This window comes from Pseudomonas sp. B10(2017) (genome assembly GCF_002113295.1).
In the GTDB taxonomy this organism is placed as follows: domain Bacteria; phylum Pseudomonadota; class Gammaproteobacteria; order Pseudomonadales; family Pseudomonadaceae; genus Aquipseudomonas; species Aquipseudomonas pudica.
Genome location: NZ_NEJU01000008.1, coordinates 1 through 57671, shown reverse-complemented (window position 1 = coordinate 57671; position 57671 = coordinate 1). Strand labels below are relative to the sequence as shown.

Sequence of the window (57671 nt, the reverse complement as noted above, 5' to 3'; positions counted from 1 at the left end):
ACCCAGCACCACCAGCACGAACAGCAGGCAGGTGATGTAGAAACAGGCCATCAGGTAGCCCAGTTGCACCAGCGAGCCAACGCCGTACTGGCCGATGGTGAAGGCCATTGCACCAAAGGCACCGATCGGGGCCAGTTTCATGATCATGTTGATGATGTTGAACATGACATGGGCGAAGCGGTCGATCATGTCCAGCACCGGCTTGCCGTAGCTGCCCAGGCGGTGCAGGGCGAAGCCGAACAGCACGGAGAACATCAGCACTTGCAGGATGTCGCCGTTGGCGAAGGCGCCGACCACGGTGTTGGGGATGACGTTGAGCAGGAAGCCGACGGTGGTCTGCTGCGCGCCGGCGGCGGCGTAGGCAGCCACGCTGCTGGCGTTCAGGGTGCTGACGTCGATGTGCATGCCAGCGCCCGGCTTGACCACGTTGACGACGACGAGGCCGATGATCAGCGCGATGGTGGAGACGATTTCAAAGTACAGCAGCGCGTAGCCGCCGGTCTTGCCGACCGACTTCATGCTCTGCATGCCGGCGATGCCGCTGACCACGGTACAGAAGATGATCGGAGCGATGACCATCTTGATCAGTTTGACGAAGCCGTCACCCAAGGGTTTGAGGGCGACGCCCGTCTCCGGGTAGTAGTGGCCGAGCAGGATGCCGATCGTGATGGCGACCAACACCTGGACATACAGGGATTTGTACAGCGGCTGACGTGTCGTCATGGCTAATTTTCCTCAAGTGTGCCGGCTCACCCTTCCCAGGGCGATGGGGCACCTGAATCGCTAACCCTCCTGCACCCGGAGGGATTTGTCGTTGTGTTCGAGCTGCCTGGGCAGGCCTCTGCGAGGATCAATAGCAAGGGTGGTGCCAAAATGCCCATCAAGGGTGCAAAGGCTGTATTTGTGAGGGATAAACGCCCAACGACGGGGCGATTTTCCTGAGGAAGGCTGGCGGATTTCCGCCCGGTGGCGGGATTTGTACAGGGGCATTGGCGGGAATCCGCCCATTGCAGTTTGCTTGTTCCGGCCTCTTCGCGGGTAGACCCGCTCCCACAGGGTGCCCGCAGGGCTCAGGACCTGTGCAGTACCTGTGGGAGCGGGTTCACCCGCGAAAGGGCCGGTACAGGCTACAAATCAATCCAGGTGGAAAGTGATTTTGAACGCCGCGCCGCCCAGGGGCGAATCCCCCAGGCTCAGCTCGGCGTCATAGCTGTCGACGATATCCTTGACCACCGCCAGCCCGATCCCCTGCCCCGGGTGCTGGCTGTCCAGCCGCTCCCCACGCTCCAGAATCCGCTCACGCTGGTCCGCCGGCACCCCCGGCCCGTCGTCCTCGATGCACAAGGTCAACTGCCCAGGCGCCTGCTCCAGGCTCACGCGCACCTGGCCCAGGCTCAGGCGGTAGGCGTTCTCCAGCAGGTTGCCCAGCAGCTCCAGCAACGCGCCCTGCTCCATCGGCACCTGCGCCTCATCGGGCAGTTGCAGCGTCACGTCCACCCGCTTGTCTCGGTACACCTTGGCCAAGGTGCTGCACAGGCTGTCGAGCAACGGCCGCAGCAACACGCTATGGCGTACCAGGCCGCTCTTGCGCAGGCTGGCGCGCTGCAGCTGGTAGTCGATCTGCTGGCTCATGCGCTCGATCTGGCTCTGCAGCACACGTGCCTGCTCGCGCTCGCCGTTACGCTGCTGCAGACTTTCGCCCACCCCCTGCAATACCGCCAGCGGCGTCTTCAGGCTGTGCGCCAGGTCATCGAGCGAATCACGGTAGCGCTGACGCTGCTCGCGCTCGCTGCATAACAGGCGGTTCAGCGAACCGGTCAGGCGCAGCAGCTCCCGTGGGTGTTCGCGGCTCAGGCCGTCCCGTACACCCGACTCCACGTCGTCCAGCTCGCGGCTGAGCCGGCGCAACGAACGCAGGCCCCAGGTCAAACCGGCCCACAGCAGCACCAGCAGCGCCAGCAAGGCCGCGCCAAAGCCCAGATAGAGCTTTTCGCGCAGGCCATCGAGGGTGTGCTGGTATTCGCGCACAGGTTGCAGGGCAACGATGCTGTAGGCGGCGCTCTGGCCACCCAGCAGCTTTATCTCGACGTCATAGACGAAGAACTCTTCGCCATCGGCCTGATGAATGCGGGCGAATTCGTTGCCACGGCCGTCGTAGCGCGGGCGGTAGTTGATGTTCTGCGCGGCGGTGGCACGCGACTGCCAGACCAGCTTGCCGTCGCGGTCGAAGATATAGCCGAGCAGGCCGGTGTACGGCAGGTTGTAACGCTCGTCCGGCAGCAGCGTCGGCATCTGCAGTTGGCCGTGTTCGATGCGCGCAGCGGAAATCAGCGTGGTCACATCCGAGGCCAGGCGTTGTTCGATCGACTCCTGCAGGGCCAGGCTGAAGGCTTTCTGCAAGGCCGGTAGCAGCGCCAGCATGAACAGCAGCGCCAGCACCGCGGCCGCCAGCATCAGGCGCACCCGCAGCGAACGGATCATCGGCAGCGCTCGGTGAACAGGTAGCCCAGGCCGCGCACGGTGTCGATCGGCTTGAAGCCGTGCTCGCCCTCGAGCTTGCGCCGCAAACGGCCGACCAGTACTTCGATGACATTGGGGTCGCGTTCCTCGTCACCCGGGTACAGCTGCTCCATCAGGCGGTCCTTGGCCACCACCTGCTGGTGATGGCGCATGAGGTATTCGAGGATGCGGTATTCGTAGGCAGTCAGGGCCAGGGGCTGCTCGTCCAGCGTCGCCTGCTTGCGATTCAGGTCCAGCACCAGCGGGCCGGCGGCGATGGTCGACTGGGTGAAGCCGCTGGAGCGGCGCAGCAAGGCGTTCAGGCGTGCCTCGAGTTCTTCGAACTGGAACGGCTTCACCAGATAGTCGTCGGCACCGGCGGCCAGGCCCTCGACCTTGTCCTGCCAGTTGCCGCGGGCGGTGAGGATGAGAATGGGGAAGGTCTTGTCCTGGCTGCGCAGGCGCGTGATCAGTTCCAGCCCGCTGATGCCGGGCAGGCCCAGGTCGATGATGGCCAGGTCGAAGTGGTACTGCCCGGCCTGGTACAGCGCCTCCTCGGCATCGGCGACCGCCTCGACCACATGGCCGCTTTCGCCCAGGCGGGTGTAGAGGTGATGGCGAAGCAGGGCTTCGTCCTCGACCACCAGCAGTTTCATGTGCAGCTCCTTGATATGTATTGCCTGTACCGGCCTCTTCGCGGGCACGCCCGCTCCTACAGGGATCGCACAGGTTCCAAGGCTCGTGCAGTCCCTGTGGGAGCGGGCGTGCCCGCGAAAGGGCCGGTACAGGATAACCCGGCTCGCCCGTCAGAACTTGTAGCTTGCAGCCAGGTAGGTCTGCGCGCTGCTGGTCAGGCGCAGGGTCCCGTCCTTCGGCCCGCCGTGCGCACCCACTTCGGTGGCGGCGTTGGTACGCAGGTAACGGTAGCCCAGTTCCACCGAAGCCTTGTCGGTGATGTCCTGGATCACACCGGCCTGCAGGCCATACGCGTAACCGTAGTCGGTATCCCGGCTGGCACCCGGCGAGTCCTGGGTAAGCTTGGTCACGCCCAGGCTGCCACCGCCGAACAGCTTGGTGGTGTCACCTACCGGCAGGAACAGGTCGTAGCTGCCCAGCAGGTTCTCCTGGCGCAGCTTCAGGCCGCTGTGGTCGCCCGAGACGTTGTCGTAAGTCATGTAGTAGCGGCCCTGATCATTGATCTTGCCCACGCGCACGCCCCAGGTGTCGTCCTTGCCGATGATGCCATCGGCGTTGAGGTGGTCGGTGTTGCGCTGCAGCAGGCCGGACTTGCGAACCTTGTCGCTGGTCTGGCCGTAGGTCAGGCTGGCAAAGTTGTCGTCAGCGGCCTGGGCGGTGGTGATGCCAGCGGCGCAGACGGCCATGGCGGCAAGCAGGGTGTTGAAGGTTTTCATGGCTGGATACTCCAGTTGAGTGCGCTGTTTCGGTCTGGAAGCTAGAGTAAGCAGGGCACCCTGAACCGCGACTGAACCCTGGCTGAACCCCGGCTGAACGAACTGTTTGCAGAACAAGGAGTAGTGACCATGCGTGCCCTGCTGGCCTTGACCCTGATGTGCTGCGCCGCCCTCGCCCAAGCGGCGGTACAAACCCGCGAGATCCCCTACCAGGACGCCGACGGCAACCGCCTGGTCGGCTACTACGCCTATGACGATGCTATCGAAGGCAAGCGCCCCGGCATTGTCGTGGTGCATGAGTGGTGGGGGTTGAACGACTACGTCAAGCGCCGCGCCCGCGAGCTTGCGGCGCTGGGCTACAACGCGCTGGCCATCGACATGTATGGCGACGGCAAGCAAACCGAACACCCTGCCGACGCCAAGGCGTTCATGGCAGAGGCGATGAAAGACCCCAAGGCCGCGGAGCGGCGCTTCGATGCTGGCCTGGAGCTGCTGAAACTGCAGCCGAACACCAACAAGCATCAGTTGGGCGCGGTGGGTTATTGCTTCGGCGGCAAGGTGGTGCTGGATGCCGCACGCCGCGGCGAAAAGCTCGATGGCGTGGTGAGCTTCCATGGCGCACTGGCCACCCAGACCCCGGCCAGGCCTGGGGTGGTACGCGCGGAGATCCTGGTCGAGCACGGCGCGGCAGACAGCATGATTACCTCGCAGCAAGTGGAGGCGTTCAAGGCCGAGATGGATGCAGCCAAGGTCAACTATGAGTTGGTCAGTATCGAAGGGGCCAAGCATGGTTTTACCAACCCGGATGCAGACCGGCTGAGCCATGGCGAGCATGGCGGGCCGGATATCGGCTACAACAAGACGGCGGACGAGAGTTCCTGGGCGGACATGCAGGCGTTCTTCAAGAAGGTGTTCAAGTAAACAACGCGAGGGGCCGCTTTGCGGCCCCTGCGATCCGATCTCCCACAGCGTCGCCTCGGCTGGCACAATAGCCCCATGAACACACTCCCCGCCTGCTGCGCCCCGCTCCAGCATCACTGGCCCCTGCCCCGCCCACTGCCCGGCGCGGTGCTGGTCAGTTGCAACTTCGACCATGCCCGCCTGGCACCCGACGACTTCCAGCGCGCCGGCGTCGTGCCGGGCGCCAGCCTGCAGCGTTCGGTGCCCAAGCGCCAGGCCGAGTACCTTGCTGGCCGGGTGTGTGCCCGGGCCGCGTTGCAGCGCCTGGACGGCCGTGACTACGTGCCCGGCACCCACGAGGACCGTTCACCCATCTGGCCCGCCGGCATCCACGGCTCGATCACCCACGGCAAAGGCTGGGCCGCCGCCGTGGTCGCCGCCGAGGGTAGTTGCCAGGGCCTGGGCCTGGATCAGGAAGCATTGCTGGATGACCAGCGTGCCGAGCGGCTGATGGGTGAAATCCTCACCCCACCCGAACTCGAGCGCCTGGACCGCCGCCAGCTCGGCCTTGCCGTCACCCTGACCTTCTCGCTGAAGGAAAGCCTGTTCAAGACGCTCTACCCGCTGACGCGCCAGCGCTTCTACTTCGAGCACGCCGAAGTGCTGGACTGGTCTGCCGAAGGCCTGGCCCGTCTGCGCCTGCTCACCGACCTGTCGCCGCAGTGGCGGCATGGCGCCGAACTGCAGGGCCAGTTCTGCCTGCAGGACGGCCACTTGCTCAGCCTGGTCAGCGTCTGACCGTCACAACGGTGCCTGCTGCCGCGGCCAGTTCAGGCTGAAGCAGGCACCACCCAGCGCGACGCTGCGCCCCACCGTGGCCCGGCCCGCGTGCCAGTAGATGATCCGCCGCACGATAGACAAGCCCAGGCCATGCCCGCCCGAGGCGCGGGTACGGCTGTCGTCGAGGCGGGTGAACGGTGTGAAGATTCGATCCCAGACACCCTCGGGAATGCCCGGGCCGTCATCCTCTACATCGATGCGGCAGCGTTGTTGCCCCAACTGGTAGCTCAGGCGCACCTCGGCCTCGGCGTGGCGCATGGCGTTGCCTACCAGGTTCTGCAGGGCCCGGTGCAGGTAGCGCGGCTCGGCTTCGACCCAGGCGCCTTCGCCATCGGCACCCTGGCACTCACCGCGCACCACCCGTACCTCGGCACGCAGCGGCGCAAGCTCTTCGATCACCCGGTCGAGCAAGGCATCCAGGTCGATCCGCTCGAACTTCAGCGCCGGTGCGCCCTGCTCCAGGCGGGCGTAGGTGAGCATCTCGTCGACCAGCTTGTCGAGGTCCTGGATATCCCCGTCCATACCCGCCAGGTGCTTGGCCCGGGCCTGCTCGGTGGTGGCACTTTCGATCATCTCCAGGCCAAAGCGCAGGCGTGCCACCGGCGTGCGCAGCTCGTGGGAAACCGCCCGCACCAGCTCGCGTTGCATGGTCAGCGAGCGCTGCAGGTGTTCGGCCATGCCGTTGAAGGCCGCGGCCAGGCGCCCCACCGAGTCGGCATCGCCAGCCGGCACGCGGGTGTCCAGGCTGCCCTGGGCGATGCGCGTTGCAGCAATCTCCAGGCCCGACACGCGTCGCTCCAGTTGGCGCACCAGCAGGTAGACCACCAGGCCGATCAGGCACAGGCCAAGAAAGGTGATCAGAATCAGCAACTGCGGCGGATACGGGTTGAGCTGGTACAGCGGGCCGATTTCCAGCACCCAGGGCGAACCAGCCAGCCCGGCGAACACGCGGATCGAGTCACCATCCTTGCCCAGGGCCATGACCGTGTCGCCCTCCTCGACCCGACGCCGCTGGTCATCGTCCAGGCTCACCCGCTCGATGCGCTGCAGGGCCACGCCAAAGCCAAAGCCCTTTTCTTTCTTGATCTGCGCCAGGCGCTGCTGTTGTTCAGTCACCGGGTAGCGCACCAGTTCGTCGGCCAGCAGATAGAGCGTGGCCCGCGCCAGTTGCTCGCTGATCTGTTTGATCTGCGCTACCAGCATCAGGTCTTCCTGGCCGACCTTGCGCAGCACCTGGGCCGCATGTGGGCCGGTCTTCTCGACCACCACCAGGCCGCGGTACAGGCGCGCCCGCTGGCCGCCATCGAGCGTGCGCGCGGTCATCGGTTGCAACGCCAGCGGCACGCCAAGCAGGCGCTCCCAGATCAGCAGCGAGCGCTTGCGCTCGGTGTCGTTCTGCAGCGCCAGGTTGTCGGCCATCAGGCTGAAGGTACCCTGGGCCAGGCCCTCGCGGTGCTGGGCGGCACGCACTTCGTTGACCAGGTGCAGGCTGAGCCCGCCAAGCAGGGCCACCAGCACCAGCACGGCCAGCATGCCGCCATAGATGCGCAGGAAGATCGAGTTGTTCATGGGGCCTCGCCGACGAACAGATAGCCCTTGCTGCGCAGGGTCTTGATCAGCCTTGGCTGGAGCGGGTCGTCGCCGATCTTGGGGCGGATCCTGGAGATGCGTATGTCGATGGAGCGGTCCTGGCCGTCGTAGCCGACGCCACGCAGAGCAGTGAAGATCTGCTCGCGCGTCAGCACCCGCCCGGCGTTGCTGGCCAACAGCCAGAGCAGGTCAAATTCGGCGCCGGTCAGCTCGATCAGCTGTTCACCCAGATGCGCCTCGCGCAGGCGATTGTCGATGCGCAGCGCGCCGAAGGCCAGGTCCTGGCGCTTGCTGTCCGGTGCTTCGCTGCGGCGCAGCAGGGCGTGGATGCGTGCCAGCAGCAGGCGTGGGCGTACGGGTTTGCAGACGTAGTCGTCGGCCCCCAGGTCCAGGCCCTGGACCTGGTCGAGTTCATCGCTGCGGGCGGTCAGCATGAGGATCGGGCCGGGGTACTGGCTGCGCACCCGGCGGCAGATGCTCAGGCCGTCCTCGCCGGGCAGCATCAGGTCGAGAATGACCAGGTCGGGCTGGCTGTCGACGATGCGCCGCGCGGCGCGAGCGCCATCGGCTTCGACGCTGACTTCGTAGCCGTTGGCCTGCAGGTACTCGGCGGTGAGCTCGGCCAGGCGCTGGTCGTCTTCGACGATGAGGATGCGAGGTGCGGGGTGGTCCATGGCTTGTGCCTATATTTGTTGTTTTTCTATGGCCTGCGCCGGCCTTTTCGCGGGTGAACCCGCTCCCACAGGTACTGCACAGGGTTCGAAAGCGGTACGGTCCTTGTGGGAGCGGGTTCACCCGCGAAAGGGCCAGCACAGGCAACATAACCCTTTAACCAAAAAGCAACATCCCCTCGGAATACTACGGCTGCTATCCGGCACTGCCAACCTGCCAGCAGCCCCTCGACTGAACCGTTTTTTGTGATAGGGTTCGCGCCCGAAAAATTCTGCCCTGGGGCAGCAAGGCGCAGAAAAATACTGCAAACCACTTGGCACAAGGCCTACAGCGAATACCCACCATTCACTCACAAAGTACGCACAAGTTATCCACAGGCGCTCGCCTTGCAAAGCCCCCGATACCGCATTATCTTGTATCCCGATCGCAGCGAACCACTAGATATAGGGGTTCGTGCAAAATCACACATAAAAGTCAACCCGCAAAATCAAGCGATTTTTTCGGGTGAACTTCAAGTGATTCCAGCAGCCAAACCGCTCCTGCGGAGGCGACCGAGGCAAGCCCTTGCAGGGCCTTGTTCGGGTATGGGTGTTACAGGCCAGGCCTGGTACCCATCAGCAACAGTTTTTGGGCCCGGCCCAGAACCTTTGACTTCGGCCAGGGAGCGGCGAGCCAATTGCCCTTATTCCTGAGTCTGTCCCGAAGTTGGTACGCCCGCGCGGGCGGATGCGCATGCATTGCCCATCCCCGCCAGGCCATCGAGCAAGTGGACGGAACGGTGGGCGCCCAAAAGGCGCCTGAACAATATAGAAACTGTGGAGACACCCACTCATGCAAACCGACACAACTCGCGAGAACCCGCAGGCCAAGGTGCCGCAGGCCGCCGATTCCAACCAGGATCTGGCCGCCACCGCTCCCGGCCAACTGCGTGTGATCAAGCGTAACGGCACTGTCGTCCCCTACACCGACGACAAGATCACCGTGGCCATCACCAAGGCGTTCCTCGCAGTTGAAGGTGGCACCGCCGCCGCTTCGTCGCGCATCCACGACACCGTCGCGCGCCTGACCGAGCAGGTCACCGCCACGTTCAAGCGTCGCATGCCATCGGGTGGCACCATCCACATCGAAGAAATCCAGGACCAGGTCGAACTGGCCCTGATGCGCGCCGGCGAGCAGAAGGTCGCCCGTGACTACGTGATCTACCGCGAGCAGCGCGCCAAGGAGCGTGCCACCCGCGTCAACACCGAGTCCGTGGTCGAGCCGCACCCAAGCATCCGCATCACCCTGGCCGACGGCAGCCTGGCGCCGCTCGACATGGCCCGCCTGAACACCATCATCAGCGAAGCCTGCGAAGGCCTGGCCGAGGTCGATGGCGACCTGATCCAGCGCGACACCCTGAAGAACCTGTACGACGGCGTGGCCATCAAGGACGTCAACACCGCCCTGGTGATGACCGCCCGTACCCTGGTCGAGCGCGAGCCGAACTACTCGTTCGTGACCGCCCGCCTGCTGATGGACACCCTGCGCGCCGAAGGCCTGGGCTTCCTGAACGTGGCCGAGAGCGCCACCCACCACGAAATGGCCGACCTTTACGCCAAGGCCCTGCCGGCCTACATCGACAAAGGCGTCGAGTTCGAGCTGCTGGACCCGGCCCTGAAAGGCTACGACCTGGACCGCCTGGGCAAGGCCATCGACCACGAGCGTGACCAGCAATTCACCTACCTGGGCCTGCAGACCCTGTACGACCGCTACTTCATCCACAAGGATGGCGTGCGCTTCGAGCTGCCACAGGTGTTCTTCATGCGTGTGGCCATGGGCCTGGCACTGGCAGAAAAAGACAAGGAAGCCCGCGCGATCGAGTTCTACAACCTGTTGTCGTCCTTCGACTACATGGCCTCGACCCCGACCCTGTTCAACGCCGGCACCCTGCGCCCGCAGCTGTCCAGCTGCTACCTGACCACCGTGCCGGACGACCTGTCGGGCATCTACCACGCTATCCACGACAACGCCATGCTGTCGAAATTCGCCGGTGGCCTGGGCAACGACTGGACCCCTGTGCGTGCACTGGGCTCCTACATCAAGGGCACCAACGGCAAGTCGCAGGGCGTGGTTCCGTTCCTGAAAGTGGTCAACGACACCGCCGTTGCCGTCAACCAGGGTGGCAAGCGCAAGGGCGCCGTGTGTGCCTACCTGGAAACCTGGCACCTGGACATCGAAGAATTCATCGAGCTGCGCAAGAACACCGGTGATGACCGTCGTCGTACCCACGACATGAACACCGCCAACTGGATCCCTGACCTGTTCATGAAGCGTGTCTTCGATGATGGCAAGTGGACCCTGTTCTCGCCTTCGGAAGTGCCAGACCTGCACGACCTGACCGGCAAGGCCTTCGAAGAGCGCTACGAGTACTACGAAGCCCTGACCGAGTACAACAAGATCAAGGTGTTCAAGACCATCCAGGCCAAAGACCTGTGGCGCAAGATGCTGTCGATGCTGTTCGAGACCGGCCACCCGTGGCTGACCTTCAAGGACCCGTGCAACCTGCGTTCGCCGCAGCAGCACGTGGGCGTGGTCCACAGCTCGAACCTGTGCACCGAGATCACCCTGAACACCAACAAGGACGAGATCGCGGTCTGCAACCTGGGCTCGATCAACCTGCCGAACCACATCGTCGACGGCAAGCTGGACACCGCCAAGCTGCAACGCACCGTGAACACCGCCGTGCGCATGCTCGACAACGTGATCGACATCAACTACTACTCGGTGCCGCAAGCGCGTAACTCGAACTTCAAGCACCGCCCGGTCGGCCTGGGCATCATGGGCTTCCAGGATGCGCTGTACCTGCAGCACATTCCGTACGGCTCCGATGCTGCCGTCGAGTTCGCCGACAAGTCGATGGAAGCGGTCAGCTTCTACGCCATCCAGGCGTCCTGCGACCTGGCCGACGAGCGCGGTGCGTACGAGACCTTCCAGGGTTCGCTGTGGTCCAAGGGCATCCTGCCGCTGGATTCGCAACAGATCCTGATCGAGGCCCGTGGCGCCAAGTACATCGACGTCAACCTGGAAGAGTCCCTGGACTGGGCCCCGGTGCGCGAACGCGTCAAGAAAGGTATTCGTAACTCGAACATCATGGCCATCGCGCCGACCGCGACCATTGCCAACATCACCGGCGTGTCGCAGTCCATCGAGCCGACCTACCAGAACCTGTACGTGAAATCGAACCTGTCGGGCGAGTTCACCGTGATCAACCCGTACCTGGTCCGCGACCTGAAGGCCCGTGGCCTGTGGGACTCGGTAATGATCAACGACCTGAAGTACTACGATGGTTCGGTGCAGCAGATCGAGCGTATCCCGCAAGAGCTGAAGGACCTGTACGCCACCGCGTTCGAAGTCGAGACCAAGTGGATCGTCGATGCCGCCTCGCGTCGCCAGAAGTGGATCGACCAGGCCCAGTCGCTGAACCTGTACATCGCCGGCGCCTCGGGCAAGAAGCTGGACGTTACCTACCGCATGGCCTGGTACCGTGGTCTGAAGACCACCTACTACCTCCGTGCCCTGGCTGCGACCAGCACCGAGAAGTCGACCATCAACACCGGCAAGCTCAACGCCGTTTCCAGCGGTGGCGACAGCGCCCCGGTCCAGGCAGCGGGCCCAGCGCCAGTGCCGAAGGCCTGCGCGATCGACGAGCCTGACTGCGAAGCCTGCCAGTAAGGCCTGAGTGCCGCGCAGAGTGCCCATGGGCGCCCTGCGCGGCATTTTTGTATCTGCGCCACGGAGAAACCTTGCCCTTTGCCCACTGCTCGCGCAGCTCGGTAAAAGGACAGGACCTCTCAAAAAGGACTAAGCCCATGGCGCGGAAAAAACTGGCAACTCGCAAGATTGGTCGCAACGCGGAAACCGGCCGCTTCACCTCGGTCGAAGAAGCACGCAGGCATCCCAAGACACACATTGTCGAAACGCTGCACCACCCACGCAGCTAGTGGTTGCCTGGCTTGGCCTCATCGCCGGCAAGCCAGCTCCCACAGGTACTGCATCGCCCCCCGGCCTGACGCGGAAACTGTGGGAGCTGGCTTGCCGGCGATGAGGCTAGGTCAGACAACACAAAACCCATTAAACACCATATGGTGTGCCTTAAACTTAAACTGGCACAACATATAGGTTAGCGCTAAACTCTTCCCCCGTAGAAAACTACACAAGATTTCGTGAACGGACGCACGCCAGACCGGTCGAAAAAGTTACCCTCGCCCGCCAGACACGCGCCCCGATCGAAGGCGAATTCCGGTATACTTCGCCCCCTCTGAAAAGGGCACCTATCAATTGTCCCTGGCCCCTCACGAAGGCCTGGCCAGGTACAAGCCAGAACACACCAGATGTAAACGAGAGTCAGCCTCTCGAGCTGTCCATTCGCCGTTACGGGCCTTGCGTCAGGCATCACATTCTTAAAATCCAACCGGTTGCCTTAGGGCGACCCTCAAGCAGGAGCCAAACCATGCTGAGCTGGGACGAATTCGACAAGGAAGACGGCGAAGTAGCCGCCAAAGGCAACACCCCTGCGCAGGCCGCTGCCGCCGCCACCCTCGACAAGCTCGACAGCGCCGGTGGTGCCGCCGCCCTGGAAGCCCGTGCCGCCACCGCCGACGACTCCGACGCCGTCAAGCGCGCCAAGGCTGCCCTGAACGACCTCGACATCGCCGAAGGCCTGGCCGAGCTGGAAGGCTCCAGCGCCCGCGTGCGTGTTGACGAAAAGCGCATGATCAACTGCCGCGCCGACCTCAACCAGCTGGTACCGTTCAAGTACGACTGGGCCTGGCAGAAGTACCTGGACGGCTGCGCCAACCACTGGATGCCGCAAGAGGTCAACATGACCGCCGACATCGCCCTGTGGAAGAGCATGGACGGCCTGACCGAAGACGAGCGCCGTATCGTCATGCGCAACCTCGGCTTCTTCTCCACCGCCGACTCGCTGGTAGCCAACAACCTGGCCCTGGCCGTGTACCGCCTGATCACCAACCCGGAGTGCCGCCAGTACATCCTGCGCCAGGCCTTCGAAGAGGCGATCCACACCCACGCCTACCAGTACTGCATCGAGTCGCTGGGCATGGATGAAGGCGAGATCTTCAACATGTACCACGAGATCCCGTCGGTAGCGAAGAAAGCCGCCTGGGGCCTGAAGTACACCCGCGCCATCTCCGACCCGGAATTCAACACCGGCACCGTCGAAACCGACAAAGAACTGCTGCGCAACCTGATCGCCTACTACTGCGTACTGGAAGGCATCTTCTTCTACTGCGGCTTCACCCAGATCCTGTCCATGGGCCGCCGCAACAAGATGACCGGCGTGGCCGAGCAGTTCCAGTACATCCTGCGTGACGAGTCGATGCACCTGAACTTCGGTATCGACGTAATCAACCAGATCAAGATCGAGAACCCGCACCTGTGGGACGCGGCGATGAAGGAAGAAGCGACCCAGATGATCCTGCAAGGGACCCAGCTGGAGATCGAATACGCCCGTGACACCATGCCACGCGGCGTGCTGGGCATGAACGCAGCGATGATGGAAGACTACCTCAAGTTCATCGCCAACCGTCGCCTGACCCAGATTGGCCTGAAGGAAGAGTACCCAGGGACTACCAACCCATTCCCGTGGATGAGCGAGATCATGGACTTGAAGAAAGAGAAGAACTTCTTCGAGACACGTGTGATCGAGTATCAGACTGGTGGGGCGTTGAGCTGGGATTGATATCCGAGCGAGCATAGAGAAGGCTGCCGATTGGCAGCCTTTTTTATTGGCAGGAAAAAAGCCGAAGAGGAAGCTTCCTACAAGGTTCTCATTGTGACTTTTGTATCGTCGCGATAACGTCTCTCGGCGCTTAAGAATGCTCACGCAGTGGTATTCCGTTCCCGTTAGCAGCGGCTTTCCAAATCAGGATGGCCAAGATGGACAGTTTCAATACACCTACCCTCTTCACCCGCCACAACCGCCCCCTCCACACCCTCTGGCTCGAATCCCAAGCCTGGTTCTGCGCCCACGAACTCGGCCGGCTGAGTGGTCACTTCTACGACGAACACTGCACGCGCAAGCTCGACCCGGATCAGTACCGCTCCGTGCAGCTGCTGCGCTATGGCAAGTACCAGGAAACCACGATGGTCAGCGAATCCGGGGCCTATACCTTGTTGGCGCATCACCATGTACTGGAGAACCGGCATTTGCGCTGGTGGCTGACGCATGAGGTGGTGGCGGTGCTGCGTGATCGGCAGGCGGAGGGGGTGGAGGATGTTCCGCGACTGGGGCGGATGTGCTGGCCTGGGGGGCGGAGCGCGACGTTGTTGTATTGGCAGAGTGAGCCTTGGGTGAGGATGCGGGATATGCCGGTGGTGCTGGCAGGGGAAATGCAACAGCTGCCTCCGGTAGAGAAGCCGAAGTTGAGTTGGCGGGAGTGTGCGCAGCGGGCGCTGCGGTTGCATGGGGTTTAAGCGGCGGTTTTGCCTGGGCGGGCCTCTTCGCGGGTGAACCCGCTCCCACAAGGTACTGTGCTGGCTTCGGGATCACGCTGTACCTGTGGGAGCGGCCGTGGCCGCGAACACCGGCGCAGCCGGTGCCATGCACCGCGTCGCCTGCTTCGCGGGCTTGCCCGCTCCCACAGGTACTGCGCTGGCTTCGGATTAACGCTGTACCTGTGGGAGCGGTCGTGGCCGCGAACACCGGCGCAGCCGGTGCCATGCACCGCGTCGCCTGCTTCGCTGGCTTGCCCGCTCCCACAGGTACTGCGCTGGCTTCGGATTAACGCTGTACCTGTGGGAGCGGCTTTAGCCGCGAACACCGGCGCAGCCGGTGCCATACACCGCGTTGCCCGCTCCCCACAAATGCCGGTGACATCCACAGCTAGTTCATTTGCTTGCTACAACCACCACTGCCCTGCTACTTCCCCTCCCCAACCGGCTCCACCCGCTGCACCACGATCTGCATATGGGTCGCCATGTCAGTCAGTATCACTTCCCCCTCCTTGTACTCCGGGGTGATCATCAGCGAGCGGACAAAATGCTCGTTGCCGCCCTCGCGCTTTTGCACGTTCTCGAACGCCACGATGATCGTGTCGTTGCGCCAGTTGCTGATGTCGAAACCGCCCGCAGCAACGAACTCACTAATGTCGCGCTCGTCGTTGAACACATTGGCAGGCAGGATCAGCAGGCGGTCCTTGAGAAACACCTGATAATACTGGCGAGGCCCCACCGGCCAGTTCTGCTCCACCACGTGCTCGATGCGCCAGTGATGGACGTTATTCTCATAGACCACGACACGCTCGACCTTATGGCCATTGCAAGCAACGAGCAAGGGCAATAGCAAACCACCGAGCCAGGTACGCTTTCGGCGCAGATTCATCCCGATCCCCTCGTTACATCAGAGAAAGGTGTCATTTAGAGGTTTTAGCCGCGCGACGGTTGAATTTACGGATGTCCCGATACTCCACCAGGCGCACGCGCATCTCGCGGTAACGCTGGCTGTTGATGATCAGCAGAGCCAGCAAACCGAACACCAGGACGGAAATGTACGCCCCCATGTGCGGGCGATAACCGTAGCTGGGCAATGCGGCGAGCAAGGCAACCACGAGGATGCCGATCACACCGCGCACGCCCCAGGCAAAGCCACGCACCATGGCGATATGCGAGGCGACGCTCAGTACACCGGCTGCCGCCAGCACCATCACCGAGAGTTCAGGGTCTGAGCTGCGCATATAGGTGGAGAACACCAGCGAGACGGTGCCGCCCAGCGCCATGCAGGAAAAGAAAAACTCGGCAATGAACACGCCGAAATAACGGGAAAGAAACGTTTGCAGCTCCTGGTCACGGGTCACTCGGTAATCTCCTCGTAAAGCCCCACGGCAACCGATTGCACGAAGCTACTGCTGCCAAAGCCCGACAAGCCGCCTATCGAGTCTTTGATCAAAGTACGCGTGGCATGCTGAATTTCGGTAGGGGTAAAGCGTTTGATCGCAGTACCCGCCGCTTGCTTCAACTTGAGCTGCTTGGCGGTGAGCGACGGATGCTTGATGAGCAGAAGCTCCTCGGCCAGCGCCTTGCGTTGCTGCCGCGACAGGCTATGGAACAGCTCCCTCCAGCCCTTGCCGGTCGCCGCTTTGCGAGCCTGCAGGAACCGCACGGTGTTCAGGCTCGATGCGCCCACACCCGCCAGCGCGACGCCGTCCAGTATGCTCATCACGGTCTGGACCGTGTCGTTACTGTCGAGCCAGTCGTTCTGCCCTGGGTCGAACACTTCGTTGAACACTCGGTACCCACCCATCATGCACTGCCCGGTACCCGCAGCCGCGGCGGCATAACCGATCGCCGTCAACACCATGCTGGCGCCGCCAGTGAACGGTACGGCAATGGTGCCACTGAACATGACGACCCAACCAAGGTAGGCCGAGAGGCAACCCAAACTGGCGTTCACGGCCTCTGCCATCACCTTGCGCTCACGCGCGCCGGTTTGCAGCTGGGTCATGAACTGTTCAGGCGACTTGTAAGGTGCTGCCTCCTGCAGAATCACACGCTTGGGCGCAATGCTGCAGATAGGCTTGAATTCGCGCAGGACGATCACGTTGTACTCGGCATCGATATAGACAACACCAGCACCCACGATACCCGGGTCGGCATCGATGGCCCTGAACAGCTTCTGCTGGTCGACGGTCAACAACAGCCGCTGACGGGCCATTTGCTGCCTATAGCCGCCCAGGGCGCCGGACATCAGATCAGTCACGACAACTCTCCTTGAATCGTAAAGCCGCTGCGCCGGCCCACGCACGGCCCAGGCAGGTCAGGCGACCTGCGCGAGGGCTGCACGTGCACCAGCGCGAGCGCAACGGTGCGTGGATTACACGTTCGGGCAAGGCACCGGCGCCCAGTCACCCATGTCGGGGCTGCGGCACATCTTGTTGACCTGGTCGACGCCGGCATTGGCCACCTGTTGGGCCTCGGCTTTCTTGGTAGTAGCCTTCTGCAGGGTCTTCTCGGTGGCGACAGCCTCTTGCGGCACGTTCTTGTTCACCTTGACGGCCTGGGTCTTCTTCTTGCCAGTGGTGGTCTTCGGCGGCTCAGCCACGGTTGCCACATCGGTACGAGCCACACCGACCTGCTTGAGGTCCTGCTCGTAGGCCTGGGTGTAATTGTCGAGGTTTTCCGCAACACGGCCATTGACGGTGGCCAACAGCTTGTTCGACTCCTGCAGGCCCGAGACGATCTCGGCCAGGCGCTTGCGCCCTTCGGTGTCGTTGATGCGGTTGGCCTTGCGGCCGTCGATCAGGCTGGTGAACTCACGCTGGTAGCAGCTCTGCGAAGCCTTGGCATAGGCCGTGGTGCGGTCCAGGTCGGCAGCGCTCTTGTCGATGTCGGTGGCGTACGAGGCAATGCGCTGCTTGTCGTCACTGATCTGCTTCTGGCGCTCGGTGTAGTAACCGGCCGCACCGCCCACCAGGGCACCACCCGCCGCACCGATGGCGGCGTTGCGGCCGCGGTTGTCGCCGTCGACCAGGGCGCCGGTCAAGGCACCGCCGAGGGCCCCGATGACGGCGCCTGTGGCAACCGAGCGGGTCATGTCACCGTCGGTGGAGCGCAGGTGCTGCACAGGCTCGTAGCAGCTCGGGTAGTACTCGACCTTGGTCGTGGCACCAACCTTGGATACCGGGGAGCTGGAGCAGCCCGCCAGCAGCACGGTGCTGAAACCGGCAGCGAGCAGCAGGGCGGAACGGGCATGGGTAGCCGTGAAGATGGTCTTGGACATGTCACTTTCTCACGTGGGGTGGTTAAAACGGGGGGCTTCATGCCGCCCCGCGGTTGCGTCAGGCAGAAGCCACTACGAAGGCCGCGCGGCGGCCGATGCCAGGAGCTCCTTGAGGATCGTCGCCGGGTCGGCCCGCCGGTTCTGGCGGTACTCCCCAACGTGGCGAACGAACAGGGTCGCGCGGCTTACCAGGCTCTTGCCCAGGACCGGCTTGCGGTTGAGTTCTTCCTTTACCCGCTGGAACTGCGCCTGGATCACCGCGTCGGTGTAGCGCGTACCACTGGCCAGGTTGTCGATGTAGATCGCCACGGCGCCATCGAGGGCGGCGCGGCCGTTGGCGATGGCTGCGGCATACATGCTCACGGTGGTCTGGTCGCCACGCGCCTTCGCCTCGGCCTGGGTGTTGCGCAGGTTGGTCAGGCGAATGTTGTAGTTGTTGATGGTCTCGGCCACCAGCGCGGCGGACTGGATCAGGTTGCCGGCAGCTTCTTCGCGCTGGCGGCCGATCAGCGAAACGCTGCGCTTGAGTTCTTCGTTGACCAGCCCCAGCTCGGCCTGCTGGCGCGGGTCGGCGGTGGCGGCGATGATGCTGTCCAGGCGCTTGGTCGGGTCCTGTACGGCATCGATATCGTCGGTCAGGCTGGCCAGGCGCCCTTCCTTCTGCCACTGCTCGAACAGCTCCTGGTAACGCGAACGGGGTGCCGACAAGGCGCCGATGGCCACCCGGAAGCCCGTGGTCTCGTTGCGCTGCTCGGTACCATCAGCGCCGAACAACGGGTACTCGCGGCGCATGCCGGTAAACAGCGTGCCCTCGCCTTCCAGGTAGTTGCCGCCCTTGACCACAAAGCCGCCATAGGCGCCTTGCAAGCGGCCGGCATGCACCAGCTGGAACGACTCCTGAACCATTTCGGCGGCATTGCCGATCACATCGAACAGCCCCAGCGGGTTCGGCAGCCGGGTACCGATCGGCATCAGGCGTGCGGCCTGCCCGGTGCCGCCAGCCACCTGGTTGAACACCGCCCAGTCGCCGAGCGGCCCGTCGCTGTCACTGCCCTGGACCTTGCGCGGGAACAGCCGCCCTTCCAGCTCCTGTCGGCTGACCGCAGAGCCACCACGGGCAGCGAACTCCCACTCCACTTCAGTGGGCAGGCGCACGAAACCGACCCCGCCGTCCTCGGCCTTGCTGCCCCGGCCACTGACCGGCAGCAGGTCGCGGTGATGCTTGAGCAACCAGGCGCTATACACCGCGGCAAAGCGCTCGGCCTCGAAGCGCGACAGCTTGACCTTGGGCAGGCGCCCGGCCGCCGTGGTATCGGGCTGGCAGGCCGGCGGCGCCTCGCCGCTGGCCAGCGACTGGGCCTGAGCCATCACCTGGGCGTACTGCCGGGCGCTGACCTCGTACTTGCCAATGAAATACATCATCGGCTTGAGCGGGCCAGCCTGGTCGAGTTCGGGCAGGTTGGGGGCGACGGCCTTCTGCCAGGCGGGCGAAAGGTCCTGGAGGCTGAACTGGCCATTGATGAAGTCACGCCGATAACCGGAAATGAACGACTGCTGGTAGCCGGCCTCACCCTCGCTGAACGGGTAGCCGAGGTTGACCTCGCGGTCGTCCAGGCTGCCCTGGGCCAGCACATAGACGCTACGCAGCACCAGTTCGCCGCCGCATGGCAGCGGCAGGCTGACGTCGCCTGGCAAAGGCTTGGGGTTGTCCAGCTTGCTGGTGTCGACCGGCTGTGCCGGGGCGCTGGCGGCAGCGGCGTTGGCCGGCTTGGCCGACTTGGCAGGCGGCTCGTCGGTACCCGGCGAACAGGCCGCCAGGCCCAGCGTTGTCAGAAGCAGGGCCGCAGCCCCGAGGCGAAGTTCAGACATCACGGATTCCTTGACTGGCATCGATGCGCGTCACCCGCCAGCCGCCCAGGGCAGCAGCGGCTGTGCTGGCCAGCAGCACCGCAGACAACGCAACGAAGTAATGCATGGGCAACAGATGGCTGGCGTATTCGCCTGGCACCTGCGTGAAGATCCGGTTAAGGCCCTGCTCGGCCAGCAGGTACAGAGCGGCGGCAACTGCGGCCGCCAGCACGCCGCTGTACAGCGCCTGCAGCACCACGAACAGCAGCAGCGCGGCCGTGCCGAACCCCAGCAGGCGCAGCACCGCCAGCTCACGCTGCTTGCGCTGCACCGCCGCCACCGCGCCAGCGGCGACGGCTGCCACGGCACCGGCCACGGCCAGGCTGGTGATGATCCAGAACAGCAGGTCCAGGTTGCGGCTCAGGGCCTGCACCTGGGCGATCTGCGCAGCCTGGGTCGATACCAGCCACCTGCGTTCGGCAAAATAGGTGCGCAGCGTCTCGACATCAGCCAGCCCACGGGCATACAGGCGAAACGCCGGGTATATCCGCTGCGCATCAGTGCCTGCGCCCTCGCCCGGCCAGCCCAGCGCCGGCACGCCGCGCCCGTCGCGGTAGTCTTCGACCGCTTCGAGCAGGGCCAGGGAAGCAAACAGGCCATCGCGCTCGAACGCCGTCAACGGCAGCACGGCGGCTACCTGCAGGCGCGTCTGGCGCCATTGCACCTGGCCGGCCTGCTGCCGGCTGAAGCTGGCCTGCAGCTCATCACCGGCAGCGGCACCGAGCTTCTCGGCAGCGGTAAAGCTCAGTACCACCTGCTGCAAGCCCTGCGGCGGTGGCACCTGTTGCAACAAGGGGTCACCGGCAGCGGTCGGCAGCATCTCGACGGTTACCGCACGCCCCTTGGCAGGCAGCAGCAGCTCTGCAGTGGCGGCGATCTGCCGGGTCCGCGCGATGGCGAAAGCGACGTCCGGGCGCTGCCCCAGGGCATCGATGAAATCGGCGCGGAAACGGCCACCGCCCAAGGGAATGATCTCGCGTACGCTCGGGTCGCGTTGCAGGCGCTCGGTCAGGCTGCCGACCAGGCCGAACTTGAGCCCGAACAGCACCAGCAACGGCGCGATCACCGCGACCAGCGCCAGCACGCTGCACGCCGACAGCCGCGCATCGTTGCGGTAGTCCTGCCAGGCCAGGCCGGCGATCAGCCACGGGCGCATCAGACAGCCTGCGCCAAGGTGGCGGTGACGCCGCCGTCGGCATCGCGCCGGCAGGCCATGCGCAGCACGCTCAACCCGGCCCGGCGTGCCAGCGCTTCGTCATGGGTGGCGAGCACGCAGGTCACCTGGCGCGCCTGTGCTTCGCGCAGCAGCAACTGCATGACCCGCTCGGCGTTCACCGGGTCCAGCGCCGCGGTAGGCTCGTCGGCCAGCAACAAGGCCGGCGCATGCGCCAGAGCCCGGGCGCAGCTGACCCGCTGACGTTGCCCCAGCGACAACGCGGCGGGCTTCTTGGCCAGCTGGTCATGCACATCCAGCGCCTCGGCCAGGCGTTCGACGCTGCCGTCCTCGCCCAGCCCCAACAGCTGCCGTGGCAGGCGGATATTGCCACGCACATCGAGGAAACCGAGCAACCCACCGGCCTGCAGCACATAGCCCAGCTGGCGGCTGCGCAGCGCCGCCAACTGATCGAGGCGGCGCTGGCGCCACAGGCCAGCCACATCGGTGCCGGCGAAGACGAAGCCCTCGGCGGCATCCGGCGCCAGCACCAGCGCCAGCAGGTCGAGCAAGGTACTCTTGCCGCAGCCGCTGGGGCCGACCAGCGCCACCCGTGCCCCTGCAGCCAGCTGCAGCCGGTCGATCTGCAGGCTGTAGCGCTGGGCCCCCTGGCCGCGCGTCTTGCGCACCGCGTGCAGGCTGATCATCACGGCAACGTCGACAGCGGTACACGGTACAGGGCATCGCCCGGCTCGGCCTTGCCGAAGCGCACCCAGTTGGCCATGTCGTTGTGGAAGGTTTCGTACAGGCGGATCTTCGAGTCCAGTTCGTCGATGAAATCCTCCTGTTCGGCCACCGACAGCGACAGCCACAGGTCCTCGGTCATGCTCAGGGACTTGCTGCGGTACGGCAGGCCTTCGAGGTATTCGCCCAGTACCCCGCCCTGGGCCAGGTTTGCGCCCTTGCGCAGGGCGCCCGGGTCGCGGCTCATGTAGGCGCTCGCGCTGGCGATCTCGTTGAAGAAATCACCCGGCGAACTGCGGGTCTTGCGCGCGGCGTCGACGATCAGCTTCAGCGACTGCTGCAGGTCATTGAGTTGCAGCTTGGTCAGCATCACGCACACCTGCAGGCTCGGCAACGCCGGGTTGGCCAGGTCATGGTCGGCGGCCCAGGCGCTGACCAGTTGCGGCGCCTGGCTGGCGCCGTTACGGCCGAGGAAGTCCATGTGCATGGCATAACCGATTGCCTGGGACTTCGCCGCCAGGCTCGCGCCCGAACCCAACTGGGGCAACGGCTGTGGCTGTTGTTCACGCACCTGGTGCACCAGTTCGGCGAACGTCGAGCCGATCTCGCGCACGCGCTCGCCAAAGGCGCCCACATCGCCGCCCGGCACCCCCACGTACAGGTCACCGATCTGTGGGTTGCTGTCGGCAGTGAGTACGCGGTACTGGCTTTCCGCAGCGCCATGGTTTTTCGCGCCGGCCGGGGTACGCAGGTGCAGGGCGTAGATCCTGATCTGCTTGCTCAACGCAGCCTGGCGAACCTCGGCCTCGTTCATCTGTGTGCTGCTGTAAGGGTCGTTCTTGCGCAGGGCACCGGCATCGCTGACCAGCAGGACGATGCGCCCGCCATAGCCCGACCAGTCCATGCCCTCCACGGCCTGCATCACGCCGGCAAAGGCATCTTCGTTGAACGAATGGCTGGAGACGCTGGTGGCTTTGACCTGCGCGGCAGCCTTGAGGAAGCGCGCCGGATCGCGGCCCTCCTCCAGGCTGACCAGGGTCTTGCTCAGGTAGTCCAGGCCCGGGGTGCGCTTGACGCTGTTGCGAAAGCCCACCAGGCCGAAGCTGACGTTGTCCAGCTCGCCCTGCGCAGCCAGTTGCGCCTGCAGTTCGCTGACCACCTGGCGCACGCGGTCGATGTAGGGTTGCATCGACACGGACGTGTCGACCACCAGGACGATGCCGGTACGGAAGCGGTTGTCCGTCGCCACGGCCGCACCAGCAGCCGTGGCCGCCTGGCCGCGAACGCTGCTGCCGGGGTCGATGGAGGCGACGTTGAGCAACTGCACCGGCTGGCCGTCGGCGCCGAAGCTTTCGCGGTAGTCGAAGATCGGCATCAGGTAGAACTGGTTCTGCGGCACCGCGCTGGCGGCCGGCTCCAGGGCCAGCACCTGAGGCACCTGATCGGGCTCGTTCTGCGCCTTGAGCAGGTCGGCGCGGGCCTTGCCGGTGTCATCGAGCAACTGCTGCAGGTCGTCGGCCTGGCGCATGAACATCACCGGTGAACGGCCGGAACGCTCGGTGAACTTCAGTACCAGGCTTTGCTTCCAGTCGCTGGTCTGTGCAGCCGGCAACCAGCCGTCGCGCTGGCCGCTGCTGGAGGCGCCCACTTCCAGCCATGGCTGGCCATCGATGTCCTTGCGCTGGTACACGTACAGTACCGAGAACGCCGGCAGTGGCTCACCCGCGCTGTCACCGGGCAGTGCCCGCAATTGCGCTTCGGGCTTGGTCAGCACACGTTGGAACAGGGTTTTCTTGCCCGGCATCAGCAAAGGCCGGCCGTCTTCGCTGGCAGCTGGCGGCGGAGTGGTTGCCGTAAGCGGGTCGCTCGCGGTTTGCACCACCGGTGGCTGCGCAGCCGGTTGGTCGCTGCCACTGCGCAACCAGAAGAAGGTCGCGCCCAGGCCCAGCGCCGCGGCGATGGCCACGGCCAGCAAGGCCTTGGCCGGCATGCCCGAGGCTGGTTTCGGCGGCGCAGCAGGCCCGGGCCGCGACGGCTGCGTTGCGGGCGCGGGTGAGGCGACCGGCTCGGCCGCGACCTGCGGAATATCGATGGATACCGGCGTCAGCCCGCCAAGGTCGGCCTTGCCCGGCATCGCGACCGGCAAAGGCCGGATCACCGTGCTGTCCTGGTCATCGGCAGGCAAGCGGTCGAGTGCAGCCAGCAACGCGTCGGCATCGGCAAAGCGGTGATCAGGGTCCTTGGCCAGCAGCTTGCGCAGGATGTCCTGGTAGCGCCCGTGCTCGATGGGCAGCTCCGGCAGGGGCTCGGTCAGGTGGGCCAGTGCGGTCGACAACGCATCGGTGCCACGGTAGGGCAGCTCGCCGACAAGGATCTCGTACAGCACCACCCCAAGCGCATACAGGTCGGCGCGGCCGTCGATGTCCATGCCCCGCGCCTGCTCCGGGCTCATGTAGCTCGGGGTGCCGACGGCGAAGCCAGCCTGGGTGAACTGGGTGCGGTCATCCAGCGACTTGGCGATGCCGAAGTCCGAGAGCACTGCCGTGCCGTCGGCGCGGAACAGGATGTTGGCCGGTTTCACGTCGCGGTGCACCAACCCCTGGCCGTGGGCATAACCCAGCGCCTGGGCGATCTGCCGCACGTACAGCAAGCCCTGCTCGGGGGCAAGCCCGGCGGCGATGCGCTCCTTGAGGGTGCCGCTGGGCAGGTACTCCATGGCCATGTAGTACAGCTCGCCGACGTTGCCGATGTCATGGATGGTGGCGATGTGCGGGTGCGCCAGCCGCGCCAAGGTGCGCCCTTCGCGCAGGAAGCGCTCGCAGAAGGTGGGGTCGGCGGCAAGGCTCGCGGCCATCACCTTCAGCGCCACCTTGCGCTGCAGCGAGCGCTGGGTGGCCAGATAGACACTGGCCATGGCGCCCTGGCCAATCTCGCTGTCGATGTCGAATCCGGGAATCTGCATGTTCGGTGTGCTCTTCAATTCGCCTTCACCACCACGGCGGTGATGTTGTCAGGGGCGCCACGGGTCAGCCCCAGGTGCACCAGGCTGCGAACCACTTGATAGGGGTCGGCGTGGCCGAGCACGTCGGCGATCTCGTGGTCTTCGGCGGTCTTGTTCAAGCCGTCGCTGCACAGCAGATAGGTGTCGCCGGGCTTTACCTGCACATCCACCGCCTGCAACTCAAGCTGGTCCTCGACGCCGATGGCGCGGGTGACGATGTTGCCGCGCGGGTGCACGCGGGCTTCGGCCTCGTTGAGCAGGCCGCTGTCCTGCAGTTCCTGGACGTAGCTGTGGTCATGCGACAGGCGCTCGATGCAGCCATCGCGCAACCGATACAGCCGGCTGTCCCCGGCCCACAGGCCTACGGCGCGGTCCCCACGGGCCGCCAGGACCACCACCGTGCTGCCCATCATCGCCACGCCCCGGCGCAAGGTCTCCTCGCGCACGGCGCGGTTTACCCGTGCCAGGGTGTCACGCAGGGCCTGGGTGAAATCCTCCAGCCCATCGACGAGAGGCAACTGGCGCAGGCTGTCCACGGCCAGGCTGCTCACATAGTCACCGGCGGCATGCCCACCCATGCCGTCGGCAACGGCCCACAGGCCATCCCAGGTCAGCTCCAGGCAGGCGTCTTCGTTGATCTTGCGGACCATGCCTACATGGCTGTAGCTGGCCGCGCTGTAGTGCACCCGGCTCATGCTGGTATTGCCTCGCTGCCCAGCAGGAACGCGGCGAACTGGTCGCTGCGCGGCAGGCCCTGGCTACGCAGCAGGCCAGGTGCGATCCGCTCGCTGCCCAGCCCCCACCACAGGCTCATGCCTTCGCAGGCGCATTCGGCCAGTGCCAACGCCCTGCCCTGCGGTGTGATGCCGTCCAGCCGCTGCAACCCGCCCACGGCCACACGTGCCCCCTGCAGCAGCGGCCGGGGTTGGTCGAAAGGCTGCAAGGCTGCCTCGAAGTGCTCGAAGGCTGCATCCGCTTCAAGCGTGCCCAGCAACGCCGCCTCGACACCTTCGAACCACTCATCGGCCCCGCCAACGATGCCTGCGATCGCCACCCCGGGCTCCAGCACCTGCGCCACGCTCAGCGGAAAATACCGCCCCACCCGGTCAATGCTCGGCATCAGCACGCCAACCACCGCATCCGGGCCACACACACCAGGCGCCAGGGCAAAACGCCACAACGGGCTGACCAGGTAGGCCTGCAGCCAGGCCTCGCCAAGCGCCTGCTGGCTGGCCTGGATACCGGCGGCCAGCCACTGGTCCCAGGGCTGGATGAAGGTCTGCGGCAAGCCACGGCTGACGAAGTCGCCGCGGCAGGCCAGTTTTCCGTAGAAACCCACGTCGTTCACAGATGCTCCGGCAGGCTGAAACCGCTGACCACTCGGCTGCGGAACGGGTTGAAAGCGCTGCTGGCACGCAGCTCGTACGACACGCTGGCGCCATCCACGCGCAAACGCAGGTTGAAACGCTCCGGCGAGCTGCCAGCCACCAGGTCGGCCTGGTCGAGCAGGCGGAACCACGCCCATGGGCCCTCCACGGTCAGCCCCGAACGGCCACTGGCCGATGGCGGCGCGATCGACAGGCGAACCACGCCGATGCTGTTCGGGTTGGGCCACTGCAACGCCACCGGGCGGCTCGGGCCGTGGTCGTAGCTGACCTGCTGACCGTCCAGATCGAGCAGGAACTGGGTGATGCTGGCGTCCATCGCCACCGGCTTGAGCTCGAAACGCACGCTTGGCTGCAGGCCGTTACCGCTGCGGAAGAACGCATCGCGGATGGTCGCCGCGCGCTGGAAGGTGTACAGCACATTGCCGCTGATCCCGAGTTTCTGCGCAGCGCCCGGCTGCCAGCTCCAGGGCGTGCTGGAAGTATTGACGTAGGGCTGCAGGTACTTGCGGAAGTAGTTGTCCATCACCCCGCCGACCCCGAAGAACTGGCCGAAGTCTTCCAGGGTGGCGTCACGCGAACTGCCGGCCACCAGCGGGTAGCGGCCGCTGAGCGACTGGCGGTAGACATTCAGCACTTCGCTGGCCCAGGCGGCATTGAGCTGGTTACGCACCCCGCCCATGACGATGCCATGGGTCGAGCCGAGTACCGAACTGACCAGGTTCTGCACCACCCTGGGCTGGCGCGCCGCACCCAGGGCTACCCGTTGCGCCGCAGCCTGGGCCTGGTTCTTGGCTTCGCCGAGCAAGGCATCGCCGCTGGCACCGACCATGGCGCTGACCTGCACGTACAGCGCATTGAGGTCGGTGAGCAAGCCGTCGATGGCGGCGGGCTGGCCTTCACCGCTGCCAACCAGCGCGGCCAGCTCGGCGAAGTGCGCGGTCACCGGGTCCTGCGTACGGGCTGCTGGGCTGTCAACGGGTAGCGGCGCGTCGCCAAGCAGAGCGCCAAGGCGCTGGCGCAACTGGTCGACACCGGCCTGCTCGGCCTTGTCCTGGACCTTGTCGAGCGTGGTCGGCTGCGCCAGGTTGGTTTCACGGGCCACCGCCTGCAGCAGCTGCTTCAGCGGCGAGGTCGGCCCGGACAGCACCCGCAGCACATCGGCGGCTTGGCCAACGCTGGTGACAGGCACGACGTCCAGGTCGTCGAGCAGGGCATCCCAGTGACGGATGTAATCCTGGTAGTAGAGTTGTTGCACATCATCGGCCAGGCGTTTGGCATCGCCCGTTTCGCCCGGCGTGCGGCCCAGCACCCAGCGCTCCTCGGCCAGCGTGGTGCTCTGCGCCAGGCTGGCGGCGAGAAATGCCTGCCGGTAGCCCTGAACGGTGAACAGCCCGGGCAGCGGCTCGCTCAGCGGCTTGCCGCTCTTGAAGCGAAACACCAGGGCGGCATCACGCCCGGCGGCGTCGCTGACGTGGAAGTCTTCGACCCCGCCTGGCAGCTTCTGGCGCTTGACCCGGTCGTAAACACGCTGGGCCACCGGCAACTGCTGCAGCTGGCGACGGGTGTCGTCGATCAGGCGCTGGTCCAGGCGTGCGTTCGGCGGACGTTTCTCGAACAGCGCCGCCAGGTGCTGCCCCAGGGCTTGACGCAGGTCAGGCGCAAGGTCGCGGGGTAACTGGCGCTCCCAGTCGAGGGTGATCCAGGCCTTGATGAAGTCTGGGTCGTAATGCTCGGCATCGGCGAGCATCAGGTAGGCCTTGAGCCCTTCGTAGAGGTAGTCGGACGGCCCCCCGGCATACAGCTGTTCCTCGATACGGGTGACCAGGCGAGGGGCGAAAATGGCGATCAGCAGCTTGCGGTACAGGCTCTGCGATTCGCTTTCGAGCATGTCGCCCTGATACAGGCCCAGGCCCTCGGCCCAGCTGGGAGGGTTGTCGGCCAAGTGGCGGACGGCGTTGAGCAGCGGCAGCACGTCGACCACGTTGCGCTGCGCAGGGCTCAGGCCTTGCACGCTTTTGCCCAGTGGCTGAAGGCGGCTGTCGACCTCGGTGATGTATTGCTGGTTGGCCCGGTAACTGAGGGCCCACAAGGTCCCGACCAGCAGCACCAGGGCTACGCTCAGGGCCAGCGCACCACGGGCGATCCAACGGCGCCGCCGCTCCACCTTGGGGTTGCTGCCGACCAGGCCGCGCTCGGCGAAGGCCACGGCAGTGAACAGCCGCTCGATGAAATAGCTGCGCCCGCTACCGCTCTGGCGTGCCAGGTGCGCACGGTCAAGGCCCATGCTCTGGGCCATGCTGCCGATCAGTCGGTCGATGGGGCTGCCTTCCTGGGTACCGCTGGTGAAATACACACCGCGCAGCAACGCCCGCGCCTCGAAGGCGTTGGGCTTGAAGATGCCGTCGAGGAAAGCGTGGAGGTTGCCACGCAAGGCGGCGAACTGTTGCACGAAACCGTAGATAAGGTCGCGTCGGGCCGGGTCGCGTTCCTGTTGCAGGCGCTCGACCAGGCGCTCGCCGAGCCGCCGTTCGAGCAATGCGAACTCGTTGTCGAACTGCGCCAACGGGCCGTCAGCGCCCTGCTCGACGGTATCCAGCGGGAAGGTCATGCCCCATACCTGGGCGCGCTCGTCCTTGCCCAGGTTGTCGAAGAACTCCATGAAGCCCGGCACCAGGTCGAGCTTGGTCAGCATCAGGTACACCGGGAAGCGCACGCCCAGCTGGCTGTACAGCTCCTGGATGCGCGCACGGATCGCCACGGCGTGGGCGCCGCGCTCGGCGTCGCTGCCCAGCAGCAGGTCGGACAGGCTGATGGCGATGAATGCACCGTCGATGGGGCGGCGCGAGCGCTGGGTCTTGAGCAGGTCGAGAAAACCCAGCCAGGCCGCCTTGTCGACCTGGGCGTGGCTGTCCTGGGTGGTGTAGCGGCCGGCAGTGTCGAGCAGCACCGCCTGGTCGGTGAACCACCAGTCGCAGTTGCGCGTGCCGCCCACACCGCGGATGGCGCCCTCACCCAGTTGCGCCGCCAGCGGGAAGTGCAGGCCGGAGTTGACCAGCGCGGTGGTCTTGCCCGAGCCGGGCGGGCCGATGATCACGTACCACGGCAGCTCGTAAAGGTTGCGACGCTCGTCACCGCCCAGGCGGGCCTTCTTCAACAGGGCCAGGGCCTCGTCCATGCGCTGGCGCAGCGCCGCCAGCTCTTCGGTGGTGGCCACGCTGGCAGGGTCCGGGGCGGTTTCTGCGGCCAGGCTCTGCATGACCTTGGCCGCCTGCCGGCGCGCCTGCACGATGCGCCAGGCGCGATAGCCGCCCCACAGGGCGAACAACAGGACGATCAGCAGCCAGCGTGGCGTGGGCGACGCCAGCATGTCCAGCAACGGCCCGACGAACCAGATGATCAGGCTCAGGGCGATCAGGCCCAGCAGCGGGATTACCCAGCGAATGACAAAACTGAAAAACGCCTTCACTCGACGCCCTCCGCCAGAACGGTGATTTCAACCCGGCGATTCTTCGCCCGGCCCTGCGCGGTGTCGTTCGACGCCAGGGGTTCGGTGTCGCTCAGCCCTTGCGCGCTGAAGCGCTCGGGTTGCCCGGTGCGCGCGGCGAGGATGCCCTTGACCTCTTCGGCGCGCGCCTGGGACAACGCCCAGTTGGATGGGAAGCGCAACGTCGCGATGCGCTGGTTGTCGCTGTGCCCGGTGACCCGAACATTGCCCTTGACCTTGGCCACAGCCTCGGCGATGCGCAGCATCAGCGGCTGGAAATCGCCCTTGATGCTGGCGCTGGCGCTGGCGAACAGCTCGTCGCCGCGAATGGTCACCACCGAACGGTCGACCGCGTCTTCGACGGAAACCCGGCCGGCCTTGATGTCATCGGCGAGGAACCCGGCCAGGCGCGGGCGCTCAACTGGCTTGGGCTGCAGCACCGGGCGGTCCATGGCTTGTACCGGGATTTCGCCCAGTGCGTGGATACCCCGGAACACCGGCTCGGCATCGGCGGCCAGCTTCAGGCGCAGGCCGAACAGCAGCAGCAACAGCAATGCCACGGCCACCGCCAGGCCCACCCATGGCGGCACGAACTGGGCCAGGCGGTCACGGCTGACGGCCACCCCACGCCAGTGTGGCGAGAGTTCGCGCTCACGCTCGCCACGGGCGCTGCGAATTGCCGCAGCGGTGCGCTCGCGCAGCGCTTCGAGCTGGGCGCGGCCATCGTTCATGACCCGGTAGCGGCCCTCGAAGCCTAGGCTGGTGCACAGGTACAACAGCTCCAGCAGGTTGAGGCGTTCGCGCGGGCTCTGCAGGCAATGCTCCATCAGCTGGAACACCTTCTCACCGCCCCAGGCCTCGTTGTGCACCGTGATCAGCAAGCTCTGGCGGCTCCAGTCGCTGGCACTGCCCCACGGCGTGCTGAGCACCGCCTCGTCCAGCGCGGTGCACAGCGCATAGCGCGCCAGCAGCACTTCGTTGCGCACCACCCCGGCGGCTTCGGCACGGGTCTCGAACTGGCGCAGATACGCCAGCAACTGCGCTCGCAGGCTGGCCGGCGCCGAATGAGCGATGGTGTTGCGCAGGCGGGTAAGCAAGGCCAGCAACGGCCCGGCCGCCTGCTCGAGTGGGTTGAGACCCACGCCCTGGCCAGGCGCCAGGGGCTCGGCCGGTACCTGCAACGGTGGCGGCTGCGGCGCTGGCGCGGCGGGTTGCGGGGCAGCACGGCCACCGGGGCGCGGCATGAACTGGGTACGGTCGTTGGCCTGCGGATCGTCCGGGTGCATCACGGGTTATCCTCGAATGGCCCAGAAGGCCAGGCTCAGGCCGGGGAACTCGCCGGCGACGTAGAAGGCAAAGCCACCGGAGTGTTGCAACTGCTTCCAATGCTCGCTGCCGCGGTCGAGCTCGAAGTAGGTGGAACCGGCATGGAACGGGATCTGGCGGGGCGCCACCGGCAACGGCAACAGGCCGATGCCCGGCAGTTGCAGGTTGACCAGGTCGCGGATGTGCTCCACCGAGCCGATCTTGCTCTGCTGGCCAAAGCGGCTGCGCAGCGTCTCGCTGGGCACATCGGCACGCACCACCAGGACGAAACTGGCGCTGTCGAGCAAACTGCGGTCGGCAAGCATGCCAACGTGGATGCCGTAAGCCTTCTCGACGATGGGGATGGCCACCGCCTTGCTGTCGATCAGCGTCGACAGGGCCTCGCGCAAGGCGGCCATCACTGGCGCGAAGGTCGCCGCCAGGTCGTCGTGCTGATAGACCGGGAAGCTGTGCGGTCGGCGGCCATCGCGGGTGAAGGTGGCGAACTCGCCAGCCAGGGCCACCAGCTCGCTGTACAGCCGCTCGGGGTGCAGCGGGCTCAGCTGGTTGAGGTGCTCGACCAGCGGCTGGGCGCGGTTGACCAGTTGCAGCAGCATGAAGTCGGCAATCTCCGACGCCCCGCCATTGGCCGAGGCGACCACCCTGCCCGCCAGCGCTTCGCCACGCTGGTGCAACAGGCCCAGCAGCTCGCCGCAGAAACCGGACAGTTGTTGGCTGGCCGCCACGTCGAGTACCGGCGGGATGTAGCTGTCATCCACCACCAGCGCGCGGTCGGCGCGCTTTTCGCGGATGCGCAGCATGCCGAGGGCGGCGTAGTCGCTCAGGCCGTCCTCGCTGCGCAGCAGGCGCAGGGCGCGGCTGCCGAGGGCCAGCGGGGCACGGTTCTCGAAGGGCGCGTTGTCGTCACGCACTTCGCTGACTCGGCTGATGTAACGGGCGCCAGCGAGGGCTTCGCCCTCGTCGACGGTGTCGCGGGCCCCTGCTCGCTTGAGTGGCAGCCCCAGGTGGACAACGCCATCGCGCAGATCGTCGGGCACTTGCAGCGGCGCGGGTGGCAGGTCGTCGCGGGGAATGTCGAACGGCGTGCCATCGGGCAGCAAGCCGCGGGCGCTGATAATCGCCACCTTGCCCTGGGCAAGCAGGCCCTGATCGAGCAGCAGCTCGGAGAACCCCCAGGCGGCCGCGTTCAGCGGCCGGTTGCGGGCGTCGACCAAGTGTTCGAGGTAGCGATCATGCTGTTGGAAATGCTGGGTCGTTATGAACATGCCTTCCGACCACACCACGCGATTGTTCCAGGACATGGGGACTCCGATTGCCTAGCGGGCAGGTTCAGGTTGTGGGGTGGCCACGGCGCTGCGCACGGCACGCACATCGAGGCTGATCTGATAGTCCCGCGGCGGCACCGGCAGCACGCTGCGCCACTGGGCCTGGTCGATCTCGCGGTAACCGACCACCAGGCCGATGTGGCGAGTGGCAGGGTCGAGCGGACGCTCCACGCGCAACTGCCCGCCGGGTTGCAACAGCACTTCGTCCTGGTCGATCAGGTCGGCGCCGAGGGTGGCCTGGGCGCGCTCGGCCAGGGCGAAGTAGTCGGCGCGGGCAAATGCCGCGCTGTTCTTCAACTCGTACAGGCGCACCCGTACCGGCGCAGGCGTGCCGCCAGGGCCTGGGTTCAGCCCCTCGGCGGCACTGAAATACAGGGTCACGGCGGCGCTGTCCGGTGCACTGTCGGCAGCGGGGGCAACCGGCGTGTCCTTGCTGCAGGCGGCCAGCAGCACCAGGCTCAGGGCTGCGACCAGTCTTATTGCTTTCATCCTTGTCCTCTTGACGTACCGTGGTCTTCCTGGGTGCGCTCAACTGCGTTGCAAACGGTTGCTGTGGGCCTCGTAGGCGCGGCTGAATTCGCGGCCGAACAGTTCCTGGAAATCGTCTTCGGCTTCACGGGAGATCTGCCCGTAAAGCTCGGTGAACTGCTGCCAGCAGTGGGCCTGGCGCGAGCCACCGAACAACTTGGCCAGCCCAGCCGCAGGTGCCAGGCGCTGCTCCAGGCGCGCCGGCTGGAAACACGCAAGCAGGTGCTTGATGGCGGCCTGCACGCCCGCCATCACCGCCAGCTGGTGGGCGCGCACATCATCGAAGCTTTCGCGCACGGCCTGGTCCGGCGCCATGAACGCCTGGTTGCCGTGACGCAGCAACAGCAGCAACGCCTCGTCGGCATTTGGGGCGAACTTCAGCGGGTTGTTCTGCACCGGGGCGATGGTGGTCTGCTGCATGCGGAACTCGCCCTTCAGGCTGCTGCGTGCACGCAACACGTCGATCAGTCCCTCCACCATCAAGCGGTAGCTTTGGCCGATAGCCTCCATCTGCGCGGCGGCGTCGGCGGCGTCGATGCGCAAGTGCTCGACACCGGCGCCGCGCAGGAACGCCTGCAGCAACGCATCGCTGCTTGCAGCTGGCGCAGGCGCAGGCGCAGCGGTGGGTGCTGCGACCGGAGCGCTCACAGCCGGCTGTGCAGGCACTGCCGGAATGGCTGGCGCAGGCGGCGCAGTCGGGGTCTGTGTCTGTGCGGGTGCCGGTGCCGAGCCGAACAGGTTCCAGTCTTCCGGGATCATCCCCGGCGCAGCCGGTTCGACGGTCGGGGCAGGCACCGCCACGGGGGTTGGCGGGCGAAAGTCGTGCTGCTGAGCCGGCACATGGTCGGGCTGGCTGACCGGCGGCACACTCGAGGGGCCAAGGAAGTCGAACAGATCAGGCAGCGTGTCGTGGTTCGAAGCGCCTTGCAGGAACGCAGCCGGCGCACCGGAAATCGGCGGGGCGGGAATGGCCGGGGCCGCCACCTGGTTGGCCATCAGCGCCTCGAAACTGTGTGCCTGGGGTTCGCCATCCAGGGTGCCGGGCAGGTTCGCGTCGATGCGCGCCTGTATCTCGTATTCCCCAATACGGATAACTTCGCCATCCAGCAACGGCTCACTGTTACCGCGACGCAAGCGAATACCAGCACGAACTAATTCCACACCGTTCGTACTGTCATCGGTCAAAAAATATCGCCCGTCCTTGAACTGGATCACACAATGCCGGGCCGATACCAACCGCTCGGGGTCCGGAAGTACCCAGTCATTATCCGCCGCACGGCCAAGAGTGATGGCACCGGTTTCCAGCCGCATCTCCGGGCATTGCCCGGGAGTAATCTTGTGGTAACTAGTGATAGTTAGGCAAAGTGCCATCACGCCTCCATGCATCCATTTAAAACACCGATCCATCCATTTGAGTTGTTTTTCAACAGCCACTCAAATATGGCTGAACCCCTTGATTCACGGGGCTTCACGCCTGCAACCGAACATACGACGGCTATTCAACGCTAACGCCGAGGTTAACTGAATGGAATCGGACGAGCGGTGCCCGGTTACTGCCAACGAATTCACAGCTGGCACTCGAGGGCGCGTAGCTTACCTTGACACGCGCGAATAAATAAACCATAAATGCGCAACTTCGAAGTGCCAAAATAATATCACCATGATATCACCCCGGCACTCTTTGGAAAGTTTGTGCGCCAGTTCACATTTGCAACTTCGCACAACAACACGCCCTCACCAAGGGCCGATATGGAGATCGAATTCTGGTGAATGCATCGCCGCTGCTCGCCGCTGTTTCCGCTGACTTCCCCTGCGGCGATGACCTGGAATATGACGCCGAGTTTCTGCAACTGGAACGTGACGCCCAGGGCCGCCCCGAGCGCGTCATGGGCGACGCCGTCCAGCCTGCCGAGCCACCGCAGTGGCGCGATATCGAGCAGGCAAGCACGGCCTTGCTGCAACGCAGCAAGGACCTGCGCATCACCCATTTTCTGCTTCAGGCCAACCTGGCCCTGCACGGCCTCCCAGGGCTTGCCGCCAGCCTGGAACTGATCCGCGATCTGCTCGGCGAGTACTGGCTGCACCTGCACCCGCAACTGGACGCCGCCGACGACAATGACCCCACGGTACGGGTCAACGCCCTGGCCGGCCTGGCCTGCGACACCAACATCGCGCTGCTGCGTGACGCGGTGCTGGTGCGCTCGCGTGCCTTCGGCCCGGTTACCCTGCGCGCGGCGCTGCACGCCGCAGGTGTTCAGCATTTCGCCAGCGAACAGCTCAGCGCCGAGGAACTGGCCGCCGCCCTGCGTGATGCCGACCCCGAGCAGCTGCAGCAATGCCAAGAAGCGCTACAGCTGGCCCGCGAGGCCGTGGACGCCATCGAGAGCCGAGTCAACGACCAGGTCGGGTCGGCCAGCGGTATCGACTTGTCAGCCTTGCGCCAGCCGCTGCGCCTGGTGCAGCAGGTACTGGCTGACTACTGCCCCGACGGTGCGGGCCCTGCCCCGCAAGCCGGTGACACGCCGGCTGCGGAGCGCGATGACGAACAGCAGGCGACCGCCAGCGCCGGCCCCGGCACACGGCCGGCTGCCCGCCCCGGCGAAGTCAACAGCCGCGAAGACGTGCAGCAGAGCCTTGACCGCCTGTTGCAGTACTACGCCCGCCACGAACCATCAAGCCCGCTGCCGGTACTGCTACACCGGGCGAAGAAGCTGGTCCATGCCGATTTCGCAACCATTGTGCGCGACCTGATCCCCGATGGCTGGTCGCAATTCGAGAACCTGCGCGGCCCCGAGGACAACTGACGTCCTCGGCCCGCATCAACACCGACGCCCGCAACGAACAGCGCCGCCGTACCGGCGACCAGGAGGAACAACGTGGCGAAAGACAGCTCCCAGAAATTCATCGCGCGCAACCGTGCGCCGCGGGTGCAGATCGAATATGACGTCGAGCTCTACGGCGCCGAGAAGAAAGTCCAGTTGCCGTTCGTCATGGGCGTGCTGTCGGACCTTGCCGGCAAGCCGGCCGAGCCGCTGCCAGCGGTGGCCGAGCGCAAGTTCCTGGAAATCGACGTCGACAACTTCGACTCGCGCCTGAAGGCGATGAAGCCACGCGTGGCCTTCAACGTGCCCAACGAACTGACCGGCGAAGGCAACCTGAGCCTGGACATCACCTTCGAGAGCATGGACGACTTCAGCCCGGCCGCCGTGGCACGCAAGGTCGACGCCCTCAACCAGCTGCTCGAGGCCCGCACCCAACTGGCCAACCTGCTGACCTACATGGACGGCAAGACCGGTGCCGAGGACATCATCCTCAAGGCCATCAAGGATCCGGCCCTGCTGCAAGCCCTGGCCAGCGCACCGAAACCCGTCGACAACGAGCCCAAGGCCTGAGGAGACAGCCCATGAACGATCCATTGCGCGACGCCCAGGCCCAGCCGGAAGCTGCCACCCAGGACCCGAGCGAGTTCGCCGCCCTGCTGCTGCAGGAATTCAAGCCCAAGACCGAACGTGCCAAGGAAGCGGTGGAAAGCGCCGTGCGTACCTTGGCCGAGCAAGCCCTGGCGCAGACCAGCCTGGTGTCCAACGATGCCATTGGCTCGATCGAGCAGATCATTGCCGCCATCGACGCCAAGCTGACCGCACAGGTCAACCAGATCATCCATCACAACGACTTCCAGCAGCTGGAAAGCGCCTGGCGTGGCCTGCACTACCTGGTCAACAACACCGAGAGCGACGAGCAGCTGAAGATCCGCGTGCTCAACGTCTCGAAGACCGAGCTGCACAAGACCTTGAAGAAATTCAAGGGCACCGCCTGGGACCAGAGCCCGGTGTTCAAGAAGCTGTACGAAGAAGAGTACGGCCAGTTCGGCGGCGAACCTTATGGCTGCCTGGTCGGCGACTACTACTTCGACCAGTCGCCACCCGACGTCGAGCTGCTGGGCGAGATGTCGAAGATCTGCGCCTCGATGCATGCGCCGTTCATTGCCGCCGCTTCGCCGACCGTGATGGGCATGGGCTCCTGGCAGGAACTGAGCAACCCGCGCGACCTGACCAAGATTTTCACCACCCCGGAATACGCTGGCTGGCGCTCGCTGCGTGAGTCCGAAGACTCGCGCTACATCGGCCTGACCATGCCGCGCTTCCTGGCGCGTCTGCCTTATGGCGCAAAGACCGACCCGGTCGAGGCGTTTGCCTTCGAAGAAGACACCGACGGCGCCGACAGCAGCAAGTACACCTGGGCCAACGCCGCCTATGCCATGGCCGTGAACATCAACCGCTCGTTCAAGTACTACGGCTGGTGCTCGCGCATTCGTGGCGTTGAGTCGGGTGGCGAAGTACAGGGCCTGCCGGCGCACACTTTCCCCACCGACGACGGTGGCGTGGACATGAAGTGCCCGACCGAAATCGCCATTTCCGACCGCCGCGAAGCGGAGCTGGCCAAGAACGGGTTCATGCCGCTGTTGCACAAGAAGAACACCGACTTCGCTGCCTTCATTGGTGCCCAGTCGCTGCAGAAGCCGGCCGAGTACGACGACCCGGACGCCACCGCCAACGCCAACCTGGCCGCGCGCCTGCCGTACCTGTTCGCCACCTGCCGCTTCGCTCACTACCTCAAGTGCATCGTTCGCGACAAGATCGGCTCGTTCAAGGAAAAGGACGAGATGCAGCGCTGGCTGCAGGACTGGATCCTCAACTACGTCGACGGCGACCCGGCGCACTCCACCGAGACCACCAAGGCCCAGCACCCGCTGGCAGCGGCCGAGGTTGTGGTCGAGGACGTCGAAGGCAACCCGGGTTACTACAACTCGCGCTTCTACCTGCGCCCGCACTATCAGCTCGAAGGGCTGACCGTGTCGCTGCGCCTGGTATCGAAGCTGCCTTCGGCCAAAGGGGCCTGACAGCCCCGGGGGCTGCCTGACAGCCCCAACTGCACCCAACCGCCAACCTGACATGTAATACCGAGGACACCATGGCTGTAGATATTTTCATCAAGATCGGCGACATCAAGGGCGAGTCCCACGACAAGGCCCACAAGGACGAAATCGACGTGCTCAACTGGAGCTGGGGCATGTCCCAGTCCGGCAACATGCACATGGGCAGCGGCGGCGGCTCGGGCAAGGTCAACATCCAGGACCTGTCGATCACCAAGTACATCGACAAGTCCAGCCCTAACCTGATGGCCCACTGCTCCAGCGGCAAGCACATCGACAAGGTCAAGCTGACCGTGCGCAAGGCCGGGGGCGAGAGTCAGGTCGAGTACCTGATCATCAACCTTGAAGAAGTCATCATCAGCTCGCTGAGCACCGGTGGCTCGGGCAGCGACGACCGCCTGACCGAGCACGTGACCTTGAACTTCGCCAAGGTCACCGTCGACTATCAGCCGCAGAAAGCCGACGGCACCAAGGAAGGCGGCCCGATCAAGTACGGCTGGAACATCCGCTCCAACGTCAAGATCTGACCGACCGCGCCCGCGCCGCCTTGGCTGGCGCGGGCGCCTTCCCCCACCTCACCCGCTCACGGTGAACCCCATGGCCAAGCCTTCTTTCATCAACCTCTGGAATGCCTACCCGACCGACTCCTCGCCTTGCGACGGCGGCTGGGACAACCAGTGCGCCATTCGCATGAGCATCGCGCTCAACGGCGAGCACACCATCAAGGTGAACGCCGGTACCTACAGCGAACCACGTTGTGCCCATGGCCATGCGCGGGGTGCCGAGTCGCTGGCCAACTGGCTGTGGAAGCACCATCTCGGCGCCCCGCTGCAACTGAGCGGCAGCGCAAGCGACCGCCTCAAGCTCGGCGAAAAGCGCGGCATCATCTTCTTCAAGGACTGCTTCGCCCGTGCCGGGCAGGCATTCGAAAACCGTACCGGCGATCACATCGACCTGTGGGACAGAGGCCGGGTCACGGGCTATTTCGCCGACCAGGCCCATCGTTCGAAGGCCGTCTGGTTCTGGGAGCTGAAATGAAACGTGCGCCCAAAGCCATGCCCGCCCTGCTGGTCGCGTTCGCCCTGAATGCCTGTGCACAGCCACCCGCTCCTTCCTCGAACGCGGCGCCGGAGGTCAACCTTGCCGGGAAAAAGCTTGTACTGGTGAACCACGAAGGCCGCTGCGCGTTGCGCAAGGCCGATGCCTCGCTGTTGCAACTGGAGATGCCCTGGCCCTGCCAGCTCAGCCCGGAGCGAGATGGCGGCAAGCCTCGCGTGGAGCAGTTCAATGGCGCGCAGATCATCATTGTCAGCCATGTGCAGCCAGACCCGTCACAACCCGGCCGTTGCGAGAGCCAGTACCAGGCTGTTCGCCAGCTGGGCGAACGCCTGGAGCCTTCCATCCTGGCACGTGGCGCCAGCTGTTCGAACGGCCCTGTAGACCAGAAGAACTTCGTGGGGCTGTTCGAGTGGTAGCCGAAATCGCCGCCCGCGACCGTCTGCAGCCCTCGCTGCTGGACCGCCTGACCGACGACGACCCGGGCAACCCGCAGGAAGCACCGGACAAGCGCGTGCTCAGCCTGCACCAGCTCAAGGCCTCGGTACTGCGCGACCTCGCCTGGTTGCTCAACACCACTTCGCTGCTCGACAGCGCCGCCACCCTGGGCACCCCCGCCGGGGCTTCGGTGATCAACTACGGCCTGCCGGCCCTGGCCGGCAACAGCGCCTCGAACATCGACCTGGCCGCCCTGGAGCGCATCATCCACCAGGCCATCGCCACCTACGAGCCACGTATCCTCGCCCATACCCTGAAGGTGCGTGCCCAGGCCGCACCCGGCGAGATGAATGCCAACGCCCTGAGTTTCGAAATCGAAGGCGACCTTTGGGCCCAGCCAGCGGCCTTGCCGTTGCTGCTGCATACCGAGGTGGACCTTGAGTCCGGCCATGTGCGCGTGGCCCCTGCCGAGCGCCGGAGGCGTGCATGAACCCACGCCTGCTCGAGCTGTACAACCAGGAGCTGCAGCACATCCGAGAGAGTGCGGCGGAGTTCGCCCGGGAATACCCGAAGATCGCCGGGCGCCTGACGCTGTCCGGCATCGAGTGTGCCGACCCCTATGTCGAGCGCCTGCTCGAAGGCTTCGCCTACCTCACCGCGCGGGTGCAGCTGAAGCTGGATGCCGAGTACCCGACCTTCACCCACAACCTGCTGGAGATCGCCTACCCGCACTACCTGGCGCCGACCCCGTCGATGACCGTGGTGCAACTGCAGACCGACCCCGACGAGGGGTCCCTGGCCGCCGGGTTCCGCCTGCCGCGCGACAGCGTGCTACGCGCCAACCTGGGGCGCAACTCGCAGACCCCGTGCGAGTTCCGCAGTACCCAGGACGTCACCCTGTGGCCCTTGCAGGTAGCCCGCGCCGAGTACTTCGGCAACCCCGGCGCGGTGCTCGGGCGCCTGGCCAGCAGCGTGCCGCAAGCCCGCGCCGGCCTGCGCCTGACCCTGCGCAGTGGCGCCGAGTTGCCGTTCGCCAGCTTGCCGCTCAGCCATCTGCCGTTGTACCTCAACGGCGCCGACGAGACCCCGTTCCGTCTCTACGAGCAACTGCTGGGCAGTGCCTGTGCGGTGTTCGTGCGCCAACCCGGCGCCGATTGGGTGGAACGTATTCCGGTCGAACAGGCCCTGCGCCCGTGTGGCTTCGATGACCGTGAAGCGGCGTTGCCGGTGGTGCCCCAGGCCTTCCAGGGCTACCGCTTGTTGCAGGAGTACTTCGCCCTGCCGCAGCGCTTCCTGTTCGTCGATTTTGCCGGGCTGGAGCAGGCCGTACAGCGCTGCACCGGCCAGACGCTGGAAGTGCTGGTATTGTTCGAACGCTTCGACCAGAGCCTGGAGAGCAGCGTCGGCGCGAGCCAGTTCGTGCCGTTCTGCACCCCGGCGATCAACCTGTTCCCGCGCCGTGTCGACCGCCTGCACCTTTCCGATCGGGTGCATGAACACCACGTGATCGCCGACCGCACCCGGCCCACCGATTTCGAGATCCATTCCCTGCAGCGGGTCACCGGCCACGGCACCGGGCCGGATCAGGAATTCCTGCCGTTCTACGCGGTGCGCGACCCGTCGCGCTACGGCCGCGACCAGGCCTACTACATAGTGCGCCGGGAGCCGCGGGTGTTGTCCAGCGACCAGCGTCGCAATGGCACCCGCTCCAGCTACATGGGCAGCGAAACGTTCATCAGCCTGGTCGACGGCCAGCAGGCCCCCTACCGCCACGACCTGCGCCAGCTGGGTATCAGCGCCCTGTGCAGCAACCGCGACCTGCCTCTGTTCATGAGTGTTGGCGACGGGCGCAGCGACTTCAGCCTGGCCGACAGCGCACCGGTCGCCGGCGTGCGTTGCCTGGCCGGCCCAAGCCGGCCCAAGGCCAGCCATGCCCATGACAACCGCGCCTGGCGCCTGATCAGCCAGCTGTCGCTGAACTACCTGTCGCTGGCCGAGCACGGCCAGGGCGCCGCCGCCCTGCGCGAATTGCTGCGCCTGTATGGCGACCCGCAGGACAGCGCCCTGAACCTGCAGATCGATGGCCTGCGCGACGTCAGCAGCAAGCCCTGCACCCGACGCCTGCCGATGCCCGGGCCGATCGTTTTCGGGCGTGGCCTGGAGATAACCCTGACCTTCGACGAAAACGCCTTCCGCGGCACCGGCGTGTTCCTGCTCGGCGCGGTATTCGAGCGTTTCCTGACCCGCTACGTGTCGATCAACAGCTTCACCGAAACGGTACTGCGCACCAGCGAACGCGGCGAGATCATGCGCTGGTCGGCCAAACCGGGGCGCAGGCCGACCCTATGAACACCTTGCAGGCCATGCAGGACGAGCCCTGGGCGTACGATTTCTTCCAGGCGCTGCGCCGCCTCGAAGCGCAATACCCCGAGCTGCCACGCTTCGGTCATTCCCTGCGCCTGGCCGACGAGCCTGTGCGCCTGGGCCAGCGCCTGGACTGCGGGTTCGCCCCGTCGACCCTGGCCTCGGTCAGCGCCGACGGCAACCAGCCGGCGCGCCTGGAGCAGTTCTTCTTCGGCCTCGGTGGCCCCAACGGGCCGCTGCCACTGCACCTGACCGAATACATGCGCGAGCGCCAGCGCAACCATGCCGATTCGACCAGCAAGGCGTTTCTGGACGTCTTCCATCACCGCCTGCTGAGCCTGTTCTACCGTGCCTGGGCCGAAGCCCGGCCGACCGTCAGCCACGATCGCCCGGGGGATGACTACTGGGCCGCGCGCCTGGCGGCGCTCAGTGGCCGTGGCCAACCCGAACTGCAAGGCCAGGGCGCACTGGCCGACACCGCCAAACTGCACTGGTCCGGCCACCTGAGCGCGCAAACACGCTACCCGGACGGCCTGTGCAGCATACTGAGCGGCTATTTCGGCGTGCCTGTGACGCTGGAAGAATACGTCGGCCAGTGGCTTGAGCTGCCCGAACGCAGCCAGCTCGGCGTGCGCGCCAACCGCCTGGGCGTGGACCTGTGCCTGGGCCGCTACGCCTGGGACCGCCAGCACAAGTTCCGGTTGTGCCTCGGCCCGCTCAGCCTCGACCAGTACCACGCCCTGCTGCCCGGCGGGCAGGCCTTCGTCGAACTGGCGGCATGGGTCGCCGAATACCTGGGCCAGGAACTGGACTGGGACCTCAACCTGATCCTCGCGCAGGACCAGGTGCCTGCACTGCAACTCAATGCCGGCCAACGCCTGGGCTTCGATACCTGGCTTGGCCGCCCTCCGCACGATGCACGCGACCTGAAGCTGGCCCGGTATTACGCCGACCAGCCGGCCGCCGCCCACCATACAAGGAACCAGGACCATGGGTGAAATCAGCCGCGCCGCGCTGTTCGGCAAACTCAACAGCATCGCCTACAAGGCCATCGAGGCCGCAACGGTGTTCTGCAAGCTGCGGGGCAACCCCTATGTCGAACTGGTGCACTGGCTGCACCAGTTGCTGCAACTGCAGGACAGCGACCTGCACCGTATCGTGCGCCAGTTCGATATCGAGCCGGCGCGCCTGGCCCGCGACCTGACCGATGCGCTGGACCGGCTGCCGCGCGGTTCGACCTCGATCACCGACCTTTCCTCGCAGGTGGAAGAAGCCGTCGAGCGCGGCTGGGTATACGGCAGCCTGATGTTCGGCGAGAGCCAGGTGCGCAGCGGCTACCTGCTGGTCGGCATCCTCAAGACACCTGGCCTGCGCCATGCCCTGCTGGGGCTGTCGAGCGAGTTCGCCAAACTGAAGGTCGAGGCGTTGAGCGAACGCTTCGACGAGTACGTGGGAGACTCACCGGAGAACCACCTGGCCGCCACCGACGGTTTCAGCGCTGCGCAGCCTGGCGAGGCCAGCGGCGCCGTGGCGCCTGCGGCGATGGGCAAGCAGGAGGCGCTCAAGCGCTTTACCGTCGACCTTACCGAACAGGCCCGAAGCGGCAAGCTCGACCCTATCGTCGGCCGTGACGAAGAGATCCGCCAGCTGGTCGATATCCTCATGCGGCGCCGGCAAAACAATCCGATCCTTACCGGTGAAGCTGGTGTCGGCAAGACCGCCGTGGTCGAAGGGTTCGCCTTGCGCATCGTCGCTGGCGACGTGCCGCCGGCGCTCAAGGACGTTGAGCTGCGCAGCCTGGACGTTGGCCTGCTGCAGGCTGGCGCCAGCATGAAAGGCGAGTTCGAACAACGCCTGCGCCAGGTGATCGAGGATGTGCAGGCCTCGCCCAAACCGATCATCCTGTTCATCGATGAAGCCCATACCCTGGTCGGTGCCGGTGGCGCCGCCGGCACCGGCGATGCGGCCAACCTGCTCAAGCCGGCACTGGCCCGTGGCAGCCTGCGCACGGTGGCGGCTACCACCTGGGCCGAGTACAAGAAGCACATCGAGAAGGACCCGGCCCTGACCCGTCGCTTCCAGGTGGTGCAGGTGGACGAGCCGAGCGAAGCCAAGGCGCTGCTGATGATGCGTGGGGTGGCATCGACCATGGAGCAGCACCACCAGGTGCAGATCCTCGACGAAGCACTCGAAGCCGCAGTCAAGCTGTCGCACCGCTACATCCCGGCGCGCCAGCTGCCGGACAAGTCGGTGAGCCTGCTCGATACCGCCTGCGCGCGCGTGGCCATCAGCCTGCACGCGGTGCCGGCCGAGGTCGACGACAGCCGCCGGCGTATCGAGGCGCTGGAGGTCGAGCAAGCGATCATCGCTCGTGAAGCCGCCATCGGCGTGCCTACCGGGCAGCGCCAGGCCCAGGCCGACACCCTGCTGGCCGAAGAGCGCCAACGCCTGGCCACGCTGGAAAGCCGCTGGGCTGAAGAGAAAGCTTTGGTCGACCAGTTGCTGGCCACCCGCACCCAGCTGCGCGACCAGGCCGGGGTGGTCGACCAGGACGCGCAGGTGCCAGGCAACCCTGAACTGCGCCAAACGCTGGCCGACCTGCAACGGCGCCTGAGCGCCCTGCAGGGCGAGAGCCCGTTGATCCTGCCGACCGTGGATTACCAGGCAGTCGCCTCGGTGGTGGCCGACTGGACCGGGATTCCGGTGGGACGCATGGCGCGCAACGAGATCGAGACCGTGCTCAACCTCGACAGCCTGCTGGCCAGGCGCATCATTGGCCAGGACCACGCGCTCGAAATGATCGCCAAGCGCATCCAGACCTCCCGCGCCGGCCTCGACAACCCGAACAAGCCGATTGGCGTGTTCATGCTCGCCGGCACCTCTGGCGTGGGCAAGACCGAGACCGCACTGGCCCTGGCCGAGGCGCTGTACGGCGGTGAGCAGAACCTGATCACCATCAACATGAGCGAGTTCCAGGAGGCCCATACCGTCTCGACCCTCAAGGGCGCCCCACCTGGCTACGTCGGCTACGGCGAAGGCGGGGTGCTGACCGAGGCCGTGCGCCGCCGGCCGTACAGCGTGGTGCTGCTGGACGAGGTGGAAAAGGCTCACCCGGATGTGCACGAGATCTTCTTCCAGGTGTTCGACAAGGGCGTGATGGAGGACGGCGAAGGCCGCCAGATCGACTTCCGCAACACACTGATTCTGCTCACCACCAACGCCGGTACCGAGCTCATTGCGCGCACCTGCAGCGACCCGCAGGCCCTGCCCGACCCGGATGCGGTGGCCAGCCAGCTGCGCAAGCCGCTGCTGGAAATCTTCCCGCCAGCGCTGCTCGGCCGCCTGGTGACAATCCCCTACTACCCGCTCAGCGACGCCATGCTCAAGGCCATCACCCGCCTGCAACTGGAGCGCATCCGCAAGCGCGTGGAAGGCACGCACAAGGTCGGCTTCGCCTACGACGAAGGTGTGGTGGAACTGATCGTTTCGCGCTGTACCGAAACAGAAAGCGGTGGCCGCATGATCGACGCCATCCTCACAAACGGCCTGCTGCCGGACATGAGCCGCGAGTTCCTTACCCGCATGCTCGAAGGCAAGCCGCTGGCCAGCGTGCGCATCAGCCGCCGCGAAAACGACTTGCACTATGACTTCGGCGCAGCCGACTGACAGGACGGACCATGCTGTTCACGCAGTTCACGCGCCTGGCGCAGATCAACAGCCCGTTGGGGCCGGACAAGCTGATCCTGGCCGAAATGGGTGGCAGCGACGAGCTCGGCCGCCTGTTCGACTATGAGCTGCAGCTGACCAGCGACGACCCGGCCATCGACCTCAATGCCCTGCTGGGCAAGCCGATGAGCTTGAGCGTGCAGCAGGGCCTGGGCACCTCACGCTACTTCCATGGCATCGTCGCCCGCTGCAGCCAGTCGGTGGACCAGGGCCAGTTCGCCAGCTACCGGGTCACCCTGCGCCCCTGGCTGTGGCTGCTGACCCGCACCAGCGACTGCCGCATCTTCCAGCACCTGAGCGCGCCGCAGATCATCAAGCAGGTGTTTCGCGACCTGGGCTTTTCCGACTTCGAGGATGCCCTGAGCCGCAGCTACCGCGAACGCGAATACTGCGTGCAGTACCGCGAGACCAGCTTCGACTTCGTCAGCCGGCTGATGGAAGAAGAAGGCATCTACTATTTCTTCCGCCACGAAGCGCAGCGCCACGTGCTGGTGCTGGCCGACGCCTATGGCGCTCACCCGCAGGTGCCTGGTTACGAAAGCGTGCCCTACTACCCGCCGGACGGGCAGCACCGCGAGCGTGACCACATCAACGACTGGCACCTGGCCCAGGAAGTCCAGCCTGGTTCGCTGGAGCTCAACGACTACGACTTCCAGCGCCCCAGCGCACGCATCGACGTGCGCTCGGCCATGCCACGCCCGCACCAGGCCGGTGACTACCCACTGTACGACTACCCCGGCGCCTACCAGCAAAGCCAGGATGGCGAACACTATGCGCGTACCCGCCTGGAATCGCTGCAGAGCCTGCACGAGCGGGTCGAGCTGCGCGGCAACGCCCGCGGCCTGGGCAGTGGCCACCTGTTCAGCCTCAGCGGTTTCACCCGCCAGGACCAGAACCGCGAGTACCTGATCGTCGGCGCACGCTACTACGTGCATCAGGAGCGTCTGGAAAGCGGCACCGGCAGCAGCGCAGCGCAATTCGAAAGCAACCTCAGCTGCATCGACGCACAACAGAGCTTCCGCCCGCAGGGCAGCACCGTGCGGCCGATCGTCAAGGGCCCGCAGACCGCCGTGGTGGTCGGCCCCGCTGGCGAGGAGATCTGGACCGACCAGTATGGCCGGGTGAAAGTGCACTTTCACTGGGACCGCCACGACCAGTCCAACGAGAACAGTTCCTGCTGGATCCGCGTATCGCAGGCCTGGGCCGGCAAGAACTGGGGCTCGATGCAGATCCCGCGCATCGGCCAGGAGGTGATTGTCAGCTTCCTCGAAGGCGACCCCGACCGGCCCATCATCACTGGCCGCGTCTACAACGCCGAACAGAGCGTGCCCTACGACTTGCCCGCCAATGCTACGCAAAGCGGCATGAAGAGCCGCTCGAGCAAAGGTGGCAGCCCGGCCAACTTCAATGAAATCCGCATGGAGGACAAAAAGGGCGCCGAGCAGATCTACGTACATGCCGAGCGCAACATGGACACCGTGGTCGAGCAGAGCGAGACGCTGGCCGTCGGCATCAACCGTACCCAGACGGTGGGCATGCTGGAAACCATCACCATAGGCCAGGACCGCATCCGCGCCGTGCGCCGCGACGACATGTTGCTGGTCGGCGCCAGCAAGACCGATAGCGTCAGCACCAGCTACCTGATCGAAGTGGGCGAAAACCTGCGCCTGGTGTGCGGCAAGAGCGTGATCGAGCTCAACGCCAGCGGCCAGATCAATATCAGCTGCGAGCAGTTCAGCTTCCATGCCAGGCAGAACGGCGAGATCAATACCGACGGCACCCTCGACCTGAACGTCGGCAGTGGTGCGCAGACCGCGCCCGACAACCAGGGCGTGAAAAAGACCATCGACGACTCGGTGAAGGCGATCTTCTCCGGCTCCGACCAGTAACGAGACCTGTCATGAGTTATCGCGTCAACGAATTCCGCCTGGCCTTGCCCGATGCCGCCGTGCAGGACAGCAGTATCAACATCCTGCGCTTCGAGGCGCTGGCTACCTCGCTGATCATCAGCCGCAGCCTGCTGGCCGAAGGCGAAACCTTGCAGAGCAATTTCGATGGCCAATTGCAGCGCCTGCAGCAGCAGGTCAAGGACCTGCGCATGCAACCCGCCCAGGCGGTGCAGGTAGGCGCCGGGCAGGCGATCGCCGCCATCGAGCTGAGCAGCCAGTTCAGCAAGGGCCAGGAGAAGGTCTATCAGTACCAGCTGGCCCTGGTGCTGCCTGGCACGCGCAAGATGTTTGCCCTGAGCTACGTCAAGGCCAGCCCGCTGGGTGCGACCGAAGCGGCGCACTGGGCAAGCATCAAGCAGTCGCTCGACTTCGACAACCTGGGCTGATCGCGCACCATGTCCGACGCTCTGTGGGCCGCCCGCGAAGGCGACGCGCTGATGCACACCTCGATGCTGGCCGACATCGTCGGGGGTGTGCTGGAAATCGCCGCCACGGTGGCCATCGGCGCCCTGGCCACGGCTGCCGTGGCGGCGGCATTCGGCCTGACCGTGGCCACCGGTGGCCTGGGTTGCTTCGTGCTGGGCGCAGTGGTCGGCCTGGTGGTCGGTGTGGTCATGGCCAAGACCGGCGCCGATACGGGCCTGAGCCGATTATGCGAGGGCATCGGCAATTTCCTGTTCCCGCCGTCGGTGCAGGCCAACATCATCAGTGGCTCGCCTAACACTCGCACCAATGGCAAGCGCGCGGCACGTGCCGCCGGCGTCGTCACCGGCCCGCCGGCACCGCTGGAGCAGGCCGGCGCCGAGGCTGGCGAGGCGAAGGAAGAAACCTTCCTCGACATGGCCAAGGGCTTCTTCTCGCAGATGTGGCGGCCGACCGTAGCCACGCCCGCTGCCAATACCTTGCCAGCCCCGGACGACAAGGTACTGTGCAGCAAGCACCCGCCGATGCCACCGCAGTACCTGGCCGAGGGGTCCAGCAAAGTGCTGATCAATGGCCACCCGGCCTGCCGCAGCGGCGACCGCAGCACCTGCGAAGCGGTGATCGTCGATGGCGGCCTGGTGTCGAACAACGTGCGCATCGGTGGCGAGCCGATCGTGGTGCGCGAGATTCGCAGCGGCAAGACGCCGGGCATTGGCCTGGCAGTGACCGCGTTGATGCTGCTGCGCGGGCGTGGCGGCAAGTTCTACAGCAAGTTCGGCTGCATGTTGGTGGGCGGCGTGAGCAGCGTGGTTACCGGCCAGGTGACAGGCGCCCTCACCCAGGCCATGGCCGGTTCGCCCAACCCGGTACATGCCGCCACCGGCGGCAAGGTCCTGTGTGGCGAGGAAGACCTCGACTTCACCGTGCAGGCAACCCTGCCAATCGCCTGGCAACGCTTCTACAACAGCCATGACGAGAGGGTCGACGGCCTGTTCGGCGCGGGCTGGAGCGTGCCCTACGAAGTTTCGGTGCAGGTTGGTGCAGACGATCACCTGGTGCTGATCGACGAGCAGGCACGCCGGGTGGACATGGGCATCATTACCTTGGGTGATGCGGTGTTCAGCGTCGGTGAAGGGCTGAGCGTACGCCGGGCGCACAACGGCGAACTGCTGACCGAAAGCCGCGAAGGCGAGTATCGGCTGTTCCAGCCGACCCCGGGGCGGCCCGATCGACTGCGCCTGAGCCAGATCGGTGATCGCAACGACAACCGGATCTATCTGGACTACGACAACCAGGGCCGCCTTTGCCAGTTGCGCGACACCTTCGACCAGGTGCGTGTCAGCCTGGGCTACGGCGAACAATGGCCACGACGGGTGAGCCACATCGACTTCCATGCGGCGAGCGGCGAATCGCAACGCCTGGCCAGCTATGGCCATGACGCCAATGGCGACCTCGCGCAGGTGCTGGATGGCACAGGCCAGCCGTTGCGCAGTTTCGCCTATGACGCCGCCCGACGCATGATCGAACACCGTACCGGCGGCGGCCTGTGCTGTTTCTACGAATGGGCGCAGCACGAGGACGGTTGGCGGGTGGTGCGGCACTGGACCAACGGCGGCGACAGCTACGCCTTCGAATACGACGTGACCGCAGGCATCACCCGGGTGACCGACAGTCTTGGCCGCGTTGCCGTGCGCCACTGGAACCAGCAATACCAGATCACCACCTATACCGATGCCCTTGAGCGGACCTGGCGCTTCGAGTGGAATGACGAGCGCCAGTTGCTTGCGGCCAGCGACCCCATGGATGGACGCTGGCAGTTCTTCTACGATGAATCGGGCAACCTTGCCGAGACCGTCGACCCACTGGGGCGTAGCGAGTCGACCGAGTGGCTCGAGCATTGGTCGCTGCCGCGCAGCCAGACAGACCCGGCAGGGCAGCGTTGGACCTTCACCTATGACCAACGCGGCAATTGCACGCGCCAGACCGACCCGTTGGGCCAGCACACCCGCTATCGCCATGACAGCCAGGGCAACCCAGTCGAAATCATCGATGCCAACGGTTCCAGCCGCCACCTGCGCTGGAACGAACGAGGCCTGGTGGTCGAACAGCGGGACTGCTCCGGCTACCTGACCCGCCTCGCCTACGACCCCTTGGGCCACCTGCAATCGATTACCGACGCCCAGGGCGAGCGCACCGAGTACCAGCATGACGACAAAGGTCGCTTGCGCAGAGTGACCTTGCCCGATGGCCGCAGCGAAGCGTTTGCCCTCGATGCCAGCGGCCTGTTGACCCAGCACATCGACACGGCAGGTCACGTTACCCAATACCGGCGTAACTGCCGTGGCCAGCTGGAGCTGCGCATTGATGCGCTCGGCCGGCAGGTACGCTACCACCATGACAACTGTGGGCGCCTGCTCGCGCTGTACAACGAAAATGGCGAGGCCTACGGTTTCGAATGGGATGCAGGCGACCGGCTGATTGCCGAGCGCGATCTGGACGGTGGCATGAGGCGCTACCAGTACGACCCGCTGGACAACCTTGTCCAGGTCACCTTCCTGCCTGCGCCGGGCAGCGAGGACGCGCCCATCATTCACCGCATGGCATATGACGCAGGCCGTCGCCTGCTGACCCGCCACACCGATGAGGGACGCACCGACTACTGCAACGACCCACTGGACAACGTGGTTGCGATCCGCCGTACCGCCGTGGATGGCCAGGTCGAGGAACTGGGCTTCGCTTTCGATGCACTGGGCCAGTTGCTCGAAGAACACAGCGCGCAGGGCAGCGTGCAGTACCAGTACGATCCGCTCGGCAACCTCACCCGCACGCGAGTACCCGACGGCCGCTGGGTCAACCGCCTGTACTACGGTAGCGGGCACCTGCACCAGGTCAACCTCGATGGCAAGGTGGTGTGCGATTTCGAGCGTGACCGTGTTCACCGGGAAACACTGCGACTGCAGGGCAACCTGGCGATCCAACGCCAGTACGACCGTGGCGGGCGCCTGCGCACCTTGCTCCGCCGCCCGACAGCGCAACCCAGCCGGCTGCCGGCGCCAGACCAGCAGCGTTATCAGTTCGACGCAGCCGACCAACTGGCCGTACGCGAGGTGCAACACCCGGGCAACGGGTATTTACAGACTTTTCAGCACGATGGCTGCGGCTATGTCCTGGGCCGTCAGGACAGCCCGACCGGCCAGCGCGAAGCGTTCCGCTACGACCCGGCTGGCAACCTGCTCGACCCGGTGGCGGCCAGTGCCGGGCTGGTCCGGCACAACCGCGTGCTCACCTTCGAGGACAAGCGCTATCGCTACGATGGCTTCGGTCGCCTGGTGGAAAAGCGCAGCCGCCGACGCGGCACGCAGCTTTTTCGCTATGACGCCGAGCACCGGCTGGTCCAGGTACGCAACCTGCAAGCCGGGCGGGAGCGCATCATAGACATGCGCTACGACCCGATGGGCCGGCGCACGGAGAAGATCGAATCGACGCTCGACGGCCAGGTGGTCAGCCGCACCCGCTTCAACTGGAGTGGCCTGCGCCTGCTAGGTGAGCAGCACAATGGCCGGCAGGCGTTGTACCTGTATGAAGACGATGGCCACGAACCGCTGGCCCGGGTGGATGGCCTGGGCGCTCACCAGCAAGTGCTGCATTACCACAATGACATCAACGGCCTGCCGGAGCAGTTGACCGATGACACCGGCGAGGTCGTGTGGTCGGCGCGCTACCTGACCTGGGGCGCAGGTTGGGATGAACAGCGCGCCACCCGCCTGCCGGAAGAACAGAACCTGCGCTTTCAGGGCCAGTACCTGGACCGCGAAATCGGCCTGCACTACAACCTGTTCCGCTTCTATGACCCGGAGATAGGTCGCTTTACCCAGCCTGACCCAATCGGTCTGGCCGGTGGTTTGAACCTTTACGAGTATGCCCCGAACCCCTTCACATGGATTGATCCGTGGGGACTGCTCAAAGAAGGCGAAACCGCAGGCTATGGTGCCAAGGTGCACCGAGGCGATGGCCTTGAAGCCCATGAAATTCTGCGTAACAAGTTCTTACAGGATGCCGGTCTGGCACCGAAAAACCGCAGGATGCGTGGCAACCCTTCGATTGCCCTGACGCCTAAGCACCATGACCAGGTACATGCCGCAGAGAACCGGTTGCGCAAGGCAATGGGCCTCAAGCCTAACCAGATGCTCAAGAGCGGCAAGCTTGAGATCCGTTTGATGTCCAAGGCTATCTACCAATCGCTGGTCAGCCAGGGAGATGTCACAATCCAACAACTCAGGACGGCCCGGCGTTACGCCAAGTCGTTCGCCAAAAGCAAAGGGTGTTACTAGCCATGAAGAAAATCGTGTTGTCTCAACAAGATCGCGGCTTCGGTCAGATCGGCGGTGCGCCTTTGCTCAAGGACCTATCCTTGTGGCCAGCCAACCCGCAAACCGGTGGGTTGCTGACGCCCATCCTGACCCTGACCGAACAGTTCCAACCGGCCCGGTTCGTCCCGCCAGGCATGGCTATCACCGTTTTCCTTGCCGTCGAGCAACAGCAGGACGGTAGCTTCAGCCGCCCGCTCCAGCGCCGCTATACGGTCAATCAGCAGTCGGAGCTGCAGAAGGTCATCAGCAGTGGTTTTGCCCGGGTCATCCTGCATGAGCTCGCCAGCCAGCCACTGGAGTCCAGCAACCCGCCCTTGCTGCTGGAGCGAGCGTTCATCGATTTCGAAGAAATGACCGACGAGGAGCATGACGAGGAGCATGAGGACGAGGACAGCGGGATCGGCCTGAGCAAACCCAGCGGCCGGCCTTGCTGGCTGCAAGACCCGATCTATGAACCACCGCGCTACATGTTCATGATGCAGCTGGTGGACGCCGACGTGGCCGAAGCCAGTCCGCAACATGTTGGGCTGTTTGGCGAAGGTAACGGCTACCTGTTCGTGGACATGCAGGCGCGCCGTGGCAGGGAAGGCGATGACGCCGGGTTCTTCTTCATTCAGTTCACCTGAATCGGCAACTTCGACCACCCGAGAGCGGCCAGGGCTGAGGAGCCCCACATCAACATTTACCATTTGGACAACACGCCGTTCCCTTGGGGAGACTGGGGCGCGGCATTGGATTGAATCAGTCCAGCTGCCGAGCCCTCAGCGCCTGCGCCAGCATGTCAATGAAGGCCCGGACCTTGGCCGAACCGTACTTGCTCTCCCGGTGCAGTATATGGATTGGCCACGGCGCCTCTTCGTATTCGGCAAGGATCACCTGCAACTGCCCACTGGCCACCTCTTCCGCGACCTGATACGACAGCAGGCGGGCAATGCCCAACCCGCCGCTGGCAGCGGCGATTGCCCCGTCATTGCTGGTCACTGTCAAGCGAGGCTTCATGCGCACCAGAGTCGGCTCATCGGTTACTCCGAAACGCCAGCCGGCTCGCGGCGACAGGTTGGTGGTACCGATCACCGCATGCTCCGCCAGGTCGGACGGGTGCTTCGGCACCCCGTGGCGCGCCAGGTACTCGGGAGAGGCGCACAGCATGCGCCGGACCCTGCCCACCCGCAGTGCTTTGAGCCCGGAGTCAGGCAAGGGGCCGATACGAACAGCCACATCCATGCCCTCTTCGACCATGTTGACGATGCGGTCGAGGAAGTAGGCGGAAACGTCAACCTCGGGGTACTGCTGCAGGTAGTGGACGATGCACGGCATGACGAACTTCTTGCCGAACAGGATGGGCGCAGTGACGGCCAGGTCGCCCTTGGGCGTGGCGTTGATGCCGGCGGCGGCTTCGTTGGCCTCGTTGATGCTGGCGAGGATATGCCGGGTGTCTTCCAGGTAGCGGCCCCCGGCTTCGGTCAGGCGTACGCTACGGGTGGTGCGCAGCAGCAGCTTGACCCCCAGCTGATCTTCCAGGGCGCTGACGGCACGGGTGACCGCGGCTGGGGAGATGTCCAGGCGGCGGGCAGCGGCGGCGAAGCTTTCCAGCTCGCCTACGGCGACGAACACCTTCATCAGGTGGATCTGGTCCATGCGGGCTCCTGGGGCTATGAAGTACCGGAATTATCTTTCATCTGAGCGTTTTGGACAGGGGACCGAGCACGATCAGATATCCAGTACCAACGCCTGCTCCCCCTCCTCGACCCGGGCCGGCACGGCACAGCAGATCAGCACCGAGCCCGCCTCCGGCAGCTCGGCCGGCGGGGTCGGGTAATGCACCTGGCCACTGACCAACCGGGTCTTGCAGGTACCGCACGATCCACCTCTGCAACTGAACTCCGGCGACAATCCGCGAGCCTCGGCCAGTTCCAGCAGCGTCCCGCTACCCGGCGCCCAGCGCGCCTCCTTGGCTGAAGCCGCAAAGTACACCGGTACCGGCTCGCTGGCAGCAGGTGGCTGCTGCAGGGTGGGCTGGTCATCGTCGGTGTGCCGCCGGAGCGTCGACGGGCCAAAGGCTTCGGCATGGATCCGCGCATCCGGCACATGCACCCCGCGCAGCCCTTCATACAGGTCCTGAGTAAAACTGCCCGGGCCGCACAGGTAGAAATCGTAGTCGTCCAGCGCCAGCGTCGCCTTGACCTGCTCGATACCCAGCCGACCGGCAAACTCGTAATCACGCCCCGCCAGTGCATCCTCTTCCGGCTGGCTCAGGGCGCGGTGCACGTGCAGCAGGCCACCGGCCTGTTGCCGCAAGCTTGCCAGCTCCTCACGGAACGGCAGGTCGGCCAGGCTGCGTGCACCATGGAACAGATGAATGCGCCGTGCCTGACCCTTGCTCAACTGCTCGCGCAGCATGGCCAGTAACGGCGTGATACCCACACCCGCGCCAATCAGCACAAGCGGCCGTGTGCTCTGCTGGTCCAGTGTGAAGCTGCCCATCGGCGGGCGCACGTTCAGCACATCGCCTGCCACGACGCGCTCATGCAGGTGCCGCGAGGCCGGGCCCTGCGCTTTGACGCTGATGCGCAGATAACCGTCGGAAGGCGCGCTGGACAGGCTGTAGGTGCGGATCAGCGCCGCTTCGCCGTCGAGCTGGACTTGCACCGGAACATGCTGCCCCGGCGCAAAGGCCATTGCACTGCCAGCAGGAGGCTCAAGGTAGAACGAGCGGATATCACGGCTTTCCTGCTCGACCCGCAGCACACGCCAGGCCTGCCATTGGCGCTGCCGCTGGCGTTGCTGCAGGCGTATGTCGGCCTCGGCCCAGGTGCCGGTCATCAGGCTGGTCGGCGCGTACTCCTTGAAGGCCCAACGCAAGGAAACGGCAGCCGGGCGGCACACCACCTGCTCGATCTCCAGCGTCCACAAGCGCTCGGCACCTTCGAATGCCTGGATGGCGGGGCTGTCCAGCAGCAACTCGGCATGCCCGTATAGCTGCAACACGTTGCCGTTGCTGAAATCGATGAACAGCAACCCTGCTTGCGGGTTCACCAGCAGGTTGCCCAAGGTGTTGAAGTGCAGGTTGCCAGCATAGTCGGGAATGGTCAGGCGGTTGCCTTCGACCTTGATGAACCCGGGCCGCCCGCCACGGTGGGAGACATCCACCGAGCGCTGGCCGTCGTCATGCTCGACATAGCTGGCGACAAAGAAGGTGTCGGCTGCCTGGATCATGCTGACAGCCGAGGCATCGAGTGTCGTCGCATCGACACGCCCTTGGGCGGGTTCCGCGACACGGGTGTAGTCACGCAGCTGGATGTACTGCGGGCAGTTGCCAAAGGATTGCTCCACAGTCACCTGCAGTTGCCCATCGCCGGCCTGGCGGATCTGCCCGTTGAGGCGGTTGCGCCGGCGGGTGTGCAGTTCGATCCCCAGCAGGCCGACCGCCTGCCCGGCAGCCAGCCCCTGGGTAGCGGGATCGTCTGCTGGCAGTTGAGTGTCGATCGTCAGCTGGCGCGGGTCCGGCGAGCTGACGAAACCTTCCGGCCCTTCCAGCAGCGTTGCCCAGGGCCGCCCCAGTGCGTCCACACTGGCGGCGACCATGAACGGCAACTGGTGATAGAAAATACGATGCTGGTCGGGCATGTAGTCACGAATGACCTTCTGCCCGAACGCCTCCATGCGCTCCGCGACACCGACTTTTTCCTGCAGGGTCTTCTCCCCCGCATGCCAAGGCGAGGAGTGGTGGTCCGGGTTCTGTTGCATGGCGGCGTTCCTCGCTGTGGCGGGATGTCAGGCGCTGGTCTGCAGGCCGATCACGGTGCGTGGCATGGGCACGAAGCCCGGCAGCGCCTCGACCCGCGCAAGCCAGCTGCGTACGTTGGCATAGGGCTCCAGAGACACATTGCCTTCCGGTGCGTGGGCGATGTACGAGTAGTTGGCGATGTCTGCGATGGTCGGGGTACTCCCCGCCAGGAAAGGTGCCTTGGCCAGTTCGGCGTCGATCACCTTGAGCAAGGTGTGGGCGCGGGTAATCACTTCATCGGTATTGAACGAAGCACCGAATACCGTCACCAGGCGGGCAGCGGCAGGGCCGAATGCCAGCGGGCCGGCAGCGATCGACAACCAGCGTTGTACGCGGGCGGCGGCGGCAGGTTCTTCGGGCAGCCAGGTGCCGTTGTCGTACTTCTTCGCCAGGTAGACGAGAATAGCGTTGGAATCGGCAATCACCGTGCCGTTGTCATCAATGACCGGCACCTGGCCGAACGGGTTCAGCGCCAGGAAGTCGGGCTGTTTGTGTGCACCTTTGGCCAGGTCGACAAAGACCAGCTCGGTGGGCAGCTTCAGCAGCGAAAGCATCAGCTCGATGCGGTGGGCGTGGCCGGACTTGGGGAAGTTGTAAAGCTTGATCGGGTTCGACATGGGCTTGGCTCCTGGTCAGCTCCGGGGTGGGCTGATGGAGCACATGCTGCACGGGTTCGCCTGGCAACAGAATCAGTGCGCCAGGGAAACCATAATTTCGCATGGCGGAATAATCGTGGCACACGCGCCGGCCAGAGCCCCTGCAAGCGTCCGCCTCAGGGGCACCCGCTGGATTCAGTGCCGGTTGAAGTACCGGAATAATCCACGTGCAGCCTCGACCACCTTCGGTACGCAGGCCTGGATGTCCTCTTCGCTCATCTGGTCCAACAGCTCGAAGTTATCCTCCAGCCCATGCAGCGAAATGGCCTTGAGCAACTGATCCTGCTCCGCAGGCAGCGGCTCCCAGCCAGCGACCTGAGTGCCGCGCATGTAGCCAAAGCACCACTCCTCCATCACGACCACCGTGCCCTGCTCGCCTTCGCTTTCCTCGAACAATGGCTCGAACCGGTCGATGTCATCGCTCAGCTCTTCGGCTACCTGGTTGGCGTAGCGCAGCATCAACGCCGTATAGGCCTCTTCATGCGCCGGCTTCTTGAATTTCGGCACCTTGCCACCTGCCACCACGGGCAGCCATTGCTCCGGGGTGACGGTGACCGGCGAGCTGGCCAGCGCCGTGAAAAAGCCATTGAGCTCGGCCAGGTTCAGCACCGAGTAATCGTTGCCGTAGGTGATCAGCAGGTCTTCGAGGCGGTCGAGTTCTTTTTCGCTGAGGGCGGGTAGCATGGGTGGACATCCTGGGAAGCAAAAGTGTGTGCACCCTAGCACAGAACCGTCCAAGGGCTACCCGCGGTTGCAGAAACACGGGCAGCCAAGCGTCAACATAAAGGGGTTATTGCCATCAGCCGACAGCCACCGGCTCGGGAAATACCGGTGACCGCCGGATAGGCATCAACTGGACTGTTACGCTTTACACCGCCAGCGCGCGCTCACGCAGCTCGCTGTTGAGGATGCGGTCGTTCTCGCTGTAATCGACCGGGCAGTCGATCACGTGCACGCCCGGGGTCTTGATGCAGTGCTCGAGCAGCGGCAGCAGGCCCTCGGCGCTTTCCACGCGGTGGCCGTTGGCACCATAGGCTTCGGCGTATTTGACGAAGTCCGGGTTGCCGTAGTCCAGGCCAAAATCGGTGAAGCCCATGTTCGCCTGCTTCCAGCGGATCATGCCGTAGCCGTCGTCACGCAGGATCACCACGGTGATGTGCATGCCCAGGCGTACCGCGGTTTCCAGCTCCTGGCTGTTCATCATGAAGCCACCGTCGCCGCAAACCGAAATAACCGGGCGGTCCGGGTGCACCAGGTGCGCGGCCATGGCCGATGGCAGGCCGGCGCCCATGGTCGCCAGGGCGTTGTCCAGCAGCACGGTGTTCGGCTTGTGCGCCTTGTAGTTGCGGGCGAACCAGATCTTGTAGATGCCGTTGTCCAGGGCAACGATGCCTTCGGACGGCAGCACGCGACGGATGTCGGCG

45 protein-coding genes (1 of these 45 running past the window's edge) are annotated in these 57671 nt (G+C 65.0%); 19 read left to right on the top strand and 26 right to left on the bottom strand.

Annotated elements, in window-relative coordinates:
- From CAF92_RS12135 to CAF92_RS12120, 4 genes are all read right to left on the bottom strand, one after another.
- Nucleotides 1-723, bottom strand: partial view of a dicarboxylate/amino acid:cation symporter gene (locus CAF92_RS12135; RefSeq protein ID WP_019098118.1) — the 5' portion only. It extends 600 nt beyond the left edge of the window; 723 of the gene's 1323 nt are visible here — the first part of the coding sequence; the start codon lies at nt 721-723; the stop codon falls past the left edge of the window.
- A 411-nt stretch (nt 724-1134) separates the two neighbouring features.
- Complete coding sequence (locus CAF92_RS12130) at nt 1135-2481, bottom strand: ATP-binding protein (RefSeq protein WP_085600977.1); 1347 nt, start codon at nt 2479-2481, stop codon at nt 1135-1137.
- Nucleotides 2478-3155, bottom strand: coding sequence for a response regulator (locus CAF92_RS12125; RefSeq protein WP_025340281.1), 678 nt, complete (start codon nt 3153-3155; stop codon nt 2478-2480). Before CAF92_RS12125 ends, CAF92_RS12130 begins: the two co-directional genes overlap by 4 nt.
- A 150-nt stretch (nt 3156-3305) precedes the next feature.
- On the bottom strand, nt 3306-3911 hold the full coding sequence (locus CAF92_RS12120; RefSeq protein ID WP_013973837.1) for an outer membrane beta-barrel protein: 606 nt from the start codon (nt 3909-3911) through the stop codon (nt 3306-3308).
- Nucleotides 3912-4040: 129 nt separating this feature from the next.
- Between CAF92_RS12120 and CAF92_RS12115 the strand changes: the two genes are divergently transcribed.
- Nucleotides 4041-4832, top strand: coding sequence for a dienelactone hydrolase family protein (locus CAF92_RS12115; protein WP_085600976.1), 792 nt, complete (start codon nt 4041-4043; stop codon nt 4830-4832).
- Nucleotides 4833-4907: 75 nt separating this feature from the next.
- On the top strand, nt 4908-5609 hold the full coding sequence (locus CAF92_RS12110; RefSeq protein WP_085600975.1) for a 4'-phosphopantetheinyl transferase: 702 nt from the start codon (nt 4908-4910) through the stop codon (nt 5607-5609).
- 3 nt (nt 5610-5612) lie between these two features.
- Here CAF92_RS12110 and CAF92_RS12105 read toward each other — a convergent pair whose 3' ends face one another.
- Complete coding sequence (locus CAF92_RS12105) at nt 5613-7220, bottom strand: ATP-binding protein (protein WP_046616226.1); 1608 nt, start codon at nt 7218-7220, stop codon at nt 5613-5615.
- Nucleotides 7217-7915 carry a response regulator transcription factor gene (locus CAF92_RS12100; RefSeq protein ID WP_085600974.1) on the bottom strand — a complete coding sequence of 233 codons (699 nt, stop codon included), beginning with the start codon at nt 7913-7915 and terminating at the stop codon, nt 7217-7219. The genes CAF92_RS12105 and CAF92_RS12100 overlap by 4 nt, the downstream gene beginning before the upstream one ends.
- Nucleotides 7916-8744: 829 nt before the next feature.
- On the opposite strand from CAF92_RS12100, the gene CAF92_RS12090 reads away from it, so the two are divergent.
- The 3 genes from CAF92_RS12090 to CAF92_RS12080 all read left to right on the top strand — a co-directional run bounded on the left by CAF92_RS12090 (nt 8745) and on the right by CAF92_RS12080 (nt 14387).
- Entirely contained in the window at nt 8745-11624 is a 2880-nt protein-coding gene (locus CAF92_RS12090) for a ribonucleoside-diphosphate reductase subunit alpha (RefSeq protein ID WP_046616228.1), read from the top strand.
- Between the two features lie 778 nt (nt 11625-12402).
- A complete protein-coding gene (locus tag CAF92_RS12085; protein ID WP_015271500.1) occupies nt 12403-13653 on the top strand; it encodes a ribonucleotide-diphosphate reductase subunit beta in 1251 nt (416 codons plus the stop codon).
- A 197-nt stretch (nt 13654-13850) separates the two neighbouring features.
- Nucleotides 13851-14387 (top strand): Bro-N domain-containing protein, encoded by a 537-nt coding sequence (locus CAF92_RS12080; RefSeq protein ID WP_085600973.1) that lies wholly within the window; start codon nt 13851-13853, stop codon nt 14385-14387.
- Between the two features lie 445 nt (nt 14388-14832).
- Here CAF92_RS12080 and CAF92_RS12070 read toward each other — a convergent pair whose 3' ends face one another.
- The 15 genes from CAF92_RS12070 to tagH form a co-directional block, all read right to left on the bottom strand.
- Nucleotides 14833-15294, bottom strand: coding sequence for a hypothetical protein (locus CAF92_RS12070; protein WP_085600971.1), 462 nt, complete (start codon nt 15292-15294; stop codon nt 14833-14835).
- A 31-nt stretch (nt 15295-15325) separates the two neighbouring features.
- Nucleotides 15326-15766, bottom strand: a complete 441-nt coding sequence (locus CAF92_RS12065) for a hypothetical protein (RefSeq protein ID WP_085600970.1) — start codon at nt 15764-15766, stop codon at nt 15326-15328.
- Nucleotides 15763-16656, bottom strand: coding sequence for an NAD synthetase (locus tag CAF92_RS12060; RefSeq protein WP_085601050.1), 894 nt, complete (start codon nt 16654-16656; stop codon nt 15763-15765). The genes CAF92_RS12065 and CAF92_RS12060 overlap by 4 nt, the downstream gene beginning before the upstream one ends.
- 126 nt (nt 16657-16782) lie before the next feature.
- Nucleotides 16783-17688 (bottom strand): type VI secretion system-associated lipoprotein TagQ, encoded by a 906-nt coding sequence (tagQ, locus tag CAF92_RS12055; RefSeq protein WP_046616232.1) that lies wholly within the window; start codon nt 17686-17688, stop codon nt 16783-16785.
- A gap of 72 nt (nt 17689-17760) precedes the next feature.
- Complete coding sequence (locus CAF92_RS12050; RefSeq protein ID WP_046616233.1) at nt 17761-19557, bottom strand: SUMF1/EgtB/PvdO family nonheme iron enzyme; 1797 nt, start codon at nt 19555-19557, stop codon at nt 17761-17763.
- Nucleotides 19550-20752, bottom strand: a complete 1203-nt coding sequence (locus tag CAF92_RS12045; RefSeq protein WP_085600969.1) for an FtsX-like permease family protein — start codon at nt 20750-20752, stop codon at nt 19550-19552. Before CAF92_RS12045 ends, CAF92_RS12050 begins: the two co-directional genes overlap by 8 nt.
- Nucleotides 20752-21456: an ATP-binding cassette domain-containing protein gene (locus CAF92_RS12040; protein WP_085600968.1), complete on the bottom strand. Its 705-nt coding sequence runs from the start codon at nt 21454-21456 to the stop codon at nt 20752-20754. Before CAF92_RS12040 ends, CAF92_RS12045 begins: the two co-directional genes overlap by 1 nt.
- Nucleotides 21456-24455 (bottom strand): serine/threonine-protein kinase, encoded by a 3000-nt coding sequence (locus CAF92_RS12035; RefSeq protein WP_085600967.1) that lies wholly within the window; start codon nt 24453-24455, stop codon nt 21456-21458. Before CAF92_RS12035 ends, CAF92_RS12040 begins: the two co-directional genes overlap by 1 nt.
- 14 nt (nt 24456-24469) lie before the next feature.
- On the bottom strand, nt 24470-25189 hold the full coding sequence (locus tag CAF92_RS12030) for a PP2C family serine/threonine-protein phosphatase (protein ID WP_046616237.1): 720 nt from the start codon (nt 25187-25189) through the stop codon (nt 24470-24472).
- The gene (gene tagF / locus CAF92_RS12025) at nt 25186-25842 is read right to left on the bottom strand and encodes a type VI secretion system-associated protein TagF (RefSeq protein ID WP_046616238.1); all 657 of its coding nucleotides are present in this window, start codon (nt 25840-25842) and stop codon (nt 25186-25188) included. Before tagF ends, CAF92_RS12030 begins: the two co-directional genes overlap by 4 nt.
- Entirely contained in the window at nt 25839-29348 is a 3510-nt protein-coding gene (gene tssM, locus CAF92_RS12020) for a type VI secretion system membrane subunit TssM (protein WP_085600966.1), read from the bottom strand. The genes tagF and tssM overlap by 4 nt, the downstream gene beginning before the upstream one ends.
- Nucleotides 29345-30652, bottom strand: coding sequence for a DotU family type VI secretion system protein (locus CAF92_RS12015; RefSeq protein ID WP_046616240.1), 1308 nt, complete (start codon nt 30650-30652; stop codon nt 29345-29347). Before CAF92_RS12015 ends, tssM begins: the two co-directional genes overlap by 4 nt.
- A gap of 6 nt (nt 30653-30658) precedes the next feature.
- Complete coding sequence (gene tssK, locus CAF92_RS12010; RefSeq protein ID WP_085600965.1) at nt 30659-31993, bottom strand: type VI secretion system baseplate subunit TssK; 1335 nt, start codon at nt 31991-31993, stop codon at nt 30659-30661.
- A 15-nt stretch (nt 31994-32008) separates the two neighbouring features.
- Nucleotides 32009-32506 carry a type VI secretion system lipoprotein TssJ gene (gene tssJ / locus CAF92_RS12005; RefSeq protein WP_046616242.1) on the bottom strand — a complete coding sequence of 166 codons (498 nt, stop codon included), beginning with the start codon at nt 32504-32506 and terminating at the stop codon, nt 32009-32011.
- A 39-nt stretch (nt 32507-32545) separates the two neighbouring features.
- A complete protein-coding gene (gene tagH / locus CAF92_RS12000) occupies nt 32546-33916 on the bottom strand; it encodes a type VI secretion system-associated FHA domain protein TagH (protein WP_085600964.1) in 1371 nt (456 codons plus the stop codon).
- 395 nt (nt 33917-34311) lie between these two features.
- Here tagH and tssA point away from each other — a divergent pair, with 395 nt between their 5' ends.
- The 14 genes from tssA to CAF92_RS11930 all read left to right on the top strand — a co-directional run bounded on the left by tssA (nt 34312) and on the right by CAF92_RS11930 (nt 52430).
- Complete coding sequence (tssA, locus tag CAF92_RS11995) at nt 34312-35349, top strand: type VI secretion system protein TssA (protein WP_085600963.1); 1038 nt, start codon at nt 34312-34314, stop codon at nt 35347-35349.
- A 72-nt stretch (nt 35350-35421) separates the two neighbouring features.
- On the top strand, nt 35422-35937 hold the full coding sequence (gene tssB / locus CAF92_RS11990; protein WP_025340314.1) for a type VI secretion system contractile sheath small subunit: 516 nt from the start codon (nt 35422-35424) through the stop codon (nt 35935-35937).
- Nucleotides 35938-35948: 11 nt separating this feature from the next.
- Nucleotides 35949-37445 carry a type VI secretion system contractile sheath large subunit gene (gene tssC, locus CAF92_RS11985; protein WP_046616246.1) on the top strand — a complete coding sequence of 499 codons (1497 nt, stop codon included), beginning with the start codon at nt 35949-35951 and terminating at the stop codon, nt 37443-37445.
- A 71-nt stretch (nt 37446-37516) separates the two neighbouring features.
- Entirely contained in the window at nt 37517-38005 is a 489-nt protein-coding gene (locus CAF92_RS11980; protein ID WP_046616247.1) for a type VI secretion system tube protein Hcp, read from the top strand.
- Nucleotides 38006-38075: 70 nt separating this feature from the next.
- The gene (locus tag CAF92_RS11975; RefSeq protein ID WP_025340317.1) at nt 38076-38516 is read left to right on the top strand and encodes a type VI secretion system amidase effector protein Tae4; all 441 of its coding nucleotides are present in this window, start codon (nt 38076-38078) and stop codon (nt 38514-38516) included.
- Nucleotides 38513-38953, top strand: coding sequence for a hypothetical protein (locus tag CAF92_RS27445; RefSeq protein WP_046616248.1), 441 nt, complete (start codon nt 38513-38515; stop codon nt 38951-38953). Before CAF92_RS11975 ends, CAF92_RS27445 begins: the two co-directional genes overlap by 4 nt.
- Complete coding sequence (tssE, locus tag CAF92_RS11965; protein WP_085600962.1) at nt 38947-39462, top strand: type VI secretion system baseplate subunit TssE; 516 nt, start codon at nt 38947-38949, stop codon at nt 39460-39462. Before CAF92_RS27445 ends, tssE begins: the two co-directional genes overlap by 7 nt.
- On the top strand, nt 39459-41321 hold the full coding sequence (tssF, locus tag CAF92_RS11960) for a type VI secretion system baseplate subunit TssF (RefSeq protein ID WP_085600961.1): 1863 nt from the start codon (nt 39459-39461) through the stop codon (nt 41319-41321). The genes tssE and tssF overlap by 4 nt, the downstream gene beginning before the upstream one ends.
- Complete coding sequence (gene tssG / locus CAF92_RS11955) at nt 41318-42334, top strand: type VI secretion system baseplate subunit TssG (RefSeq protein ID WP_046616250.1); 1017 nt, start codon at nt 41318-41320, stop codon at nt 42332-42334. Before tssF ends, tssG begins: the two co-directional genes overlap by 4 nt.
- Complete coding sequence (gene tssH / locus CAF92_RS11950) at nt 42327-45002, top strand: type VI secretion system ATPase TssH (RefSeq protein WP_085600960.1); 2676 nt, start codon at nt 42327-42329, stop codon at nt 45000-45002. Before tssG ends, tssH begins: the two co-directional genes overlap by 8 nt.
- An 11-nt stretch (nt 45003-45013) precedes the next feature.
- Nucleotides 45014-46951, top strand: coding sequence for a type VI secretion system tip protein VgrG (locus tag CAF92_RS11945; RefSeq protein ID WP_046616252.1), 1938 nt, complete (start codon nt 45014-45016; stop codon nt 46949-46951).
- 11 nt (nt 46952-46962) lie between these two features.
- On the top strand, nt 46963-47397 hold the full coding sequence (locus CAF92_RS11940) for a DcrB-related protein (protein ID WP_046616253.1): 435 nt from the start codon (nt 46963-46965) through the stop codon (nt 47395-47397).
- A gap of 9 nt (nt 47398-47406) precedes the next feature.
- The gene (locus tag CAF92_RS11935; protein ID WP_085600959.1) at nt 47407-51765 is read left to right on the top strand and encodes an RHS repeat-associated core domain-containing protein; all 4359 of its coding nucleotides are present in this window, start codon (nt 47407-47409) and stop codon (nt 51763-51765) included.
- A gap of 2 nt (nt 51766-51767) precedes the next feature.
- Nucleotides 51768-52430 carry a hypothetical protein gene (locus CAF92_RS11930; RefSeq protein WP_085600958.1) on the top strand — a complete coding sequence of 221 codons (663 nt, stop codon included), beginning with the start codon at nt 51768-51770 and terminating at the stop codon, nt 52428-52430.
- A 115-nt stretch (nt 52431-52545) separates the two neighbouring features.
- Here the strand turns inward: CAF92_RS11930 and CAF92_RS11925 are convergent, their stop codons facing one another.
- From CAF92_RS11925 to CAF92_RS11905, 5 genes are all read right to left on the bottom strand, one after another.
- Nucleotides 52546-53442, bottom strand: coding sequence for a LysR family transcriptional regulator (locus tag CAF92_RS11925; RefSeq protein ID WP_085600957.1), 897 nt, complete (start codon nt 53440-53442; stop codon nt 52546-52548).
- Nucleotides 53443-53514: 72 nt separating this feature from the next.
- Entirely contained in the window at nt 53515-55551 is a 2037-nt protein-coding gene (locus CAF92_RS11920; protein WP_085600956.1) for a pyridoxamine 5'-phosphate oxidase family protein, read from the bottom strand.
- Between the two features lie 27 nt (nt 55552-55578).
- Entirely contained in the window at nt 55579-56208 is a 630-nt protein-coding gene (locus CAF92_RS11915) for a glutathione S-transferase family protein (protein ID WP_046616256.1), read from the bottom strand.
- Nucleotides 56209-56382: 174 nt separating this feature from the next.
- The gene (locus CAF92_RS11910) at nt 56383-56931 is read right to left on the bottom strand and encodes a UPF0149 family protein (RefSeq protein ID WP_046616257.1); all 549 of its coding nucleotides are present in this window, start codon (nt 56929-56931) and stop codon (nt 56383-56385) included.
- A 184-nt stretch (nt 56932-57115) separates the two neighbouring features.
- Nucleotides 57116-57671 (bottom strand): thiamine pyrophosphate-dependent enzyme (locus CAF92_RS11905; protein WP_256573736.1); only part of this gene is annotated, 556 nt, incomplete at its 5' end.

What these genes read in the sequence shown, in the direction of transcription:
- CAF92_RS11915 (WP_046616256.1), bottom strand. Translation starts at nt 56,208, where the DNA reads ATGTCGAACCCGATCAAGCTTTACAACTTCCCCAAGTCCGGCCACGCC.
- CAF92_RS12080 (WP_085600973.1), top strand. Translation starts at nt 13,851, where the DNA reads ATGGACAGTTTCAATACACCTACCCTCTTCACCCGCCACAACCGCCCC.
- CAF92_RS12015 (WP_046616240.1), bottom strand. Translation starts at nt 30,652, where the DNA reads ATGCACCCGGACGATCCGCAGGCCAACGACCGTACCCAGTTCATGCCG.
- CAF92_RS27445 (WP_046616248.1), top strand. Translation starts at nt 38,513, where the DNA reads ATGAAACGTGCGCCCAAAGCCATGCCCGCCCTGCTGGTCGCGTTCGCC.
- CAF92_RS12030 (WP_046616237.1), bottom strand. Translation starts at nt 25,189, where the DNA reads ATGAGCCGGGTGCACTACAGCGCGGCCAGCTACAGCCATGTAGGCATG.
- CAF92_RS12085 (WP_015271500.1), top strand. Translation starts at nt 12,403, where the DNA reads ATGCTGAGCTGGGACGAATTCGACAAGGAAGACGGCGAAGTAGCCGCC.
- CAF92_RS11975 (WP_025340317.1), top strand. Translation starts at nt 38,076, where the DNA reads ATGGCCAAGCCTTCTTTCATCAACCTCTGGAATGCCTACCCGACCGAC.
- tagQ (WP_046616232.1), bottom strand. Translation starts at nt 17,688, where the DNA reads ATGTCCAAGACCATCTTCACGGCTACCCATGCCCGTTCCGCCCTGCTG.
- CAF92_RS12035 (WP_085600967.1), bottom strand. Translation starts at nt 24,455, where the DNA reads ATGCAGATTCCCGGATTCGACATCGACAGCGAGATTGGCCAGGGCGCC.
- CAF92_RS11945 (WP_046616252.1), top strand. Translation starts at nt 45,014, where the DNA reads ATGCTGTTCACGCAGTTCACGCGCCTGGCGCAGATCAACAGCCCGTTG.
- CAF92_RS12045 (WP_085600969.1), bottom strand. Translation starts at nt 20,752, where the DNA reads ATGCGCCCGTGGCTGATCGCCGGCCTGGCCTGGCAGGACTACCGCAAC.
- tssJ (WP_046616242.1), bottom strand. Translation starts at nt 32,506, where the DNA reads ATGAAAGCAATAAGACTGGTCGCAGCCCTGAGCCTGGTGCTGCTGGCC.
- tssG (WP_046616250.1), top strand. Translation starts at nt 41,318, where the DNA reads ATGAACACCTTGCAGGCCATGCAGGACGAGCCCTGGGCGTACGATTTC.
- CAF92_RS11940 (WP_046616253.1), top strand. Translation starts at nt 46,963, where the DNA reads ATGAGTTATCGCGTCAACGAATTCCGCCTGGCCTTGCCCGATGCCGCC.
- CAF92_RS12125 (WP_025340281.1), bottom strand. Translation starts at nt 3,155, where the DNA reads ATGAAACTGCTGGTGGTCGAGGACGAAGCCCTGCTTCGCCATCACCTC.
- CAF92_RS11935 (WP_085600959.1), top strand. Translation starts at nt 47,407, where the DNA reads ATGTCCGACGCTCTGTGGGCCGCCCGCGAAGGCGACGCGCTGATGCAC.
- CAF92_RS12100 (WP_085600974.1), bottom strand. Translation starts at nt 7,915, where the DNA reads ATGGACCACCCCGCACCTCGCATCCTCATCGTCGAAGACGACCAGCGC.
- CAF92_RS12115 (WP_085600976.1), top strand. Translation starts at nt 4,041, where the DNA reads ATGCGTGCCCTGCTGGCCTTGACCCTGATGTGCTGCGCCGCCCTCGCC.
- CAF92_RS12105 (WP_046616226.1), bottom strand. Translation starts at nt 7,220, where the DNA reads ATGAACAACTCGATCTTCCTGCGCATCTATGGCGGCATGCTGGCCGTG.
- CAF92_RS12070 (WP_085600971.1), bottom strand. Translation starts at nt 15,294, where the DNA reads ATGAATCTGCGCCGAAAGCGTACCTGGCTCGGTGGTTTGCTATTGCCC.
- CAF92_RS12110 (WP_085600975.1), top strand. Translation starts at nt 4,908, where the DNA reads ATGAACACACTCCCCGCCTGCTGCGCCCCGCTCCAGCATCACTGGCCC.
- tagH (WP_085600964.1), bottom strand. Translation starts at nt 33,916, where the DNA reads ATGGCACTTTGCCTAACTATCACTAGTTACCACAAGATTACTCCCGGG.
- CAF92_RS12060 (WP_085601050.1), bottom strand. Translation starts at nt 16,656, where the DNA reads ATGTCCGGCGCCCTGGGCGGCTATAGGCAGCAAATGGCCCGTCAGCGG.
- CAF92_RS11920 (WP_085600956.1), bottom strand. Translation starts at nt 55,551, where the DNA reads ATGCAACAGAACCCGGACCACCACTCCTCGCCTTGGCATGCGGGGGAG.
- CAF92_RS12040 (WP_085600968.1), bottom strand. Translation starts at nt 21,456, where the DNA reads ATGATCAGCCTGCACGCGGTGCGCAAGACGCGCGGCCAGGGGGCCCAG.
- CAF92_RS12120 (WP_013973837.1), bottom strand. Translation starts at nt 3,911, where the DNA reads ATGAAAACCTTCAACACCCTGCTTGCCGCCATGGCCGTCTGCGCCGCT.
- tssH (WP_085600960.1), top strand. Translation starts at nt 42,327, where the DNA reads ATGGGTGAAATCAGCCGCGCCGCGCTGTTCGGCAAACTCAACAGCATC.
- CAF92_RS11910 (WP_046616257.1), bottom strand. Translation starts at nt 56,931, where the DNA reads ATGCTACCCGCCCTCAGCGAAAAAGAACTCGACCGCCTCGAAGACCTG.
- tssF (WP_085600961.1), top strand. Translation starts at nt 39,459, where the DNA reads ATGAACCCACGCCTGCTCGAGCTGTACAACCAGGAGCTGCAGCACATC.
- CAF92_RS12090 (WP_046616228.1), top strand. Translation starts at nt 8,745, where the DNA reads ATGCAAACCGACACAACTCGCGAGAACCCGCAGGCCAAGGTGCCGCAG.
- CAF92_RS12130 (WP_085600977.1), bottom strand. Translation starts at nt 2,481, where the DNA reads ATGATCCGTTCGCTGCGGGTGCGCCTGATGCTGGCGGCCGCGGTGCTG.
- tssC (WP_046616246.1), top strand. Translation starts at nt 35,949, where the DNA reads ATGAACGATCCATTGCGCGACGCCCAGGCCCAGCCGGAAGCTGCCACC.
- CAF92_RS11930 (WP_085600958.1), top strand. Translation starts at nt 51,768, where the DNA reads ATGAAGAAAATCGTGTTGTCTCAACAAGATCGCGGCTTCGGTCAGATC.
- tssK (WP_085600965.1), bottom strand. Translation starts at nt 31,993, where the DNA reads ATGTCCTGGAACAATCGCGTGGTGTGGTCGGAAGGCATGTTCATAACG.
- CAF92_RS12050 (WP_046616233.1), bottom strand. Translation starts at nt 19,557, where the DNA reads ATGTCTGAACTTCGCCTCGGGGCTGCGGCCCTGCTTCTGACAACGCTG.
- CAF92_RS11925 (WP_085600957.1), bottom strand. Translation starts at nt 53,442, where the DNA reads ATGGACCAGATCCACCTGATGAAGGTGTTCGTCGCCGTAGGCGAGCTG.
- CAF92_RS11980 (WP_046616247.1), top strand. Translation starts at nt 37,517, where the DNA reads ATGGCTGTAGATATTTTCATCAAGATCGGCGACATCAAGGGCGAGTCC.